Source organism: Pseudoalteromonas sp. Angola-4, from assembly GCF_028599265.1.
GTDB classification, from domain to species: Bacteria; Pseudomonadota; Gammaproteobacteria; order Enterobacterales; family Alteromonadaceae; genus Pseudoalteromonas; species Pseudoalteromonas atlantica.
This window is the reverse complement of sequence record NZ_JAQREK010000008.1, coordinates 1-57,671: the sequence shown is the minus strand read 5'-3', so window position 1 is coordinate 57,671 and position 57,671 is coordinate 1. Positions and strand designations below refer to the sequence as shown.

General features: G+C 41.1%; 49 protein-coding genes and 1 tRNA gene (1 of these 50 running past the window's edge). 36 read left to right on the top strand and 14 right to left on the bottom strand.

The window, feature by feature from the left end:
• The 8 genes from PSH48_RS11080 to pdxJ form a co-directional block, all read left to right on the top strand.
• Positions 1 to 451, top strand: partial view of a MucB/RseB C-terminal domain-containing protein gene (locus PSH48_RS11080; protein WP_054982697.1) — the 3' portion only. 500 nt of this gene lie to the left of the window's left edge; 451 of the gene's 951 nt are visible here — the last part of the coding sequence; its start codon lies beyond the left edge, outside the window; it ends in the stop codon at positions 449 to 451.
• A 19-nt stretch (positions 452 to 470) separates the two neighbouring features.
• The gene (locus PSH48_RS11075; RefSeq protein ID WP_004586225.1) at positions 471 to 920 is read left to right on the top strand and encodes a SoxR reducing system RseC family protein; all 450 of its coding nucleotides are present in this window, start codon (positions 471 to 473) and stop codon (positions 918 to 920) included.
• 189 nt (positions 921 to 1,109) lie between these two features.
• Positions 1,110 to 2,897, top strand: coding sequence for a translation elongation factor 4 (gene lepA / locus PSH48_RS11070; RefSeq protein ID WP_004586226.1), 1,788 nt, complete (start codon positions 1,110 to 1,112; stop codon positions 2,895 to 2,897).
• 16 nt (positions 2,898 to 2,913) lie between these two features.
• Positions 2,914 to 3,849, top strand: coding sequence for a signal peptidase I (gene lepB, locus PSH48_RS11065; protein WP_273611574.1), 936 nt, complete (start codon positions 2,914 to 2,916; stop codon positions 3,847 to 3,849).
• A gap of 2 nt (positions 3,850 to 3,851) precedes the next feature.
• Complete coding sequence (gene rnc, locus PSH48_RS11060; RefSeq protein ID WP_004586228.1) at positions 3,852 to 4,529, top strand: ribonuclease III; 678 nt, start codon at positions 3,852 to 3,854, stop codon at positions 4,527 to 4,529.
• Positions 4,519 to 5,451, top strand: coding sequence for a GTPase Era (era, locus tag PSH48_RS11055; protein WP_004586229.1), 933 nt, complete (start codon positions 4,519 to 4,521; stop codon positions 5,449 to 5,451). The genes rnc and era overlap by 11 nt, the downstream gene beginning before the upstream one ends.
• A gap of 20 nt (positions 5,452 to 5,471) precedes the next feature.
• Positions 5,472 to 6,164 (top strand): DNA repair protein RecO, encoded by a 693-nt coding sequence (recO, locus tag PSH48_RS11050; RefSeq protein ID WP_024033080.1) that lies wholly within the window; start codon positions 5,472 to 5,474, stop codon positions 6,162 to 6,164.
• A gap of 21 nt (positions 6,165 to 6,185) precedes the next feature.
• On the top strand, positions 6,186 to 6,917 hold the full coding sequence (gene pdxJ / locus PSH48_RS11045; protein WP_004586231.1) for a pyridoxine 5'-phosphate synthase: 732 nt from the start codon (positions 6,186 to 6,188) through the stop codon (positions 6,915 to 6,917).
• Between the two features lie 104 nt (positions 6,918 to 7,021).
• On the opposite strand, the gene barA is transcribed toward pdxJ, so the two are convergent.
• Positions 7,022 to 9,796 carry a two-component sensor histidine kinase BarA gene (barA, locus tag PSH48_RS11040; RefSeq protein ID WP_024033078.1) on the bottom strand — a complete coding sequence of 925 codons (2,775 nt, stop codon included), beginning with the start codon at positions 9,794 to 9,796 and terminating at the stop codon, positions 7,022 to 7,024.
• A gap of 111 nt (positions 9,797 to 9,907) precedes the next feature.
• Between barA and rlmD the strand changes: the two genes are divergently transcribed.
• The 5 genes from rlmD to eno all read left to right on the top strand — a co-directional run bounded on the left by rlmD (position 9,908) and on the right by eno (position 17,421).
• Positions 9,908 to 11,233, top strand: coding sequence for a 23S rRNA (uracil(1939)-C(5))-methyltransferase RlmD (rlmD, locus tag PSH48_RS11035; protein WP_273611573.1), 1,326 nt, complete (start codon positions 9,908 to 9,910; stop codon positions 11,231 to 11,233).
• Positions 11,234 to 11,241: 8 nt separating this feature from the next.
• Positions 11,242 to 13,398: a GTP diphosphokinase gene (gene relA / locus PSH48_RS11030; RefSeq protein WP_024033076.1), complete on the top strand. Its 2,157-nt coding sequence runs from the start codon at positions 11,242 to 11,244 to the stop codon at positions 13,396 to 13,398.
• A 1-nt stretch (position 13,399) separates the two neighbouring features.
• A complete protein-coding gene (gene mazG, locus PSH48_RS11025) occupies positions 13,400 to 14,197 on the top strand; it encodes a nucleoside triphosphate pyrophosphohydrolase (RefSeq protein ID WP_273611613.1) in 798 nt (265 codons plus the stop codon).
• 177 nt (positions 14,198 to 14,374) lie between these two features.
• Positions 14,375 to 16,009, top strand: coding sequence for a CTP synthase (locus PSH48_RS11020; protein WP_004586236.1), 1,635 nt, complete (start codon positions 14,375 to 14,377; stop codon positions 16,007 to 16,009).
• Positions 16,010 to 16,122: 113 nt separating this feature from the next.
• Positions 16,123 to 17,421: a phosphopyruvate hydratase gene (eno, locus tag PSH48_RS11015; RefSeq protein WP_029771921.1), complete on the top strand. Its 1,299-nt coding sequence runs from the start codon at positions 16,123 to 16,125 to the stop codon at positions 17,419 to 17,421.
• 180 nt (positions 17,422 to 17,601) lie between these two features.
• On the opposite strand, the gene mutH is transcribed toward eno, so the two are convergent.
• Positions 17,602 to 18,273, bottom strand: a complete 672-nt coding sequence (gene mutH / locus PSH48_RS11010; RefSeq protein ID WP_004586238.1) for a DNA mismatch repair endonuclease MutH — start codon at positions 18,271 to 18,273, stop codon at positions 17,602 to 17,604.
• A gap of 577 nt (positions 18,274 to 18,850) precedes the next feature.
• Between mutH and rppH the strand changes: the two genes are divergently transcribed.
• The 18 genes from rppH to PSH48_RS10920 all read left to right on the top strand — a co-directional run bounded on the left by rppH (position 18,851) and on the right by PSH48_RS10920 (position 33,729).
• Positions 18,851 to 19,369, top strand: a complete 519-nt coding sequence (gene rppH, locus PSH48_RS11005; RefSeq protein ID WP_004586239.1) for an RNA pyrophosphohydrolase — start codon at positions 18,851 to 18,853, stop codon at positions 19,367 to 19,369.
• A 29-nt stretch (positions 19,370 to 19,398) separates the two neighbouring features.
• Positions 19,399 to 21,663 (top strand): phosphoenolpyruvate--protein phosphotransferase, encoded by a 2,265-nt coding sequence (gene ptsP, locus PSH48_RS11000; RefSeq protein WP_273611572.1) that lies wholly within the window; start codon positions 19,399 to 19,401, stop codon positions 21,661 to 21,663.
• A gap of 72 nt (positions 21,664 to 21,735) precedes the next feature.
• Positions 21,736 to 22,545: a sulfite exporter TauE/SafE family protein gene (locus tag PSH48_RS10995; RefSeq protein ID WP_054982694.1), complete on the top strand. Its 810-nt coding sequence runs from the start codon at positions 21,736 to 21,738 to the stop codon at positions 22,543 to 22,545.
• Positions 22,546 to 22,555: 10 nt separating this feature from the next.
• The gene (gene lgt, locus PSH48_RS10990; RefSeq protein WP_004586242.1) at positions 22,556 to 23,359 is read left to right on the top strand and encodes a prolipoprotein diacylglyceryl transferase; all 804 of its coding nucleotides are present in this window, start codon (positions 22,556 to 22,558) and stop codon (positions 23,357 to 23,359) included.
• Between the two features lie 12 nt (positions 23,360 to 23,371).
• A complete protein-coding gene (locus PSH48_RS10985) occupies positions 23,372 to 24,223 on the top strand; it encodes a thymidylate synthase (protein WP_004586243.1) in 852 nt (283 codons plus the stop codon).
• Positions 24,224 to 24,242: 19 nt separating this feature from the next.
• Positions 24,243 to 25,121: a UTP--glucose-1-phosphate uridylyltransferase GalU gene (gene galU / locus PSH48_RS10980; protein WP_004586244.1), complete on the top strand. Its 879-nt coding sequence runs from the start codon at positions 24,243 to 24,245 to the stop codon at positions 25,119 to 25,121.
• A gap of 380 nt (positions 25,122 to 25,501) precedes the next feature.
• Positions 25,502 to 26,200, top strand: a complete 699-nt coding sequence (locus tag PSH48_RS10975; RefSeq protein WP_029771919.1) for an SPOR domain-containing protein — start codon at positions 25,502 to 25,504, stop codon at positions 26,198 to 26,200.
• 258 nt (positions 26,201 to 26,458) lie between these two features.
• The gene (locus PSH48_RS10970) at positions 26,459 to 26,989 is read left to right on the top strand and encodes an SPOR domain-containing protein (RefSeq protein ID WP_273611571.1); all 531 of its coding nucleotides are present in this window, start codon (positions 26,459 to 26,461) and stop codon (positions 26,987 to 26,989) included.
• A 159-nt stretch (positions 26,990 to 27,148) separates the two neighbouring features.
• Positions 27,149 to 27,742, top strand: a complete 594-nt coding sequence (locus PSH48_RS10965) for a FlgO family outer membrane protein (RefSeq protein ID WP_273611570.1) — start codon at positions 27,149 to 27,151, stop codon at positions 27,740 to 27,742.
• Positions 27,743 to 27,755: 13 nt separating this feature from the next.
• A complete protein-coding gene (locus PSH48_RS10960) occupies positions 27,756 to 28,448 on the top strand; it encodes a FlgO family outer membrane protein (protein WP_004586248.1) in 693 nt (230 codons plus the stop codon).
• 8 nt (positions 28,449 to 28,456) lie between these two features.
• Positions 28,457 to 29,134, top strand: a complete 678-nt coding sequence (locus PSH48_RS10955) for a FlgO family outer membrane protein (protein ID WP_273611569.1) — start codon at positions 28,457 to 28,459, stop codon at positions 29,132 to 29,134.
• A gap of 66 nt (positions 29,135 to 29,200) precedes the next feature.
• Positions 29,201 to 29,275, top strand: a tRNA-Arg gene (locus PSH48_RS10950).
• A 306-nt stretch (positions 29,276 to 29,581) separates the two neighbouring features.
• Positions 29,582 to 30,820 (top strand): integrase domain-containing protein, encoded by a 1,239-nt coding sequence (locus tag PSH48_RS10945; RefSeq protein WP_273611568.1) that lies wholly within the window; start codon positions 29,582 to 29,584, stop codon positions 30,818 to 30,820.
• 10 nt (positions 30,821 to 30,830) lie between these two features.
• Positions 30,831 to 31,616 (top strand): hypothetical protein, encoded by a 786-nt coding sequence (locus tag PSH48_RS10940; RefSeq protein ID WP_273611567.1) that lies wholly within the window; start codon positions 30,831 to 30,833, stop codon positions 31,614 to 31,616.
• A gap of 140 nt (positions 31,617 to 31,756) precedes the next feature.
• On the top strand, positions 31,757 to 31,957 hold the full coding sequence (locus PSH48_RS10935) for a helix-turn-helix transcriptional regulator (protein WP_121637829.1): 201 nt from the start codon (positions 31,757 to 31,759) through the stop codon (positions 31,955 to 31,957).
• The gene (locus PSH48_RS10930; RefSeq protein WP_273611566.1) at positions 31,957 to 32,379 is read left to right on the top strand and encodes a hypothetical protein; all 423 of its coding nucleotides are present in this window, start codon (positions 31,957 to 31,959) and stop codon (positions 32,377 to 32,379) included. Before PSH48_RS10935 ends, PSH48_RS10930 begins: the two co-directional genes overlap by 1 nt.
• Positions 32,380 to 32,397: 18 nt before the next feature.
• On the top strand, positions 32,398 to 32,817 hold the full coding sequence (locus PSH48_RS10925; RefSeq protein WP_273611565.1) for a hypothetical protein: 420 nt from the start codon (positions 32,398 to 32,400) through the stop codon (positions 32,815 to 32,817).
• A gap of 312 nt (positions 32,818 to 33,129) precedes the next feature.
• Entirely contained in the window at positions 33,130 to 33,729 is a 600-nt protein-coding gene (locus tag PSH48_RS10920) for a YagK/YfjJ domain-containing protein (RefSeq protein WP_273611564.1), read from the top strand.
• A 361-nt stretch (positions 33,730 to 34,090) separates the two neighbouring features.
• Here the strand turns inward: PSH48_RS10920 and PSH48_RS10915 are convergent, their stop codons facing one another.
• The 7 genes from PSH48_RS10915 to PSH48_RS10885 all read right to left on the bottom strand — a co-directional run bounded on the left by PSH48_RS10915 (position 34,091) and on the right by PSH48_RS10885 (position 41,300).
• Positions 34,091 to 34,984 (bottom strand): DUF6694 family lipoprotein, encoded by an 894-nt coding sequence (locus tag PSH48_RS10915; RefSeq protein WP_273611563.1) that lies wholly within the window; start codon positions 34,982 to 34,984, stop codon positions 34,091 to 34,093.
• A 168-nt stretch (positions 34,985 to 35,152) separates the two neighbouring features.
• Entirely contained in the window at positions 35,153 to 35,494 is a 342-nt protein-coding gene (locus tag PSH48_RS10910; RefSeq protein WP_273611562.1) for a hypothetical protein, read from the bottom strand.
• A gap of 465 nt (positions 35,495 to 35,959) precedes the next feature.
• Positions 35,960 to 36,781 (bottom strand): hypothetical protein, encoded by an 822-nt coding sequence (locus PSH48_RS10905; protein WP_273606107.1) that lies wholly within the window; start codon positions 36,779 to 36,781, stop codon positions 35,960 to 35,962.
• Between the two features lie 196 nt (positions 36,782 to 36,977).
• Complete coding sequence (locus tag PSH48_RS10900; protein ID WP_064385323.1) at positions 36,978 to 37,322, bottom strand: hypothetical protein; 345 nt, start codon at positions 37,320 to 37,322, stop codon at positions 36,978 to 36,980.
• Positions 37,323 to 37,789: 467 nt separating this feature from the next.
• Entirely contained in the window at positions 37,790 to 38,722 is a 933-nt protein-coding gene (locus PSH48_RS10895; RefSeq protein ID WP_024033066.1) for an exopolyphosphatase, read from the bottom strand.
• Positions 38,723 to 39,040: 318 nt separating this feature from the next.
• Positions 39,041 to 40,489 carry a dihydrolipoyl dehydrogenase gene (locus tag PSH48_RS10890; protein ID WP_273611561.1) on the bottom strand — a complete coding sequence of 483 codons (1,449 nt, stop codon included), beginning with the start codon at positions 40,487 to 40,489 and terminating at the stop codon, positions 39,041 to 39,043.
• 82 nt (positions 40,490 to 40,571) lie between these two features.
• Positions 40,572 to 41,300: a glutathione peroxidase gene (locus PSH48_RS10885; protein ID WP_064385214.1), complete on the bottom strand. Its 729-nt coding sequence runs from the start codon at positions 41,298 to 41,300 to the stop codon at positions 40,572 to 40,574.
• Between the two features lie 109 nt (positions 41,301 to 41,409).
• Between PSH48_RS10885 and PSH48_RS10880 the strand changes: the two genes are divergently transcribed.
• The gene (locus tag PSH48_RS10880) at positions 41,410 to 42,300 is read left to right on the top strand and encodes a LysR substrate-binding domain-containing protein (RefSeq protein WP_273611560.1); all 891 of its coding nucleotides are present in this window, start codon (positions 41,410 to 41,412) and stop codon (positions 42,298 to 42,300) included.
• Here PSH48_RS10880 and PSH48_RS10875 read toward each other — a convergent pair.
• Positions 42,297 to 43,490, bottom strand: a complete 1,194-nt coding sequence (locus PSH48_RS10875; RefSeq protein ID WP_273611559.1) for a flagellar assembly protein FlgT — start codon at positions 43,488 to 43,490, stop codon at positions 42,297 to 42,299. The two genes, PSH48_RS10880 and PSH48_RS10875, sit on opposite strands and share 4 nt — an antisense overlap.
• Positions 43,491 to 43,619: 129 nt before the next feature.
• Here PSH48_RS10875 and PSH48_RS10870 point away from each other — a divergent pair, with 129 nt between their 5' ends.
• The 3 genes from PSH48_RS10870 to PSH48_RS10860 all read left to right on the top strand — a co-directional run bounded on the left by PSH48_RS10870 (position 43,620) and on the right by PSH48_RS10860 (position 47,101).
• Positions 43,620 to 44,075, top strand: coding sequence for an LPP20 family lipoprotein (locus PSH48_RS10870; protein WP_096041337.1), 456 nt, complete (start codon positions 43,620 to 43,622; stop codon positions 44,073 to 44,075).
• A 360-nt stretch (positions 44,076 to 44,435) separates the two neighbouring features.
• Positions 44,436 to 45,143 carry a transglutaminase-like cysteine peptidase gene (locus PSH48_RS10865; protein WP_414704500.1) on the top strand — a complete coding sequence of 236 codons (708 nt, stop codon included), beginning with the start codon at positions 44,436 to 44,438 and terminating at the stop codon, positions 45,141 to 45,143.
• Complete coding sequence (locus tag PSH48_RS10860; protein WP_273611558.1) at positions 45,143 to 47,101, top strand: bifunctional diguanylate cyclase/phosphodiesterase; 1,959 nt, start codon at positions 45,143 to 45,145, stop codon at positions 47,099 to 47,101. The genes PSH48_RS10865 and PSH48_RS10860 overlap by 1 nt, the downstream gene beginning before the upstream one ends.
• A gap of 133 nt (positions 47,102 to 47,234) precedes the next feature.
• Here PSH48_RS10860 and PSH48_RS10855 read toward each other — a convergent pair whose 3' ends face one another.
• From PSH48_RS10855 to PSH48_RS10840, 4 genes are read right to left on the bottom strand one after another with little or no spacing between them, the layout of a single operon-like run.
• On the bottom strand, positions 47,235 to 47,822 hold the full coding sequence (locus PSH48_RS10855) for a LuxR C-terminal-related transcriptional regulator (protein ID WP_024033058.1): 588 nt from the start codon (positions 47,820 to 47,822) through the stop codon (positions 47,235 to 47,237).
• Between the two features lie 23 nt (positions 47,823 to 47,845).
• Positions 47,846 to 49,267 carry an HlyD family type I secretion periplasmic adaptor subunit gene (locus tag PSH48_RS10850; RefSeq protein WP_055252885.1) on the bottom strand — a complete coding sequence of 474 codons (1,422 nt, stop codon included), beginning with the start codon at positions 49,265 to 49,267 and terminating at the stop codon, positions 47,846 to 47,848.
• Positions 49,264 to 51,402: a type I secretion system permease/ATPase gene (locus PSH48_RS10845; protein WP_273587477.1), complete on the bottom strand. Its 2,139-nt coding sequence runs from the start codon at positions 51,400 to 51,402 to the stop codon at positions 49,264 to 49,266. Before PSH48_RS10845 ends, PSH48_RS10850 begins: the two co-directional genes overlap by 4 nt.
• A 53-nt stretch (positions 51,403 to 51,455) precedes the next feature.
• Positions 51,456 to 53,429 carry a TolC family outer membrane protein gene (locus tag PSH48_RS10840; RefSeq protein WP_273611557.1) on the bottom strand — a complete coding sequence of 658 codons (1,974 nt, stop codon included), beginning with the start codon at positions 53,427 to 53,429 and terminating at the stop codon, positions 51,456 to 51,458.
• A 224-nt stretch (positions 53,430 to 53,653) separates the two neighbouring features.
• Between PSH48_RS10840 and PSH48_RS10835 the strand changes: the two genes are divergently transcribed.
• A partial coding sequence (locus tag PSH48_RS10835; RefSeq protein ID WP_273611556.1) for a beta strand repeat-containing protein occupies positions 53,654 to 57,671 on the top strand: 4,018 nt, incomplete at its 3' end.

Genomic DNA, 57,671 nt, shown 5'->3' with positions numbered 1-57,671 from the left:
CGCTTATGTTAACCACCAAGGTGAAGCATTAGAGCAGCTACAGTTAACCCATATTAGCGTAACAGAGCAACCAGCACCGATGATTTTAGAAGTGCTCAACCGTAATTTTCCAACGCCGTTACCAGGTAACGCACTGGAAGGTGAAAAAAGTAATGCCACAAACTGGCGCATTGGTTGGTTACCTAATGGCTTTAAATTACTAAAATCAGACCGCCATAAACTTGATTTAAATAACGAACTTACTGACTATTATTTATATTCTGATGGGTTTGTTGAAATTTCAGTTTTTGTACAGCGCCCCTTACCAGGTCGCCGCTTAAGCGGATCATTAACTTCTGGCGCAACGACAATTTATGTGCATAATGGCGGAAACTTTGATGTATCCGTTGTTGGTAATGTGCCAAGCCAAACCGCAAAGGCAATTGCTGAGTCAGTGACTCGCGCATTATAAACAATTCGTAAGGGTTGTTATGATTGAACAAACACTTACAGTGGTTGCCCTAGATGGCACCACTGCCCACTTAGAAGCCCAGCAAAAAAAAGCCTGCGAAGGGTGTAATGGCCGCTGTGGCTCGCAAGTCTTTGCCAAACTCTTTGGTAGCGATAAAAAAACCTTTCCATATCAATTTGATACTCCTGTAGAAGTGGGCCAAAAAGTAACGCTTTCATTAGATGATTCGCATTTAGTCAAACATGCTTTTGCTGTATACATGCTGCCTTTATTTTTAGGATTAACGCTTGCGTTTATTAGTGCCGAATTACTACTTTTAGCGCAGGGATGGCAAATATTATTCGCCGCTTTGGGTGGTGTAGGTGGTTACTTTTTAGCTAAAAGCAAAGTAAAAACACTCAGGCATGATGTAAAAGTGATAAAAATTCATCCAATTAGCCTTCCTTTAACGCAAATAGATGGTGATTAAGGCCAATTAAATGTAAAATTGCCGTTTTATACCAGAGTAACTTGGAAATACAGGGTAAAAAGGCAATCAAAAATTTGATTATCTAAAGCGCATTTAGCCACTTATATAGCACTTATACCCAATAAGTATTTTCAAGTCACTCAGGTGTTCGTACTTAGCCTATTAAAATAGAAGTTTAGAATCCAGTTTATGAAGCATATCCGTAATTTTTCGATCATCGCCCATATTGACCATGGTAAATCGACCCTTTCAGATCGTTTGATCCAGGTTTGTGGTGGCTTAACAGACCGCGAAATGCAAAAGCAAGTGTTAGATTCAATGGACATCGAGCGTGAGCGCGGTATTACCATTAAAGCGCAAAGTGTAACGCTTAACTACACTGCTAACGATGGCGAAACCTACCAACTTAACTTTATCGATACACCAGGGCACGTTGACTTTACTTATGAAGTTTCTCGTTCTTTAGCGGCATGTGAAGGTGCGCTTTTAGTTGTTGATGCCGGACAAGGTGTTGAAGCACAAACGCTGGCAAACTGTTATACCGCCATCGAAATGGATTTAGAAGTAATCCCTGTTTTAAATAAAATAGATTTACCGCAAGCCGATCCGCTTCGTGTAGCAGAAGAAATTGAAGACATTATTGGTATTGATGCCCTAGACGCTGTGCAATGTAGTGCAAAAACTGGTGTTGGTATTGCTGAAGTACTTGAAATGATTGTAAAGGATATTCCACCACCGGTAGGTGAAAAAGATCAACCTTTGCAGGCGCTTATTATTGACTCGTGGTTTGACCCATACCAAGGTGTTGTATCACTAGTGCGTATTAAGCACGGTGAACTACGTGCCGGCGACAAAATAAAAATAATGTCGAACGAGCAAGTACATACAGCTGATCACGTGGGTATTTTTACCCCTAAACAAACCAACACGGGTATTTTACGTACCGGCGAAGTAGGGTTTGTTATTGCCGGTATTAAAGAAATACACGGCGCCCCAGTTGGCGATACGATTACGCATCAAAAAAATGCGGCACCAGCGCGTTTACCAGGCTTTCAAAAAATTAAGCCACAAGTATATGCAGGTATGTTCCCAATTGCCTCTGATGATTATGAATCGTTCCGCGATGCACTTAATAAACTAAGCTTAAATGATGCGTCGTTATTTTTTGAACCTGAAAATTCAACAGCACTGGGTTTTGGTTTCCGCTGTGGCTTTTTAGGTATGCTACACATGGAAATTATTCAAGAGCGTTTAGAGCGTGAATACGATATTGATTTAATTACCACGGCACCTACTGTAATCTACGAAGTAGTAACCAAAGAAGGTACAAGTCAAATTGATAACCCATCTGACTTACCAGCAGTTAATGATATTGTTGAAATCCGCGAACCAGTAGTAGAGGCAAACATACTTGTACCGCAAGAGTTTTTAGGTAGCGTTATTACTCTGTGTGTAGAAAAGCGTGGTATGCAAACTAAAATGAGTTATCACGGCAAGCAAGTCGCTGTAACTTATGAGCTACCTATGGCTGAAGTGGTTATGGACTTTTTTGATAAATTAAAGTCAACCAGTCGTGGTTTTGCATCGCTTGATTACAACTTTAAGCACTTTCAAACATCAGACATGGTACGTGTTGATATACTTATCAATGGTGAACGTGTTGATGCGCTCGCTATAATTGTTCACCGCGACAGTGCACAATCACGCGGCCGCCAACTTGCTGATGCGTTAAAAGAGCTTATTCCGCGTCAAATGTTTGATATTGCGATTCAAGCTGCAATAGGACAACATGTTATTGCCCGTACCACGGTTAAGCAATTACGTAAAAATGTAATCGCTAAGTGTTACGGTGGTGACGTGAGCCGTAAGAAAAAGCTACTGCAAAAGCAAAAAGATGGTAAAAAACGAATGAAGCAATTGGGTAACGTAGAAGTACCGCAAGAAGCGTTTCTAGCTATTTTGAAAGTTGGTAAATAAAAACAAAGGATTATAGATGGCTGGTTATTTCTCAGTTTTATTGGTGTTATTAACGTTAGGCTCAGGTTTAATATGGTTAATTGACCACCTAATGTATGCGCCAAAAAGGCAAGAGCGTTTGGCGCTTGCCCAAACATCTGCCGGTGGCCAGCTTGATGAAGAAACAACGGCGTTAATTGCACCTGAGCCGGCAATTACAGAAACTGCAAAATCGATTTTTCCGATGATTGCAGCTATTACTATTTTTAGGTCGTTTATTTTTGAGCCTTTTCAAATACCGTCAGGTTCAATGATGCCAACCCTGTTGGTAGGCGACTTTATTTTAGTACAAAAGTACTCGTACGGGATTAAAGACCCAGTATGGCGTAGCCAGCTTGTAGATGTAGGCGAGCCTGAACGCGGCGATATTGTTGTTTTTAAATACCCGTTAGATGAGCGAGTAGATTATATAAAACGTGCTATTGGTTTACCGGGCGATAAAATTGTTTATCGTGATAAGCGTTTATATATTCAACCTAATTGTAAAGAAGGCGAGACCCAGCAGGGTGACCTACTTTGTAATGAGTTTAATAAAATTGATTTTAAATTAATTAACGATAATGAGTTTAAACAAGGCCAAATGTCGCTTGCCCGAGTAAATGAAGATTTAACGACACTCAAGCACGACATTTTAATCAACCCACGCGCACCTGAACGTAAAGGGCGTTACTATCAGCAACCAGGGACTCCTTCTGATGAATGGACTGTACCAGCTGATCATTATTTTATGATGGGTGATAACCGCGACAACAGCCAAGATAGTCGCTTTTGGGGCTTTGTACCAAAAGAAAACTTGGTGGGTAAAGCTGTCTTTATATGGATGAGTTTTGAATTTGAGAATGGCCCAGATGATGTTTTACCAGGATGGGTTCCAACTGGTGTTCGTTTTGAACGCCTAGGTAATATTCAGTAACAATGAAAAAAAATGTAACAGAATTATATAAACGAATTGGCTACGAATTTGCTGATCAAGGTTTACTTGAGCAGGCAATGACGCACCGCAGTCATAAAGGTCAACACAACGAACGCTTAGAGTTTTTAGGCGATTCAATTTTGAGCTTTGTTATTGCCAATGCTTTGTACGACAAATTTCCAAAAGCGCGTGAAGGCGATTTAAGCCGTATGCGCTCTACGCTTGTGCGTGGCCAAACACTTGCTGAATTTGGGCTAGAGTTTGGTTTAGGTGACTACTTGCGCCTTGGGCCGGGTGAGTTAAAAAGCGGTGGTTTTCGTCGTGAATCAACATTAGCTGATGCTGTAGAAGCCATTATAGGGGCTGTGTTTTTAGACTCAAACATAGACCGCTGTGGCGAGCTGATTTTAGCGTGGTACGAATCTCGACTTGATGCTATTTCACCAGGGCTTAATCAAAAAGATCCTAAGACCCTGCTGCAAGAGTATCTACAAGCGCGTAAGTTATCTTTACCGGGCTACACCGTTGTTGATACCAAAGGTCAAGCGCACAATCAAACGTTCACGGTTGAATGTATAGTTGAAGGTATGGATAGCATTATTTCTGTTGGTAGCTCGCGCCGTAAAGCCGAACAAAAAGCTGCCGAAAAAGCATTGAAGATACTAAAAAATGAATCTTGATACCTTAATACAGCCTCATGAAGGTGATATTGATACGTTTTGTGGCATGGTTGCCATTGTTGGCCGCCCTAATGTAGGTAAATCAACATTGCTTAATGAAATCATTGAGCAAAAAGTAAGTATTACCTCGCGCAAGCCACAAACAACTCGCCACCGTATTATGGGTATTCATACAGAAGGGCAACACCAAGCTGTTTATATTGATACGCCGGGCTTACACGTTGAAGAAAAGCGCGCTATTAACCGCTTAATGAATCGTGCTGCATCGAGCTCAATTGGTGATGTAGAGCTTATTATTTTTGTTGTTGAGGGCACTCACTGGAATGCCGATGACGAAATGGTACTTAATAAAGTATCGCAAAGTGGTAAGCCTGTTTTACTTGTTATTAATAAAATAGACCAAGTAAAAGACCGCGACTTAGTATTACCGCATATGAAAATGCTTGGCGACAAATTTGATTTTGTGGGCATTATGCCGGTATCGGCAACGCAAGGTAAAAACGTTGATTTAATTAAAGCCGAAGTAACTAAACGCTTACCACCGTGCGAATTTTACTTTCCTGATGACTATGTAACCGACCGCTCAATGCGTTTTATGGCGGCAGAAGTTATTCGTGAAAAGCTAATGCGCTTTATGGGCGAAGAGCTGCCGTATTCTGTTACTGTAGAAATTGAGCAGTTTAAATGGCAAGAAAACGGTGTTTGGCATATCAACGGGTTAATTCTTGTTGAGCGTGAAACCCAAAAACGCATGGTAATAGGTAACAAAGGCGAAAAGCTTAAAGTGATTGGCCGTGAAGCCCGTAAAGACCTTGAAGAAATGCTCGATAACAAAGTGTTTTTAGAGCTTTGGGTTAAAGTTAAATCGGGTTGGGCAGATGATGAACGTGCCTTAAGAAGTTTAGGCTATGGCGAAGATTAACCAGCATTTAGCCAACTAATATGGATAGCGACTTCTACACAGCGTACCTATTACATCGGCGTCCTTATAGCGACTCCCAAGTAATGCTCGATATGCTGGTAGAAGGCGTAGGCCAGCTTAGAATGCTAGCCAGAGTGAGTGGTCGCCAGGCCACTAAACACAAAGCACAATTGCAGCCTTTCCAGGCACTGCTTGTTCATTACAGTGGCAAGTACGATTTAAAATACATTAATAAATTTGAGCTACATGGTAATCCTTTATATTTAACAAAGGATAAGCTTTACTGTGGCTTTTATTTAAATGAGCTGACTAACCGCATTGTGCCGGTAAACGAGCCACTTGAACAAGTGTTTGAGCTCTACAAAACTCACCTAGAGAACTTAAATAGCGATGTCGATTTACAATCGGTGCTGCGCTCATACGAATTTCAACTATTAGAGTTGTTGGGCTATGGCGTCGACTTTAGCTTTGATGCCAGTGGTGAGCCAATTGATGAAAGACAAACGTATAGTTACTTTCCTGAGTTGGGTTTTTTGATGCAACAAGATACGCGCTCAGGGTTTAGCGGCGCGCAGCTCAAAGCGATTGCTAATCATGATTTTAGCCAAAGCGATGTACTCTATATGGCAAAACAATTAAGCCGTTATTTACTAAAACCTTTACTGGGTAATAAACCATTAAAAAGCCGTGAATTATTTATGGCCTCTCAATAAACATATTTTACAGGTAACAAAATGAAAGACATTCTTTTAGGCGTAAACGTTGATCATATTGCAACGCTTCGCCAAGCGCGTGGTACATCATACCCAGACCCAGCACATGCAGCCAGTGTGGCAGAGCACGCCGGTGCAGATGGTATTACTATTCATTTGCGTGAAGACCGCCGCCATATTCAAGACCGCGATGTGTACGTAATGGCTAAAACGATTCAAACGCGTATGAATCTTGAAACGGCGGTTACGGATGAAATGATTAATATTGCCCTTGAAGTAAAGCCTGAGTACGTATGTTTAGTACCTGAAAAACGTGAAGAGCTTACGACCGAAGGCGGCCTAGATGTGGCTGGTAACGTAGATAAAATTAAAGCGGCCACTAAAACACTAACTGATGCGGGTATTAAAGTGTCATTATTTATTGACGCCGATAAAGCACAGTTAGATGCAGCTAAAGCGTGTGGTGCACCGTATGTAGAAATTCATACCGGCGCGTATGCAGATGCCACTAATGATGAAGATTTACACAAAGAGCTTGAGCACATACGAGAGGGTGTAAAATACGCGGCGAGCTTAGGCTTAATTGTAAATGCAGGGCATGGCCTTCATTATCATAACGTAAAACCTATTGCTGCAATGCCTGAAATTTATGAGCTTAACATTGGCCACGCTATTATTGCGCGCGCAGCTATTGATGGCCTTGAAAAAGCAGTACGCGACATGAAACGCCTCATGATTGAGGCAAGGTTATAAATTTAACCCCATGGTGGCACCATTTCATAGAAATACTTAATTAAGTAAAATGGTATTAAAACCTGTTAAAAGCGCATTTACTGCGCTTTTTTATTACGTGTTTTTTAGCGTTGATGCTCGGTAGCACTTGCATCTGCCATGAGGTTTTCCAGCTCATCCTGAAGCTCAAATAGTTCAGGCTCAACGTTATCTAGCACGCAATCACTTTTAAGTGAGGTTTCTATGGTTTCTGCCAGTGATTTAAGCTTAGGCACACCGGTATAACAGCACGCGCCATGGAATTTGTGGATAACACTTAATACCGTTTGGCAATCGTTTTGCTCAATAGCTTCGTTGAGCTGCGAGAGTGTCTCTGGCACACTTTGTAACAGCATATTGAGCATTTCCAGCGCCAGCTCACCTTTGCCCCCTGCACGTTGTAGCGCAAGCGACCAATCTAAGCAGTTACTTTCAAATGGAGCAGGGCTTTGTGACGTTACACTTTTAATTTTGTCGCGGCTTACGGGCGATTGCGGACTATGATCGCATATAATTTGGCTCAGCATGTCCTCATCAATAGGCTTAGTTAAATAGCCTTTAAAGCCATCTTTTAATAGCTGCTCTTTTTCACTGTGCAGTGCATGCGCGGTTACCGCAATAATAGGTGTGTCTTCGTTTAAAGAAGACTCCTTAATAAGTTTACACGCGGTAATGCCATCCATAATCGGCATTTGTATGTCCATAAAAATAACATCGTACTTATGGCTTTTACTTAAGCTGTAGGCTTGCGAGCCATTATAAGCGGTGTCTATAAATTCAACTTGCTCTTTTAACAAGGTGCAAATAAGTTTTAAGTTTGCATCGTTGTCATCTACCACCAGTACTTTTAATGGTAATAATGTTTGGTCGCTTGGCTCAATATTTAAGGTTGGATGGTCAAGGCGATAAGGCGCAGCCAGTACTTCACATAATTTACGGTGATTAAGCGGCTTACTTAAGCACGCATCGGCACCGCTACCAATAAACGCTTCGCGCATATTATGCGATACAGTATTGAGCATAAGGTATAAATAATCGCACGACTCGCGAACCATATTCACATAGCTCTTAAGTCGCTGCATATCATCTACCGATGCCATATCACCAATAATACAAATATCGTACTTGAACATTTTATGTTTGATGGCGTCTAAAAACGCTGCTTCATTAAAACAGGCGGTTACAACCGCTTCCCACTCGTTTAATACAGAAAGCACTGAGTGGTGCGTATGCTCGTGTGGCTCTAGGTATAATATGCGTTTACCAATAAGTGATTTAGAAGGTAAGTCGTTACTAAAGGTATGATCAGGCAACCTAAACACACCATTAAAGGTAAAACAGGTGCCGCTTCCCGGGGCTGAATTTAGCGTTATTCGGCCATTCATAGCCTCTACAATGTGTTTGGTAATAATAAGACCTAAACCAGTGCCGCCAAATTTTCGGGTGATAGATGAATCTGCTTGGCCAAATGCAGTAAATAACGCATCTTGCTTATCCATTGGAATACCCACACCGGTATCGGTTACTGATACTAAAATAGAGGCGCGGTCTTCATCTAATAAGCGGTAGCTTATATCAACTTTTATAGAGCCTTTTTCAGTAAACTTAATGGCATTACTTAACAAGTTAATGAGTACTTGTTTAAGGCGAGTGGGGTCACCGGTTAAATCATCAGGCACTTGTGGGTTGATATAAATAGATAGCTCAAGTTGTTTTTCATGCGCCGAGGGAGCTAATAATGTCATAACCTCGTTTACGCTATCGCGAAGTTGAAACTGGATTGATTCAAGCTCCATTGCGCCTGCTTCAAGTTTAGAAAAATCTAAAATATCGCTAATAATCGTCAATAAGCTATTGGCAGAAAGTTCTATGGTATCGAGGTAGTCTTTTTGATGTTTATTTAAAGGTGTTTTATACAATTGGCGCGTAAAGCCAATAACCCCATTAAGCGGGGTGCGTAACTCGTGACTCATTTTAGCTAAAAAGTCGGACTTAACGCGGTTAGCATCTTGCGCCTCTTTTTTGGCCATGGTTAGCTGAATATTTGAGGTTTCGTATTGCTCTAGGGTTTCGCGGTAATCACTCGTGGCCTGATCAATATTTTTCTGCATTTCGTCTTTTTGCATAACCATAGTGTGGGCAATGGTATTAAGCCCTTCACGCAAAAGTTCAAATTCGCCCATCATGGTGTCGTTTAAACCCGTGTCTCTTTTACCTTCAACTAGTTTGTCGGTGGCAAGTACTAACTTATTAAGCGGGTTCATAAACATACGGCTAAGCTTAAGCGCTAAAATAGATGCCAATATTATTGAAAATAAAATAACAATGCCGCTAATTAAAACCGCTCGCTGCTGGCCTATAATCGCTTGGTCTTTATTAAGTTGTAAAATAACGGTGCCAAGCGGGGTTTGAAAATCATTAATATCCCATTTTGATACCGGCGCAGAGTGATTAAAAATTGGGGTGTAGAACGTGATTAACTCTTCTGATTTATTAATTTTTGTTGTGTGAAGATTTTCAATTTGTTCTTTTTGAGTTAGTTCATCAAACGAGCGATGATAGTTACTGGTCATAATAAGCTGATTGCTGGTATCAAAAATAGCAATCGATTTAATGGTTGGGGAGTGCTTATTGTGTGTGTAACTAATCAGACGGTTGAGCAGCTTTTTATTTTTTTCAAGTAAAGGCTGCTCTAAAGCAATTGCTAAGGGTTCAGATATTGAGCTGCCTTGCTGATATAAAATTTCATCAAGCTCAATGTAACGATTTATTGTAAAATAGCCGCCAAGTAACAAACCAATGATCACTGTGGGGATCAAGGTTAAGGTTAAAACAGAATCACGTAAGCCTAATTTGGTCATAATGGAAGCGTTATTATCATTATTAGTATGGATCGAGTATATACGGTTCATCGGCTATTCTCAAAGCATCTGATTTGCTTATACGTAATACAAAATTTAAGGTAATGCCGCATGGCGCAAATTTTTAAAGCAAAGAAAAAACCACTTAAACAGCAAACACTCACACTTAATATTACGGCCATGGATCATCAAGGGCGGGGCGTTGCCAAACACAATAATAAAGTGTGCTTTGTAAGCGGCGCTTTAATGAATGAAAAAGTAACGGCAAGCCTAATAGAAGATAAAGCCAAGTACAGTAGCGCAAAGCTGGTTAAGGTTATTAATCCAAGCGATGCGCGCACGCAGCCTTTTTGTCAGCATTATAATCACTGTGGTGGTTGCCAGTTGCAGCACCTAGAAATAAATCAGCAAGTGGTTGAAAAGCAAAATGCAGTGACGCAACTGTTTCAAAAATTTGCCAAATTAAGCGACTTAAATTGGCAAGCGCCTCTTTTAAGTAAGCCCACTCATTACAGACGCAGTGCGCGTATTGCCGTAATGTATGATAAAGCCGCTAAAAAAATGCGAGTTGGGTATCGTGCGCCTAGCTCTAAAAATGTGATTAGTATTGAGCAATGTGATGTGCTTAGTAAGGCATTTACTAACGTATTTAGTATTTTTGAAACGCTTATTAATCAATACAAAGCGCTACACAGTATAAGTCATTTGCAGTTGTGCCAAAACGAAGCTGGGAACTTTATTGTTATTCGCCATACTAAAGCGATACCAGATGAAGCCAAAAGCTACGTACAAGAAGCGGCAAACGCACAGCAGTGGTTAATTACCTGGCAAGACAACAGCGATGTTATAGAGCAGGCTCATTTGCCTACGCCGTATTATTTTTTAGAAAAGTTTAAATTAAAATTTGAATTTGGCCTTGGTAATTTTATTCAAGTAAATGATGATGTTAACCAAGCTATGTTAGCTCAGTCAGTAAATTGGCTTAACTTGCAAGGAAACGAGCAAGTATTGGATTTATTTTGTGGTATTGGTAACTTTTCATTAGTGCTAGCCCAGCATGCTAAATCGGTTATTGGAGTAGAAGGGGTTGCATCGGCGGTTGCAATGGCGACGCAAAATGCGCAAACTAACTCTATCACTAATGCGCACTTTCATTGTTTTGATTTAACGCAAAAAATTGAAACAGCACAATGGTTTAATAAGGCGCTAGACGTATTAGTATTAGACCCTTCTCGCACAGGTGCTATGGCTGTTTTAGAGCAACTACCTTTAAAGCAGTTTAAAACCATTTTATATGTCTCTTGCGATCCTGTTACTTTAGCCCGTGACAGTGCAATTATTTCGCAAGCAGGCTTTGAAGTTACTAAAATTGGGCTAATGAATATGTTTCCACATACAGGACACATAGAAACAATGGCGTTATTTCAACGGAGGTAAAGCGTTTTATGGTCGCTACACGTCAATCACATCAACAGGACGACACAGGTGACTTTGCTACTAGCCTAAAACAGTTAGCGTTATCGCAAGAGAAAATAACGCTACTAAACAAAGCGCAAGCATTGTGTGTTACATGTGACAACCAAGCACGGCAAAACACGGCCATAGAAATGGTCGAGATTTTAGCCGAGCTAAATTTAGATGCAGAATCTCTCGCAACCGCGTATCTCACGCATTATTACTTAAATGACTTAGTAGACCTTGAAACCGTAGAAGCACAACTTGGCAAAAATGTAGCCATGCTTTTAACTGGGGTTGCGCAAATGGCTGCTATTAGTACTTTATCGCACCAAGGTAAAGGCACTATGCAGGTAGATAACATTCGTAAAATGTTACTTACCATGGTTGAAGATGTGCGCGCTGTGGTGATTAAACTTGCTGAGCAAGTGTGCCATTTACGCAATGTAAAAAATGGCGATGAAGAAGAGCGTGTTATTGCCGCTAAAGAAACCGCAGATATTTTTGCCCCGTTAGCAAACAGGTTAGGTATAGGCCAGCTTAAGTGGGAACTAGAAGATTTATCGTTTAGGTATTTACACCCCGACACCTATAAAAGCATTGCTAAACAACTTGATGACAAGCGCCTTGCCCGTGAAGCCTATATGGAAGACATGGTCGCGCAAGTAAAAGCCCGCTTAAGCGAAGCCGGTATTGAGGCGCAAGTGTATGGCCGCCCTAAGCACATTTACAGCATTTATAAAAAAATGCAGCAAAAAAACTACGAGTTTGATCAGCTGTTTGATATTAGAGCAATGCGGATTGTTGTAGAGCGCCTGCAAGATTGTTACGGCGCGCTAGGTATTGTGCACACTAATTGGCGCCACCTTAATAAAGAGTTTGACGACTACGTTGCTACACCCAAACAAAATGGATATCAATCAATTCATACCGTGGTATTTGGCCCTGAAGGGAAAACCGTTGAAATACAAATACGCACCAGCGAAATGCACCAAGATGCAGAGCTAGGCGTAGCCGCGCACTGGATGTATAAAGAAGGCGCTTTACCTGGGCGTGGCTCAGGCTATGAGCAAAAAATTAGCTGGTTGCGCAAATTACTGCAATGGCAAGAAGAAGTGGTTGATGGGGGCGATTTAGCCGAAGAGCTTAAAAACCAAGTTGTAGAAGACCGCGTTTATATATTTACCCCAAGTGGCGATATCATCGATTTACCTGTTGGCGCTACACCGCTTGATTTTGCTTACTACATTCACTCAAATGTAGGGCACCGCTGTATAGGGGCTAAAGTATTTGGCAAAATAGTGCCGTTTACACATCAGCTATCAACGGGCGATCAGGTAGAAATTCTCACGCAAAAGCAGCCTAATCCAAGCCGCGATTGGCTAAATCCATCGCTTGGTTATATTAAATCGTCGCGTGCAAGGGCTAAAATCCATCATTGGTTTAAACAGCTCGACCGCGATAAAAACTTAAGCGCCGGTAAAGAGATTCTAGATAACGAACTGCAAAAGCTAGATTTAACCTACAAAGATTTAGACCCAGCTATTAAGCGCTTTAATTTTAAAGAACTAGATGACTTAATGGTTGCCATAGGTGCCGGCGATGTTCGCTTAAACCAAATGCTTAACTTTGTCAGTGATCGTACTGAAGAAGAACCCGTTATTCGTTTTAAAGCGCCAAGTAAAGTAACTGGCGATAAAAACGGCATTGTGGTGGATGGCGTGGGCAGCTTAATGAGCCACGTTGCTAAGTGTTGTCGCCCAGTACCTGGCGATAAAATAATTGGCTATATTACACAAGGCCGTGGCATTGGGGTACACCGCGAAGATTGCGATTCATTTAACAACTTAAAAGAGCAACACCCAGAGCGTGTTATATCGGTTAGTTGGTCAGATGAAATAAACGGCTCTTATGCGCTAAGTATAAAAATAGAAGCAAGCGATCGCTCAGGTTTAATTCGCGATATTAGCTCTGTACTGGCTAACGAAAAAGTAAATGTGATCAACATGAACGTTAATACTGTTGGGGCCGATCAGTTAGCGGTATTTACTATGCAAATAGAAGTGCATGACCTATCGGGCACAAACCGGGTTTTGTCTAAACTGCATCAAATTGAAGGTGTTCACAGTGCCAAGCGAAACCAATAAAATGGCAAACAGTAACGCCCTTGAGCAACTCCTCGATATTATGGCGTTGCTTCGCGATCCTACCGACGGTTGCCCGTGGGATCGCAAGCAAAACTTTAAATCGATTGTTCCGCACACGCTAGAAGAAGCCTTTGAAGTGGCCGACTGCATAGAGTCGGGAAATTTAAACGAGCTTAAAAATGAGCTGGGCGATTTACTGTTTCAAATCGTTTTTTACGCACAACTTGCCAAAGAGCAGGAGCTATTTGATTTTAACGACGTGGTTAGTGAGCTAAATAGTAAACTTACCCGCCGTCACCCTCATGTTTTTAACACCAAGCAAGCATTAACCGACGAGCAATTAGCAGAGCAATGGCAAGCAATTAAAGCACAAGAGCGTGCAGCAAAAGTACAGCCAAGCAAAGCCTCACTTTGGCAAGATATACCCACCAATATGCCAAGTCTAACTAAAGCTAAAAAAATTCAGCAGCGTGCTGCCGCACTTGGTTTTGATTGGCCAAGCTACCACGGGGCACTTGATAAAGTAAGTGAAGAGGTACTTGAAGTAAAAGAAGCGCTTGAGCACGACCCTTCATCCGATCATACAGCAGAAGAAATAGGCGACTTATTATTTGCCACAGTAAATGTGGCTCGCCATGTTAAACGCGACCCAGAGCAACTACTCAGACAAGCCAACGATAAGTTCTCGGCGCGCTTTGAAAAAGTGCAAGGTTATTTAATTGCAAAAGGTAAAAGTTTAGAGCGCGCAACGCTTGAGGAAATGGAAGAAGCATGGGAAGCCATTAAAAAAGCGAAATAAGATTAGCTCAGTACAACCTAATGTTAATCAACGAACATTTTTTGTGCGTCTAAACGCTATTTTTAGCTGGATTGCTCAACGCTGTTTTGGTACAATTTCGCCCCGTCTTGATGATATACCCAGAGTCTCTTTCTCGGGTGTTATATTCCTTTTAATTCCTGATATTCTAGGGTTCGCATGAGTACAAAATTTATCTTCGTTACTGGCGGGGTTGTTTCTTCGTTGGGTAAAGGTATTGCAGCAGCGTCATTGGCAGCTATTTTAGAGGCCCGCGGTTTAGATGTTACCATTTTAAAGCTGGATCCTTACATAAACGTTGACCCAGGCACAATGAGCCCAATTCAACACGGTGAAGTATACGTTACAGAAGACGGCGCCGAAACGGATCTTGATTTAGGTCACTACGAGCGTTTTATTCGCACCAAAATGACCAGCCGCAACAACTTCACACAAGGGCGAGTGTACGAAGATGTACTACGTCGTGAGCGCCGTGGTGAATACTTAGGTGCAACCATTCAGGTTATTCCACACATCACAAATGACATTAAGCAACGTGTATACGACGGTGCTGAAGGTCATGATATTGCGATTGTAGAAATTGGTGGCACAGTAGGTGATATTGAATCACAACCATTTATTGAAGCAATTCGTCAGTTAGGTACAGAAATTGGCCGCGAACGCGCGCTATTTATTCACCTAACGCTAGTGCCATTCTTAGGCCCTGCAGGCGAAGTAAAAACTAAACCAACACAGCACTCAGTTAAAGAGTTACGCTCTGTAGGTATTCAGCCAGATATTCTTATTTGTCGCTCAGACCGTAAATTGCCTAACAACGAACGTGCAAAAATTGCATTGTTCACAAACGTTGAAGAAAAAGCGGTTATTTCGCTTCCTGACGTAGACAGCATTTACAAAATTCCTGCGCTATTAAAATCACAAGAGCTAGATAACTTTGTATGTCGTCGTTTCCACCTTGACGCACCAGAAGCTGATTTAGTTGAATGGGAACAAGTACTTTATCAAGAGTCTAACCCGACTGGCGAAGTAACAATTGGTATGGTTGGTAAGTACATTGAACTACCAGATGCATACAAATCAGTTAACGAAGCACTAAAGCATGCAGGTCTTAAAAACCGTTTAACCATTAATATTGAATACGTTGACTCGCAAGACTTAGAAAGCAAAGGGGTAGAACTGCTTTCTCATCTAGACGCTATTTTAGTACCAGGTGGTTTTGGCGGCCGTGGTGTTGAAGGTAAAATTTTAGCAGCTAAGTATGCCCGTGAAAACAAAGTACCTTACCTAGGCATTTGTTTAGGTATGCAAGTAGCACTTATTGAATACGCACGTAATGTTGCAGGTTTAACCGACGCTAACTCAACTGAGTTTAATATTCACTCAAAAGCGCCAGTAGTGGGCTTAATTACAGAGTGGTTAGATGCTGAGGGTAACATTGAGATACGTGATGAAAAATCTGATTTAGGTGGCACCATGCGTTTAGGCGCACAAAAATGTCACTTAACGCCGGGTTCTAAGGTGCACGAAGTGTACGGCAATACAGAAATTATTGAACGTCACCGTCATCGCTACGAAGTAAACAACAACTTTGTAGAGCAATTAGAGCAAGCAGGCTTAAGCTTTACCGGTTTATCAGAAGATAAAAAACTAGTAGAGATCATCGAAAATAAAGATCACCCATGGTTTATTGCCGCGCAATTCCACCCGGAATTTACGTCAACACCACGTGATGGTCACCCGTTATTTGAAGGGTTTGTAGCAGCTGCTCATACTCATCAAAAAACGTCTTCGTAATTAAAAAAAGCCGTGCATATTGCACGGCTTTTTTGTCTAAAGGGCTGACTAAAAGATATAAAACGTAGTAAAGTTAGCTGAACTCACCATTTTGGGAATATAGAGGAATCAAGATGTCAGAAATCGTAAAAGTAATTGGTCGCGAAATTATGGACTCGCGTGGTAACCCTACTGTTGAAGCTGATGTATATTTAGCTGATGGTTCTTGGGGCCGCGCTGCCGCTCCTTCAGGTGCATCAACAGGTACTCGCGAAGCACTAGAGCTACGTGATGGTGACAAAGCCCGTTACTTAGGTAAAGGCGTATTAAACGCAGTTGGTTTTATTAACAACGAAATTGCGGATGCGCTAAAAGGCCAAAATGCATTAGAGCAAAGTGCTGTAGATAAAGTAATGCTAGATTTAGATGGCACCGAAAATAAAGAAAAACTAGGTGCAAATGCTATCTTAGCGGTATCACTAGCAACTGCAAAAGCCGCTGCACAATTTAAAAAAGTTGAGCTTTACGAGCACATCGCAGACTTAAACGGTACGCCAGGTGTTTACTCAATGCCGTTACCTATGATGAACATCATCAACGGTGGTGAGCACGCAGATAACTCTGTCGATATTCAAGAATTTATGATCCAACCTGTTGGCGCTGAAAACTTCCGCGAAGGCCTACGTATGGGCGCTGAAGTATTCCACAGCCTTGCTAAAGTATTAAAAGCAGACGGCCACTCTACAGCGGTAGGTGATGAAGGTGGTTTTGCACCAAACCTTGCATCAAACGAAGCGGCACTTGCTGCTATTAAAACAGCTGTAGCAAACGCAGGTTACGAGCTAGGTAAAGATATTACACTGGCTATGGACTGTGCAGCATCTGAGTTTTACGACAAAGAAGCAAACATTTACGATCTGAAAGGTGAAGGCAAAAAGTTCACTTCAGAAGAGTTTAACTACTTCTTAAAAGATCTAACTGAGCAATACCCAATTGTATCTATTGAAGATGGCTTAGATGAGTCAGATTGGGATGGCTTTGCACACCAAACTAAATTAATGGGCGATAAAATCCAATTAGTAGGCGATGATTTATTCGTAACTAACACAAAGATTTTAAAACGCGGTATTGATAACGGTATTGCTAACTCAATCCTAATTAAATTTAACCAAATTGGTTCCCTAACTGAAACGTTAGCAGCAATCAAAATGGCTAAAGATGCAGGCTTTACTGTTGTAATTTCGCACCGTTCTGGCGAAACAGAAGATGCAACTATTGCTGATTTAGCGGTAGGTACTGCTGCAGGCCAAATTAAAACAGGTTCATTGAGCCGCTCTGACCGTGTTGCTAAGTACAACCAACTTCTTCGCATTGAAGAAGCGCTAGGTTCTAAAGCACCTTACAACGGTCTTAAAGAAGTTAAAGGTCAGTAATTCTATTCTATATAGAATCTCATTTTTAATTTTAGATGATAAAATCCTCGCTAATGCGGGGATTTTTTATGCCTGATAATTTATCAAAGAGATGAGAATGCTTTGTAGGCGTTAAGCTTGCTAACGCGCGCACGCAGTGCGAAAAAGGATTTGCTTAACTCATAATATTTTCTGCACAGCTCAGAGCTGAAATTGCTGCTTTAAAATAGCTCCCGTAAAACTGGTTTTTAAATAAAAACCACGCGGTAAGGTTTTTATTGTTTGCCCATTTGGACCAATAGCATCGGTAACTACTTTGCTATTAGCGGCTTTAGGCCTAATTTGTATAGCATCCCCTAAATGGCCTGATATTTCATCAACTCGCCCAAGCGCTATTAACTCCATTTGTTCTTCCCAATCACGTTGTAGCAACGCATCTTGCTCAGGCGTAGGCTGCCATAAAAAACCACTGCCTATGGTTCTATCAAAAGGCGCAATATCGCGCTCACTCAATATAGGCAGCCATAAAACATGATTGAGTTTTTTACGCACAGCGCTTGTATGCCACGTCATGCCGGTTACATTTATCAGGGGGGTAACCGACACAAAAGTGGTTTCTAAGGGTTTTCCTTTATACGAAATAGGCAGTGTTTTTAATTCAATGCCTAAATCTTCAAAGTCGGGGAGGGGTTTTGAGCCTGCAGTAGCGCCTAACACGTATTCAATAAGTTGCCCGGTCCAGCCTTTTTCGCGTAATAGGTCGTCAGGGGTTTTAAAGCTGTATTGAGAGGCTAATTGCCCTAATGTTAAACCAGCAATAGCGTTTACGCGTTGCATTAAGTCATTAATTGAATGGGGTTTTGTTGGTCGCATGCTACTCATTTACCTTGAATAATTAACAGCGCCATGATAGCAAAACCCCCGTAAGGTGGATATCTTTGCTTTTGGTTGTTTTTTATACGCACTGTGTTTGGCGTAATTTTGCTCACCCCAAAAAGTCACAGTTTAACTGTAAGTGACTGACTAGCTTTAATATTTTCTATTAACTCATTCAGCTTTAATTAAGTTAGCAAATTCTATATGGGATAAATACAACTATATAAACATGTTTATCCACAGAATCTGTGGAGAAAGCGAGTTTTTAGATCTGCTATTGTGGACTTGTTTGCAAAATAGCCTTGTTTATCAAAAGTTATACACAAGCTGTGAGTAAATAGCACTAAACATAATAATCAAGGCATAGCTTAGCTTTTTTTGCTAAAAGTTGCGTGAATTAAGGGTTATTTTATCCTTGTAATTACTCAGTGCTCATTTAAGGTTAAGTCGTTATGCACAGTGTAAATAGTAAACGTGCGATTAGGGCGTGATGACTTTGGGGATAATAGTGTTTGCCGAATTGCAGCTAATGTGGAACAATCATTAAAAATCGACTTACAAATGAGGCACTAAGGTGATTGATGCCGAAGGTTTTCGTGCCAATGTCGGAATTGTAATTTGCAATAATCAGGGGCAGGTTTTTTGGGCTAGACGTTACGGTCAACATTCTTGGCAATTTCCCCAAGGCGGTGTTGATGACGGAGAAACACCCGAACAAACCATGTACCGTGAATTACACGAAGAAGTAGGTTTGCGACCAGAAGATGTAGAAATAGTTGCAAGCTCAAAACATTGGTTACGCTATAAATTACCCAAGCGATTAATTCGCCGCGACTCTAGTCCGGTGTGTATTGGGCAAAAACAAAAATGGTTTTTATTAAAGCTGCGTTGCAAAGATGAAGATGTAAACTTGCTTAAAACACATCATCCCGAGTTTGATGATTGGCGCTGGGTGAGTTATTGGTACCCAGTAAGGCAAGTGGTGTCGTTTAAACGCGATGTATACAGACGGGTGATGAAAGAGTTTGCACCGTTTGCAATGCCTTTTAATAAAAGAGAACATCATAAAGAACAGTGGCGACACAAAAGGTAGTAGCATAATTATAAAATAAGGAGCAGGTAATGCTGGCAACACTTAGAACTATTGCTGAGTCTGTTTCGCAACAAGCGAATTTAGACAGTGCCTTAGTGTGCTTTGTGAAAATGGTTAAAGAGGCCATGAAAACCCAGTGCTGCTCTATTTATTTTGCCGACTACAGCCAAGATAACTTTGTACTTATGGCAACCGAAGGCCTTAACCCCGACGCCGTAGGTAAGTTTAGAATTGGCTTTACCGAAGGGCTTGTAGGTTTAGTAGCCCAGCGTGAAGAGCCTATTAATATTGCTTTTGCAAAATCTCATCCGCGTTTTAAGCTCTCCCCCGAAGTAAACGAAGAAGGTTACAATGCCTTTTTGTCTGTACCTGTGGTGCATCAAAAAAAGGTATTGGGCGTTATTGTTGTACAACAAAAAATGGCGCGGGTTTTTAGCCAAGACGAAGAGTCGTTTTTAATTACCCTTTCAGCGCAGCTAGCCTCGCAACTTGCGCATGCTGAAATAAAAGAGCTTTTACGCCAAGACGAATCATCACACCAAACCTCAGTGCTCAAAGGGGTGTCGAGTGCGCCAGGTATTGGGATTGGCCAAGCCTTTGTGGTACTGCCTAAGCTTGATTTTAAATCTATAGAGCTAAAAAAAGATCCCGATAGCGCCGAGCAGCGCCGTTTGTTTACACAAGCCGTTGCTGCCACCCGCAAAGAATTTAATACCCTGTCTATGACCTTGAGTGACTCAATACCGCGAGAAGCCCTCGCGGTATTTGATGTATACCAACAATTACTTGATGCGAAAAGTTTAGGCCACAATGTTGAGGTACAGTTACAAGAGGGCTGGTGCGCAAAAAGCGCCTTAAAAATTGTTATTGAGCGGCTTATTTCGCAGTTTAATGCCATGCAAGACCCCTACATAAAAGAGCGCGCAGTTGATGTAAAAGACATAGGTTTAAGGGTATTACACCACCTTGTAAACACAGAGCACGCAGTAAAAGATTACCCACCCAATACCATATTAATTGCGAATACCTTAACGCCCGCCATGCTGGCTGAAGTACCCAACGGGCATTTAGCCGGTGTAGTGAGTGTGAATGGCTCAGCCAATAGCCATGCCTCTATATTAACCCGAGCGATGGGAATACCGGCTATTTGGGGGATTGAAGATTTACCCTTATTGCAATTTGATGCTAAACCAATGATTTTAGATGCCTTTGCAGGGCGTTTATATATTTCTCCTTCGCAAGTGTTACTCGATGAATACGCTCAGTTAAAGCACCAAGATAAACTACTCAATAATCGCTTTTTAGCAGAGCAAAGTGCGCAGTCGGTTACCTTAGATGGTGAGCAAATAAATTTAATGCTAAATGCAGGGCTTGAGCTTAATACCGATCAAAGTAGTGCGCATATTTGCGATGGGGTAGGGCTTTATCGTACCGAAGCATGGTTTATGCAAAAGGGGCAATTTCCATCGCAAGCTGAGCAAGAAAACTGGTATAGGGAGGTGCTAAAAAGTTACCATCCAGCGCCAGTGGTTATGCGAACCCTAGATATTGGTGGCGATAAAGTTTTAGATTACTTTAATATCACCGAAGAAAACCCCTTTTTAGGGTGGCGCGGCATACGCATAAGCCTTGACCACCCAGAGCTATTTTTAGATCAGCTCAAAGCTATGTTAAAAGCAAATATGGGTTTAGGTAATTTAAAAATAATGCTGCCTATGATCAGCGGTACAGAAGAGGTAGACGAAGCGCTCGCGTTATTTGAACAAGCTTATTTTGAACTGGCAGAAAAACACCCAGAGCAAAACTTGGAGCGCCCAGAAGTAGGCATTATGCTTGAAGTACCCTCAAGTATATTTATGCTCGACGAGTGGGCTAAAAAAGTGGATTTTTGCTCAGTGGGCAGTAACGATTTAACGCAATACTTACTTGCTGTCGATAGAGCAAATGCGCGAGTGGCTCAGTTATTTAACCCATATCACCCCGGCGTGTTAAGGGTATTAAATAAAGTAGCGAATGAATGTAATAAACACCGTTTACCCTTTAGTTTATGTGGCGAGCTAGGCGGCGAGCCAGAGGGCGCTATTTTACTCATTGCCATGGGCTATAGGCATTTAAGTATGAACATGTCGTCGTTAACGAAAGTAAAGTGGATTTTAAGGCGCTTAAATATTAACGATATGCAGCAATTACTCGCAGAGTGCTTAGTGCAATCGAACGCTAAACAGGTACTGCGCTTAACGCGCAATTTTATGATTGAACACCAATTAGGCGATCTGTTTTATACCGCCAAATAATGCAGCGCTTAAAGATGCTATTAACTTTATAATCCTTTAATATAGGCGCACGAAAAGGTATTTGAGAACACTATGTATGACTTAGCTTTACTCGTGGCCAGTTGTGCGCTACTTGGCTGTGTAGTTGGCTTTTTAGCTGGGCTATTAGGGATAGGCGGCGGTTTAATTATTGTGCCTGTTTTAAGTAGCTTATTACTGATGTTTGACGTTACTTCACCTGATCACGTATTAGTTATTTCTATTGCAACATCACTTGCCTCTATTTTATTCACTTCTACTTCTTCAGTCTTGGCTCATCATAAAAATGATAATGTGCCGTGGCAAATTGCACCGTGGGTTATGTCGGGTGTAGGCTTAGGCGCGTTAATAAGTGGCTTTGCCGCAAGTTTAATACCCGAACAAGCATTACGCAGCGTGTTTGCAATAAGTGTTGTGTTTATTGCAGGCAGAATGGTGTTGGCATCACGTAGTAAATCGCTTAAAGAAAAACCGCTACCAAAAGGGATTATTTTAGGGAGCATTTCTGCTCTTATGGGCGCGCTTTCTGGTTTAATAGGTATTGGTGGCGGCGCACTTATTGCCCCTATGCTTAATTACTTTTCAGTTGATATGAAAAAAGCGATAGGCTGTGCATCAGCGAGCGGCATTGTTATCGCACTATTTGGCTCTATTGGTTATATAAGCGCAGGCTGGCAGGTAACCGATTTAGCCCATGGGTTCGCAGGGTTTGTATACTTACCTGCATTATTTGGTATTGTAATAACATCGTGGTTTGTGGCGCCCTTAGGGGCTAAAGCAACTCATTATTTACCTGTTAATATAATAAAGAAAATTTTCGCGGTGTTGCTTGTGCTCATCGCACTTAAAATGGTTTTTAGCTAAAGGTTTATTTATGGCACTTGAGTTTCCTCAAATCGATCCAATAATTTTTTCTGTTGGACCGCTAAGCGTACGTTGGTACGGTTTAATGTATTTAATTGGTTTTGCATTTGCGATGTGGTTTGCTAATCGTCAAGCCGAAAAACCAAACTCTGGCTGGACTAAAGAGCAAGTTAGCGACTTGCTTTTTTACGGCATGCTAGGGGTTATTTTAGGCGGCAGAATTGGCTATGTATTGTTTTATCAGTTTAGTTACTTTTTAGAAAATCCATTATATTTATTTAGAATTGACCAAGGCGGTATGTCGTTCCACGGCGGAACATTAGGGGTTATTACCGCTATTATACTATTTGCAAAAACCCGCAAAAAATCACTATTCGCAGTGGGAGATTTTGTAGTGCCGCTGGTTCCGGTTGGCTTATTAGCAGGGCGTATTGGTAACTTTATAAATGGCGAGTTATGGGGCCGTGTAAGCGATGTGCCATGGGCAATGGTATTTCCAACGGGTGGGCCGCTTGCGCGTCACCCATCGCAGTTATACGAAGCCTTTTTTGAAGGGCTAGTCCTGTTTTTAATTTTATTATGGTTTATTAAAAAGCCTCGCCCTGCAGGCAGTGTAGCCGGTGTGTTTTTATTAGGATACGGCGTATTTAGATTTTGTATTGAATACTTCCGCCAACCAGATGCGCAGCTTGGCCTATTTGCCGATTTTATCTCAATGGGTCAAATACTCTCGTTACCTATGATAATTGGTGGCCTAGGGCTATTAATTTGGGCGTACAAAAAACCGCAACCTGTAACCGCAGCAAAGGCATAGTAAGAACAGATCATGAAACAATATTTAAAATTATGTCAGCGCATCGTTGACGAAGGTGTATGGGTAGAAAACAAACGCACAGGCACGCGCTGCTTAACCGTTATTAATGCCGACTTAGAATACGATGTAGGTAATAATAAATTTCCTATGATCACCACTCGTAAAAGTTACTACAAAGCCGCTATAGCAGAGCTTTTAGGTTATTTACGAGGGTACGATAGCGCAGCGCAATTTCGCGATATAGGCTGTAAAACTTGGGATGCAAACGCAAACGATAATAACGCATGGCTAAATAACCCTAACCGCAAAGGCGAGGACGACATGGGCCGCGTTTATGGCGTGCAAGGGCGTAATTGGCAGCGCCCAGATGGCTCAACGCTCGATCAGCTTGCTAAAGTAATAAATAACTTAAAAAACGGGATTGATGACAGAGGTGAAATAATTACCTTTTATAATCCTGGTGAGTTTGAGCTTGGTTGCTTGCGCCCATGTATGCACACGCATACGTTTTCGCTGCTTGGCGACACGCTGTATTTAACATCGTATCAGCGCAGTTGCGATGTGCCTCTAGGGCTTAATTTTAATCAAATTCAGTGCTTTGTATTACTGGCATTGGTAGCGCAAATTACCGGCCATAAAGCAGGTAAGGCGTATCATAAAATTGCTAACGCGCATATTTACGAAAACCAGTTACCGTTAATGCGCGATGTACAGCTAACACGTGAGCCGTTTGACTCACCGCAATTAAATATTAACCCAAACATAAAATCACTAGAAGATATAGAAACATGGGTAACACGAGACGATTTTGAAGTAGTAGGCTATCAATGCCACGAACCAATCCAATATCCGTTTTCAGTATAATAAGATTAAGGAGAACAAGATGAAAGCAGTGATCCCAGTAGCAGGCCTTGGAACGCGTATGTTACCTGCCACAAAAGCTATCCCTAAAGAGATGCTCCCAGTGGTAGACCGCCCGCTTATTCAATATGTAGTAAATGAAGCGGTAGCAGCAGGCGTTAAAGAGATTGTACTTGTAACGCACTCAAGTAAAAACTCTATCGAAAACCATTTTGATACCAGCTTTGAACTAGAAGCCACGCTTGAAAAACGCGTAAAGCGGCAATTACTTGCCGAAGTACAGGCAATTTGCCCTAAAGATGTGACCATTATTCACGTACGCCAAGGCGAAGCCAAAGGCTTAGGCCACGCAATTAACTGTGCAGCGCCAATTATTGGCAACGAACCCTTTGTGGTTATTTTGCCAGATGTAATTGTTGATGACGTAGAGAGCGACCTTAAAAAAGACAACCTAGCAGAGATGATCGCCCGTTTTGAAGAAACTAAGCACAGCCAAATTATGGTTGAGCCAGTACCAATGGACGAAGTAGACAAATTTGGTGTTGTTGATTTAGGTGACGTAGAGCTTCACCAAGGTGAAAGCTCGCCAATTATAAACATGGTAGAAAAACCGCCAGTAGATGAAGCACCTTCAAACCTATCTGTAGTAGGGCGTTATGTATTGAGCGAAAACATTTGGCCACTTCTTGCTAAAACGCCGCAAGGGGCTGGCAACGAAATTCAACTTACAGATGCAATTGCCATGCTAATGCAGCAAGAAAAAGTAGACGCGTACGCAATGAAAGGCCGCAGCCACGATTGTGGTAGTAAAATAGGCTACTTAAAAGCAACGATAGAGTTTGCTCTGCGCCGCGACGAGTTTGCAGATGATTTAAAAACATTTATTAAATCGTTAATTTAGTTTTTATTAAATTACCCACCAAGGCGCCTGTTTAGGCGCCTTTTTTAGTGCTAAATTATTAATACAAAAATAGGTATGGGTTTACTTAATTTTAACCACGCCAGTAATAAAGATGGTCTACGCTTAATTATGTTCTGAATTTGACTTGCGTTATATAGCAACATAACGTAATTTATATTGTAAAGTTTATGTTAATTGGCATCAAAGTTGTATTAAAAGCCAAACTCACGGAAGGGTCATGTTAATTTTATCTAAGCAGGTAAATTAGCGTGCGGGAGCAAAAATCGCTCATTGTTTAAATTGCTAAGTTAAACGCTTTCTTGTGAGAATGTTTAACTGAAATGTAAGTGCACAGGCACTGCTTTCAGGATAACGGGTACATGCTTAAATTAAAAAAATACTATAAACACTTTTTTGTATGCCTTTTTACGCTTACGTTTGGCACGGCGTGCTCTATTACGCCTACCGCTAAACCTGCTGTTGATAATGAAATACCTAACACCACGCCCGATTACGTATCGATAACTGCACTAGAGCTTGCGCAATTAAAAGATGCCGCAATGCAATGGCAGCAAGCACGCGCCGGTATAGAGCGTATTTTAAAGCTTGAAAAAGAAATTACTTACCTGGTTAATCACATAGATATAATAAACTCTAAAGCTATTGCACAATCTAATGCAAGCCCTGCCTACAGCAGCCGTTACACTCGCACGCCTTCGCGTACAACCAGTAATAAGCCACGTCGTCAGCAAACTTACAAAGCTGCTAACAATAACCAAAAGCAAACTATAAAGCTTAATACCCCTAAACATGTATTTGCATTACAAGTTGCCTCGGTTGATTCTAAGCAGGATGTAGCCAAAGCCTGGCAAGAACTAAATACCAAAGCAGCGCCACTATTTAGAGATAAAATATTAACCAACGTAGAAACCGCAAAAATAAATGATAAAACCTTTTATCGCTTAAAGCTTGGCTCTTATAAAAACCTTAAAAATGCCAAAGCCGACTGTGAAGTATTTAAAATGTATAAGCTCGACTGCATTGTAAGTAACTACACCGATAAGCCAATTAAACTTTAATAGTGATACCAACCCGCAATAATAAATAATCATTTGACGGGCCTAATCGAGTTGCGTTCTGCGTTAATAAATCTCGTTTAGAACAACTAAATAGCAATTTTTTTGCCTAGCTATCAATACGTTTTACTATCCTCATAATAGATTACTTAATTAAGCTAATTGGTATAAAAGCGCAATAGGCCGTAGCACGCGTGACTTGCTTAGCGTTGATTGGCTGTTAAAATAGCGCCCACTCTTACCCATATTAACAACATACTTATGCTGCACTACAAGGATTTTTTAGCCACATTAGTTTTAGGCTTTGCATTATCAAACAGTGCTCACGCACTAGCAACGGCCCAAAAGCAGGCGGTGCTCATTAAAAAAGATGACTTAGCCGTACTAAAAGAGTCAGCGCAGCAGTGGCAACAAACCAAGCCTCAACTAGAAAGACTGTTAAAGCTAGAAAGTGAATTACAGCGCACAGTAGATAAATTAAAACAACTTAACGCGCAGCCAAAACAACAGCAAACTAACCACTTAGCTGTTGTAAATACAAATGCGCTGTTTGCTGTGCAAGTGGGGGCATATAAAAATAAAGCGGTACTTGAAGCGGCTATAAAGCAATTTCAATCGGCCTCAAATAAGCTTGAAGTAAATACCGAGCAAGTACTGATTGACCAGCACACCTTTTATAGATTAAAGCTTGGTGCGTTTAAAACAAAAGAAGCAGCAAAGGATGCATGTAAGTCATTAATAAAAATTAATAACTGCTTTGTAACCTACTACGTCAAAACGCCTCAAAGTTAATTAACCTGAACTCTGGTTAAGAGCCTTACTAGCATATTGAACTATCTTGATACTTAAATTTATTATCTCTGGCTAGAGATAGGTTTATTATCCAGAGTTTAGGTTAATTAGGCATAATAATTGCTTCATCCTCGGTATGTTTTAAAGAGGACGGCAACTATGCGCCTTTTACTGCCTTTAGTATTGTTAAATTTAACTGCTTGCAATTTGGTTCCGCCCCCAGAGCCGAGTGTGCCTACTGACGCGCCAAAAGCAGCAATGGCCCCCTATACCGTTAACGAGTATGTAGCAAATCTAACCTCGCAGCTTAACCATGTAAATGGCGCTTTAAATGCCAATGCGCGCATTGGTGTGAGTAGCTTTTTTTATGCCGATGCTTTAGATACTAAGGTAGTAGCAGGGCAGGCCTCGGGTTTGAGCTTACAAATTCAAGAAAGCTTATTAACGCAATTTACCCAGCTTGGCTATCATACCGTTGAGTACCGCCTTGGCAATAACCTTATATTAGCGCAAAACGCAGACAGCATATTAAGCCGCGACTTAAGTAAATTACGCAATCGCCAAAATATTGACTTAGTCATCACCGGCACTGTAACGCGACAACAGCATGCTTATATAGTTAATGCACGACTCGTTAATATTGAAAACAAGCAAGTACTGTCGGCAGGCAGCACAGAGATCCCTATAAATGTAATGTGGGGAAATGAAAAAATTCAGCAGCGTGACGGCTCTTTGTACCGCAGCGAATATTAATCAGGAGCACACCATGAGAAACCTATTAATTACCCTATGTTTGCCATTAGGCTTTGGCTGTTCGCAAATGTTAAATTCGCTACATTCAGAGCCAGAGCAGGTTGAGCAAGACAATGCAGCCCAGCTTGTTTCAGAGCAACGTGCGGTAAAAGCACCTGCACCAAATGAAGCGTTATTTCAGTCTAATTTAAACAAGCAAAGTAACTACACCAAAAGTGCCCCCGCAAAACGCAAAAATATAAACCATTATGTGCGCGGGATAATGCAAGACATGGTCGAAAACCTGCAATACGTAAACGACAAAACGCCACTTGCCGTTTCTAGCTTTGTATTTTTAGATGATGACTACAGCGATGGAAGCCTGTTAGGTAACCAAATAGCCGAAAGCTTTATGCATGAACTGCATAGTTTTGGAGTACCGGTTATCGATTTTAAAACCACCGATTATATGCGAGTAACCCCCGCAGGCGACTTTGTATTTAGCCGCGACTACCTAGAGCTAAACCAAGATCAAAACTTTAATTACGTATTAGCAGGAACACTTGTGAGCCACCAAGGCGGCGTACTGGTAAATGCTCGAATAGTGGGCATTAAAAGTAAAGCGGTAGTGGGCAGTGCGCAAGGGTTTATTCCTCAATCAGTGGTGGATGCGCTAAACAGTAGCTATCGCACCGACGGAATTATGCTTAAACAAGCCAGCGAGTGAGGTTGACCATGTTTTACAAACTATCTGCTATAGCAGGGCTAACGGCAACGTTAGCATTAACTGGCTGTTCAATAACGCAAAATAATGAGCATAACGAAAGCATAAACACGCGCTCAGACTACACCGTGGTAACGCAAAGTAGCCAACCAACGCCAGTGTATGCCAACCAATCTGTGCAGCAGCAAAGTGAGTACGACACAGCAAGGCAGTTTACACCGCTTAAACACCACAAAACGCTGGCAAACTATGTAGAGCAAATGGCGCTGGATTTAGTCGATACGCTTGAAGCCGAAGCGCCCGATAACAACAGCATCAACATAGCGGTTACCACCATTGTAGATTTAGACGCATCGCTTAATAAAAGTAATCAGTTGGGTAATCAATTAGCAGAGACGTTTATTCATCAGCTGCAAAAATTTGGCTACGGCGTGGTAGATTTTAAAACCATGGACAACATTGATGTATCAAACAGAGGCGACTTTGTGTTATCTCGCGATATAGAAAAGCTAAGCGAAAGCAGCATGGCTAACTATGTATTAGCAGGTACGTTAATTTACCGCCCAAATGGCGTAGCAGTAAACACCCGCGTTATAAATGTTCACAGCAAACATATTGTAGCAAGCAGCCGCAAACTCATACCACTGTACGTGTTAAACAAAGAAGATATATATTTATCAAGCAATTAAGTTAATTTTAGCTTGATATGAAAAACAAGATGCCGTTATAATTTTTGTAAGCTGTAAGCTCGATGCGGCCTCTTAGTTAAATGGATATAACGGCCCCCTCCTAAGGGGCAGTTGCAGGTTCGATTCCTGCAGGGGCTACCAATTCATGTTTTCCATAGTAATTCATATTAGTTTATATTGACTCGTATTAAGTCAGCCTCCCTTCTTATCTCTTGTGTTTAAAGGTTTTGATGGTATCTCCTGAACGAACTTAAACGTTCATGATGGCTTTCTATATTCCATATCTTTAGTTACACTCATAGTTACACCGAATCGTTTTGTCGATTTTGATGTAACTAAAACCGCTGTAATTCAGTTAAGCGGATGAAAATTAAAGGAAGAATGCGGATCGTGATTTTAATATCCCATTTTAAGGGTTGGCTACCTGTTCGATAGTGGAGTGAAAACGTGCCTAGATTAACAACTCCTTTGAATGATACGCAGATAAAAAATGCGAAACCAAAAGCAAGTGAATACCTGTTGTCAGATGGTGGCGGGTTAGGCTTGCGTATAAAAAAGAATGGCTCTAAAACGTGGCTGTTTAATTACTACCGTCCGCACATCAAAAAGCGAGCCCAAATAAGTTTTGGTGTTTACCCTGCGGTAACATTAGCAGCGGCTAGAAAAAAACGTGATGAGGCAAGGGCGTTACTTGCTGATGATATTGACCCTAAGGAATATAGGGAAGAAATTCAGAGCACCAAAGCAACTGAGGCAAAGAATACCTTTGAAGCAGTAGCAGCTGAATGGCTAAAGCTAAAAACAGTAAAAGTAAGTGAGCGGCACTCATTTAATATTTTACGAGGATTTGAAATACATGTTTATCCTGCGCTTGGTAAAGTGCCGATAAGTAAATTATCCGCACAGTTAACCATTGAAACGCTGCGCCCTTTAGAGGCAGCGAATAAGCTCGATATGCTAGGCCGCTTATGCCAGCGTATTAATGAAGTGATGGATTATGCGGTTAATACTGGGCGTATGCCGATCAATCATCTTCACAGTATCGCTAAAGCGTTTGATACTGTTAAGCATACTAATATGCCTACGGTAGCCCCTGAACAGCTGCCAATGCTTTTAGCAACCGTTAACGATGCTCGTTTAAAGCTTATTACTAAATGCTTATTTGAGTGGCAGTTACATACAATGGCTAGGCCGTCAGAGGCAGCGGGGGCAATGTGGAATGAAATTGATTTTGATAATCAAGTGTGGAACATACCTGCTGAGCGTATGAAAAAGCGCAAACCGCAAGCAATTCCTTTAACTCCGCAGGTATTAGCCCTATTAGAGTATTTAAAACCTATTAGCGGTCACCGTGATTTTATATTCCCTTCTGATAACAACCCACGTACCCACCTAAGCCGAGAGACATTAGGCGCAGCGCTCAGGCGTATGGGTTTACAAGGCAAGCAGACAGCCCACGGCTTACGCGCACTAGCGAGTACCACTTTAAACGCACAAGGTTTTGACTCTGATTTAATTGAGGCAGCACTAGCGCATGTAGATAAAAACCAAGTGCGCGCAGCCTACAACCGAACCGACTATTTAGAACGCAGACGTAAAATGATGTGCTGGTGGTCTGCTCATATTGAAGCGGCTAGTAAGGGTGATTACTCGGTCACTGGCAACCAGCATTTAAAAGTAGTCTAAGGATTAGCTAATGGATGAATTTATTAGTGTAGATGAAGCATTAGAGGTGCTTTTTGATAAAGCAGATATGGACGATAGCAGTAAAATAAAACGCTTTTTCCGGTATTACAACAGAGGGAAAGTTGATTTTTATACTGAGTTATTTGGTCGGCATAGTCGTTATGGTGTGCGCGAAAATCAAAAGGAAAGCCCTGAAAGTTTAGAAAAGTTAGAAGGTTTCTTTAAGTTGAACCGACAGCATTGTGATGAGTATTTTCATGAATTATTGCTTTTACATTTAGGTGTAGAGTTCAAAGATAATGATGTTGAAGCGGGTAGCAATGTTATTGACCCCTACGATCATCACCAGTTCTATGAGAGCTTTAGTATTGGGTTGGTGGAAGATATGGAAGGGCAAGTTTGGAAGTTAAAAGCTCAAGAGCCAACAGAATATAAAGGAATTGAAGTACATCATACTCACCCTATACACCCTCAAGTTGATGACTTATTAATTAAGGCTGATCAAGCAGCAATATTAAGAGGGGCAATTAAACCAAAAAAAGAGCCGCACAATCGTTTCGATATTATAGATAAAAGTAATAGGGAAAGAATGGAAATACTGGGGGCTGCTCTAGCTGTATTATCTGAATTTAGGGGGGAGTGTGTAACAAAAACCACTGGAAAAGTGGCTGGCGCAAAGGTGGCTAAGTTAGTTGATATAAAAGCGCAGCTATTCTGGCCTGAAACATTGGAGCCTCCACAAGATAAGGGGTCGATTGAAAAGATAATTAATGAATGGTTGAACAAAGCAAGATAAATGTTGTTTTGAATCATATTCTTATGTTTATTTTTAGAAAGTTAAGTTTTGAAATCAGAAACCTAAAGTTAGCTGTCGTGTAATTTATTTTTGAGCCCTTAATATTCGCCTTGACCCAATAAAATAGAAGGTGAAAGGCGATGACAGATAGAATTTTAAAATTAAATGATGTTGTGGAAATTACTGGCGCTAGCGTATCTACGATTAACCGCTGGGAAAAGGCGGGTAAGTTCCCTGCTAGAAAAAAGCTAGGTATTAAGGCTATGGGCTGGCTTGCTAGTGATATTCAAAAATGGATGGAAAGCTTACCCGGTGCTAATGAAGTGAAAGGGGCTGCCTAATGAAAGGGAGCAGCGGTAAAAAAGCCGCCACTCAAGCCAATTTATCAGCTAACAATAATAGCCAAAAAAAGCCGAGAGCGCAGCCAAAGAAGGAGCGAGCATTTATATATATTTTGCAGCACCCCACAGGCGCTACAGAAAACGATATTTTGCGTAACGTTGGCCTATCCAGTGGTAGGAACTATTTCACGCAGTTAGAGCGTTTACATGGTTTTGAGTTAACACGTGTGAATGATGAGAACCCTGATGGCATAGGCACTCATCTTAGATATAGCTTTTCATCACCAGAAATAGCAGCGGCAATTTTAAAAGAGATTAACGCGAGCCGAACAAGGCGAAAAGCAGGAATATTAAGTGAGGGGCAAGAGGCGGAATTGTTGGCGCCATTTAACCGTTTGCCATTACCGGCTATTAAAAATTAATTAATAGGGAACAGGATAATGACTACAAACAATATGAAATATGATGCTAGCATTTCGGTGGATAACTTTGACTATCTTGATGGGGCAGTAAAACAGGTACATAGCCTAACAGCGTTTATTATTGCTAATGATGGTTATAAATCAATGACAGAAGTAACATTGGCAAACTTACTTTGGACGGTTAGCGATCGCATAGGGGGAGTTTTGACGGATAGCGTTGATATGTATTTTGGTGAAATCCCAAGAGAGCAATTGAGGTTTGAGCAGCTATTAATTCAGGCTGGAACGGTGCTGGACGCTTTGCGTAATAGTGAGGGATTTGGCGGATTGTTTGGAGAGCATCTGAGTAATGTAATTTGGCTGGTGGAAGGTTTGCTTGAAGATGCCGTAAAAGAATTAGGCAAATTGTCTGCTCGTTTTGATGAACAGGCCGCTTAATAAAAATATGCGCCACCAGCGTATTAAATCAACTTTGAATTATCCCTTGGTAGTGATCGTGGCCAAGGGAAACCCACCTAAGAAAATAGCCTAAAAAACCTATGTACCAGTATTTTTATGTAAGCGAATACTATCGCTGTATGCTTTGTTATTTATGACTTTTTGTTGGTGAAAGAATATGAACTCTCAAAGTCGGTTTTTTACCCTCGAAAAAAGGCTATTTTTGAAGATGCGCCCCAGTAGGGGCCTTATAGCTATGGATAGTAGCTACTAACAATTAACTGGGTATTTAATAATATCTACGGCTCATGAATGACAAACCAACTAACCATAAATAACAATGATAAAGGGTATGAACACATTTTTGTCCACGGTGAAAAAGGCTGGTGGGTAAACGCTGGAAAAAGCGGGTTAATGGTTAAGCCTATGCGAGCTATGCTAGACCAAATTGAGGCCATGTTGAGTAACCATAGCCGCGTGATGTTAATTCGTTTTGATTTGCGTATGGAGTCGTACACGCCAGATAATAAAATCATCACTGTATTTAACCGTAGGCTGTTTAAATGGGTTAAGGCTCAGTATGGTGTTAGTCGTATTGGTTTTGTATGGTGTAGAGAGCTTGAGAGGGCAAAACGTCAACATTACCACTATGCGCTTATGCTTGATGCGTCAAAAGTTAACTATCCAAACAGCATAACCAAGAAGGTTTTACAGATATGGGGCGAGCTTAACGGTTCGGCTTATGTACCAAAAAATTGTTATTACATCATGAAGCGCGATTGCTTAGAGTCACAGCAAGAGGCTATTTACCGTATATCTTATTTAGCTAAAGCGCGTGGGAAGGGCTACAAAGCTACTCAGGCTAAAAATTACGGTGCTAGTAGGATAAAACTAAAGGCTAATGAGTTTTGAAATGTTTTGGTTTGAATGGTTTTTATCGCTTGTTCAAAGCGTGTGGCAGGGTGAACAGTGCGGAACAAATGGCGGAACAATTAAAGTCTTAAGTACTTGTTTTTTAATTTATTATTTTTAATTCGGAACAAATGAGGGCTTAAATAAACGATTTGTACTTTAGTTTATATACGAGTTTAGTTCCTATTGAAACAGTGCCTCATTTTTGTCTTATGCTGATTAAATAAACTTTAATTCGAGTTGATGATATCTAGGTTCCTCATAATTTAGTAGAGATCTAAAAACTAGGCGGGTGGATAAATTGGTCAGTGCCAAAAAGTTAAGAGTTGTTGGCACTATCTTTTTGTCAATTCTTGTGTTTTTATTTGCTACTAAACTCGATATCAACGACTTTTGCTATTGATTTACCTTCAACCCAATCACTTAAAGTAGAATCAAGTGTATAGTATTTACCTTCATCCATTTCTTTGATATATCCAGGTTTTAAAGGCTTGCTAGCACTGCTGTATGAATACTTACTTACAAGAACAGGAAAATAGTTTTCTTCAAAAATCGTATCACCATTTTTATCTTGGAAATAAACAATAACCTTAACTTTGTCTAGGGATTTATCACCATTATTTTTCAGTGAAATTCTAACCGCAGGTATTCCTTTTTTGGAGTATGTGTCAATTCTTTTAGCTGAAAATTCAGTTATTGTGACTTTATCAATGTAATTCATTTTTTCGGTGAATTCATTCATAGCTTTGGTAGCTTTTTCAATTCCTTTTTCAGCTGCTTCTACACCAGAGGCTATTTTGCTTAAGGCTTCATATTTTGCAATAGCTTCTTTGAACTTCTTGCTATCGAGTAGTTCTTGGGCTTCTCTTTTGAGAGTTTTAGTTTTATCTAACTCTACTTCTTTTTCTTTTCGCTTAATCAAGTCTTCTTCTAAACTAACTTTGTACTTATTTAGTATTTGTTTACCGGTTAAACCGTTTATCTCTTGTAAATTGATTTTTATTGATGTTTCATTTGAAAGCTTTGAGGATTTACCTGAAAACGCAGCTCCGAACATTGCCCCAAGCCCATCAGAACCACCCATACTAAAATACATGAAAGCCTTTCTAAACTCATCACGGTCTGCTTCGGGTAGATCATTAACTATTTTCTGTGTGGATTCCTTAATTGTCTCATCATTTGAAGCATCAAATTTGTCTGGACCAAAACACCCTGTTAGAAGAACAAGTAGACTAAGAGTTAGTAAAATTTTCATAATAATTCCTTTTATTGATTTCATATTTCGTAAAAGCTTAATTTTTAGTTCAATATATATTTAAAATACTGAATTGGATAATCAAATATGATTAAAGCAGCCAGTACTTATTAAAGATGTCCATTACTCTATGCTAATTAACATTATTTTAGTGTAGTACTACCATAATTATTTAGGAATAAAGGTTACAGCTACAGCGGTAGTTATGGCTATAAATAATGGCCACCAAAGCTTTTCGAAACGATTTTTACTGCTAGTTCTTCCACTGATTGACTGCTCAAGTTCATATAAATAAGTTAAGCCATTATCGGTGATTTTAAGTTGAGCATATTCGTGTTCATAGCCTGTGAGCTTATAGGTATTATCATCCGTACTTTCTTGACCATTAATGTAACCAATACAGCAAAGCTCATATATCAAACCACCGTCAAGACCTACTGAATTTCGTTCAGGGTTACTTTTGATATTTGATAGAAGTGCTAGTTTCTTTTTTTCTTGTTCTAAGCTCATAAACACCTTAACTAGTCTTTAGAATGACATATTTGGTTAATATTTAATTCAAAACCATCTGATACCCAGAGAGCAACCACTAATAAAGTTATATTAGTGGTTGGATGTATATCATGTATAGCGATAAAAATAAGATAGCATTATATAAACTTTTATTACTCTTTAATTAAAAGTCATCAGCTAATTCTAAATAGTTACTATACTAAGTTACAAAAAGTAATTTAGTTACACTGGTAGTTACATTTTTCTGTTTTGTTTTTATTTTTATTATTTAAATTCATGGTTTTAAGTTTTTAATTTGGTGGTTGCAGGGGCTACCAACCAAAAACCTAATGCAATATTAGTAACTCTTTTGTGCCTGCGTAGGTCGGATAAGCGAAGCGCCATCCGACACAGTAAAATACCTTACCAATTATTATCAATATTTTATGTTGCCGAGTGGCTGGGTAGTGCCAATAACAGCCATTAGTTAGTCTGATAGTAAAAACTGCTATCAGAAACTTTTTGAACAATATCGAATTCCAAACCTATATGGCTATAATCACCAGAAGTTGGAATAGTTGATTTATGGTTAATTACGATTCCCCAATGGTTATCGCTTATACCTCCAAAGATTATGTTGAGACTCTCTTCGTTTACTCTCGTGATTGCAGCAACATTATACTTAGCCATCACCTCTCTCAGAGCCTTAGTAACTTCAGATAATGCCAACATTTTGGGAGCTTCTTCAGGCTTGGATAACCTATAGTCACCTGACGGGATAAATCCTGCTTGTTTGGATGGGTAGTAGGTAATAAGCTGCGTTGGACTATAAAACGTGTTATTTATGCGAAAAACATGTGGTGCCGTTTGCTGGACAATATAAAGACTTGTATTTTGTCTCAACATTTCAACTTCACTCTTTGAATCCACTAAAAACTGCTTTATCAGCTCAATTCGCTCTTTTTTACATTTTTGCTCCTTGCATATTGAGATGCTTGGCAAATTAGAAAGTTGCTTCTTATTAATATTCAGGAACCTACTTCCTAATACCCCAAAATTAAAATTTGCAAAGGCTTGCTTGTCATTATTATTTACGAAATTCGTTGGGCGAACATCCAACAGACTAAATGGAAAGAATGAAGGAAGGTATGCTAGCTGTTTATCCGTTTGAGGAAGCATCTTGTCCGCATGTTTAAGCAGCTCTCTGTACTCGCTATCAATGTCTTCGTTGAAATAGGATGGCATATTTCCATAAGCAGACGTCGCAATGATTAAACTGCAACACAATAAAAAAGTTCTCATCATTTGTTATTTCAAATCCCTATAAAATAAAGAGTCATTATAATGGTATAGCATAATATTATTTAACAATGAAGATTAGCTCAATGTCCGTAATTCGCTCTTTGTCGAAGTTCGGCTCAGTGCCATTTCCGGACGTTCGTAACAACTCGTTAAAAGCCAACTGTTTTTGTCCTTTTAAACGACTTCTTAGCAGTTGACTCTACCTAGGTTCGCCTGACTTTATTAACGTGTGACGCTCATCTGTCCATGAGAACTCCGATAGAGCAAGAAAAACGGCATTGTACTTTTTTAATTTTTCAACAGATTCTAATGAAAAACAGCCTCCAACAACTATTAAAGTATCTTGGCTCGGCTCTCCAAACTTTTTTAATGCTTTTTCTGTAAGGTTACTTTTTATCACATCTTTTCTATTATGTGGAAAAGTAATCAAAGTACATTTTTCAGAAAACTGAGATTCACAAGCTGCCGCTAAGCTCTTGTACTCAGTTGGTACACGATCTTTAATAATATGTGCTTCAATGCTTCTAATTATGCGAAATTTCATATCGACTGCTAACGCCCGCATAAACTGCGGAACATGTTGGACGCTTTTTTGCGTCATTTTCTTTTAAGCAAAAAATCGGACAATGTGGGGCGTCAGATTTAATGCGCTTGTTAAACTTATAATCGGGTTTGCTCATCTTTCGCTGTTAGCTTCTCAGAATGCTTGATGATTTCTGTGGGAAGTCCAGTGGTGCAGTACAAAAGCCTAACAAACAGAAATCCACATACTTTGCCTAATTTGACAGTAACGTATTAGACCATCAGATCTAACACGTTTCTGTCCAACAACGAGTTTACCCGACCGTCCGCTTATAGCTCAAAGCCGCCCTTAAAAAATCTAAGATACCAATAACTACTGAGTTGAAGTGTTAGTAAAACAGTAATTTTAATAACTACACACAAAAAAGCGAGTAAATATAAATCTACTCGCTTTATAATTTCGACAGCTTACAGCTTACAGCTTACAGCTCAACCATCACTCGTAATCGTATCTATCAGCTCACCAAGCACTGCTTCGGCTTTGCTGGTTTCTACTTGGCAGGTACCGGCGTTTAAGTGGCCGCCACCGCCGTATTTAAGGCATAACTCGCCCACATTGGTGTTTGAGCTGCGGTTAGTGATTGATTTACCTATGGCAAATACTACGTTTTGTTTTTTAAGGCCCCACATTTTGTGAATTGATATATTGCAGTCGGGGTACATGGCGTAAATAACAAAGCGGTTGGTGGCGTAAATAGTTTCTTCTTGAGTTAAATCTAGCACCACGAGGTTTTTATGCACGGTTGCGCATTGTGCTATTTGCTCTTTGGCCTTTTCGTTATGCTCGTTATAAAGCGCAACACGTTCGGCTACGTCTTCCATTTTTAAAATATCTTCAATGCTTTGATCTTTACAGGCATCAATTAGCTTCATCATTAATTGGTAGTTTGAAATTTTAAACTCGCGGAATCGGCCAAGGCCTGTGCGTGCATCCATGATAAAGTTCATTAATACCCAGTCTGTTGGGTTGAGTATTTCGTCTTTTGAGAACTGCGCTGCATCGCCTTTATCTACCGCTTCCATCATGTCTGTGCTGATGTTTGGAAATTTTTCTGCGCCGCCATAATAATCATAAACAACGCGTGCAGCAGAAGGGGCTTTAGGGTCAATTACATGGTTTTTAATATCGCTTGCGTTACGTACGGTTTCGCTTAAGTGATGGTCAAATGCAATATGACAGCCAGCAACGTAGGGTAGGTTAGTGGTAATGTCGTTTGCAGTTATGTCGATTTTGCCATCTTGCATGTCTTTTGGGTGTACAAATAAAATGTCATCAATTAGGTCTAAGTCTTTGAGCAGTACGGCACATACTAAGCCGTCAAAATCGCTGCGGGTGACTAGTCTAAATTTATTATTGGGCATAGCTTTTCCATCTTGTTGTGATTGAGTAATCAAATAAGTGTAACAGCTAAAATAATTTTTGAGAGGTTATAGCAATCGAATTAAGAATTTAGTCATTCAAACGTGCTAAATAAAGCGTAAACGGCGTTATAAATTTTTAAGTAGAACATATGCCTATCGAAAATTAGGCCTTTGTTATTACTCTGTTTATCTGTTGCTATCAATACCTCATAATTTAACACAATGGGTATTAGCGTTAAAAAAGCGCATAAAAAAGCCAAAACGACTGTTTTGGCTTTTTGTTAGCAAGTATGTATTTGTTTTATTACTGTATAAAAGTTAAGCGCCTGGTCCGCATTCCATACAGCTGTTAATAATATCTGGGCCAAATTTAAGTCTGGCATTTAAATCGCGAAGGGCCGTGCGTAAACCTTCTTCAATTACTGGGTGGTAAAATGGCATATCCAGCATTTCTGGTACTGTCATTTTGTTTTGCACAGCCCATGCCAATAAATGAGCAAGGTGTTCGGCTTGTGGGCCAATAAATTCTGCACCTAAAAATAAGCCTGTGCCTTGCTCTGCGTAAACGCGCATGTGGCCTTTATTTTTAAGCATTACTCGGCTGCGGCCTTGGTTTTCAAAGCTCACTTCGCCTACTTCAAAGCAACCACATTCACCTAGGCGGTCTGTAATTTGTTTGTAGCTGTCGCCTACCATTGCTATTTGTGGGTCACTAAACACTGCGGCAATTTTTGCGCGGCGAAGGCCAATGCGTACATCGGGGAAGCGCCCAGCATTTTGACCGGCAATGGTGCCTTGATCAGATGCTTCGTGTAGCAGGGGGATCATATTGCTGGCATCGCCCGCTATAAATATATTTGAGTTACCACATTGCATTGTGTGCGGGTCGGCGTGTGGCACACCGCGCTCATCAAGCTCTATGCCGGTATTCTCTAAACCTAGCTTGTCTACGTTGGGTACTCGGCCTGTGGCTGCAAGTACGTAGTCAAATTGCTCGGTGTGTTTAGCACCGTCTTTATCGGTGTAAGTAAGCTGGGCTTTATCGCCAACTTGCATCATGTCAGATACGTTTGAGTCGGTATCTACAAAAAATTCTTCAGCAAAAACAGTGTTTGCATAGTCTTTAATTACTGGGTCGGTAAGTGGACCAATTGCGCCGCCAACACCAAATAATTTTACGTTTACGCCTAAGCGACTAAGTGCTTGGCCAATTTCTAGGCCTATTACGCCTGGGCCAAATACAGCCACTGACTCTGGTAGGTCGTCCCAGTCAAATACATCATCGTTAATAATTAGCTTGTCGCCAAAGTTATTAAACACACCTGGGTATGATGGGCGTGAACCGGTGGCAATAACAAAACGTTTAGCAGTTATAATGATGTCATCGTCAATTTGTACGCGGTTGGCGTCTAAAAACTTGGCGTAGCCACGAATTTTATCATCATCAGGAATGCCGTCTACGGCTTCTACTACGAATCCTGCAAAGCGGTCTCGTTCGCTTTTAACACGTGCCATAACTGCTTTGCCGTCTATTCTTGGCTTTGTGCTATGTACACCAAATGCAGGTGCCATTTCAATTGAATGCGCGGCTTCGGCTGCGGCAATAAGTAATTTACTTGGCATACAACCAACGCGTGCACAGGTAGTACCGTACGGGCCTGATTCAATCATTAAAACGTTAGGGGTGAATTGTTTTGCGTTACGGTATGCGCTTAAGCCTGCAGTACCTGCACCTATAACAACAACATCGGTTTGTAATTCTTTCATAGTGGTATCCTTTATTATTTTCAATCTGAGCGATGAGATTGATATAGAGGGGCGTGTACGCCCCTGCTATTTTTTTACTTAATTAAGCAAAGTATTTTTCTAAATCGTCTGAGCCGCCAATGTGTTTACCACCAATAAATATTTGTGGAACAGTGTCACGGCCAGAAATTGCTTTAAGGCTTGTTAATGTAGCGCCTGCACCCATAACAACTTCTTCAAATGCGTAGCCTTTTTCTGTTAGTAGCTCTTTTGCTTTTTTACAGAAAGGGCAACCAGGCTTAGAAAATACGGTTACTGGCTCTGGTTTAGTTTGTTTTGGGTTGATGTAGTCAAGCATTGTGTCTGCATCAGAAACTTCAAACGGGTCGCCTGGTAAATCTGGTTCGATGAACATTTTGTCGATAACGCCATCTTTAACTAGCATAGAGTATCTCCAGCTGCGCTTACCAAAGCCTAAATCGTTTTTATCTACTAACATGCCCATGCCGTCAGTAAATTCGCCGTTGCCATCAGGTAATAATGTGATGTTTTGCGCTTCTTGATGCTCTGCCCATGCGTTCATTACAAATGTATCGTTTACTGATACACATACAATTTCATCAACGCCATTTTGCTTAAGTACACCGGCTAACTCGTTGTAGCGTGGTAAGTGAGTTGATGAACAGGTTGGTGTAAATGCGCCCGGTAGTGAAAACACAACAACGGTTCTGCCTGTAAAAATTTCGTCTGTGGTTACTGATTTCCATTCGTCGTTTTGACGTGTTGCAAATGTAACGCTTGGGATTGTTTGACCTTCAATATTCTTTAACATAGTTTGTTCCTCTTGATTTGTTGGAGCCATTATGGCGAGAATTTAAATATAGTTCCAATCGTTTGTTTGTATTAAACTAATAGGTATAGCCTATCAGGTGGAGATGAATTTGAACTTAAAAGATTTAGAGTATGTAAAAGCAATAGCGCACCACAAGCATTTTCGCAAAGCGGCCGATGCCTGTTTTGTTAGCCAGCCTACACTAAGTGGGCAAGTAAAAAAGCTTGAGCAAGAGCTTAATGTTGTTTTATTTGACCGCTCAACTAAGCAAGTTACATTAACAGCGCAAGGTGAACGTTTGTTGACACAGATAAACGTTATTTTAGAGCAAACAGAAATCTTAAAAGAGCTGGCGGCTACTTCTAACGGGCCGCTACAAGGTAAGCTAAGAATTGGTATTATTCCTACTATTGCGCCGTACTTACTTAGCGCTTTACTGACCTCTATGAAAGCGGCGTTTAGCGAGAGCCACTTTTCGTTTATAGAAATGCAAACAGCGACTATGCTAGAGGCGCTTGATAACGGCGAGCTCGACTTTGCAATTTTGGCCGATGTTCCCGAGCTTAAAAACTACCATACGGTTAACGTGTACAAAGAAGACTTTATGGTGGCTGTTTCAACCGATAACCCGTTATCTAATCGTAAAAAAGTAGCGCTAAGCGATTTACAAAGTTGTAGCCTATTAATGTTAAGTGATGGCCATTGCTTTAAAGATCAAGCCCAAAAGTTTTGTTTTGCTGCAGGAGTGGATGTGTCAAACCAATATCAGGGCAATAGTTTAGAAACTTTATTGGCGCTGGTGGCGATAGATGACGGGGTGACATTTGTGCCCAAGCTTGCGTGTACACAGCGTGTAGGGATTGATTATTTAGCTATTTTTCCTAATCAGCAACGTAATGTGGTATTTGCTTGCAGAAAACACTACCCGCATTTGGCGGGCGTTGAGCAATTAGCCCAGTGGTTGGCAGAGCACCCAAATTTAAAACGGGCGCTTATTTAGCGTTCTTGGCTTGCAACCTCTACCACATCGTTTATTTGTACCCCAGGCAAAGGCTTATCGTTAAGGCTTACAGCAATGGCGCTTTGTTTATAAAGTTGCTCAACCACAATGGTGTTAAGCGTGGTAATGGTATGCGGCATAGTATTGCCTTGTGCATCAGTTAAGTAGTTATGGTGCGCAATGCTTAATAGCTGGCCTTTTTTAAGACCATGATCTTTGCCTAGGTTTATCACCAATTTATTGTTTTCCATGTGCATTATTTTACCTTTAGTAGGAAAACACGCCATAGCCGCTTGTATATCGTAACTGACCGTTTGATTTATATCGCTAATACTTTGCCCAAAAGGTGATTGCCAAAACCTATCACTATTTACATCAACAATAGCTGTTTTTTCAAATGGCCATACAGCTTGGGTATGATAGCTGTTTTGCCATAATTGTTCGTACGTGGTGCCATCAAACAACATAAACTCAATAGCGTAGCTGCGCTGGTAGGTTTCGTCTTGCCAAAAGGCGTAGTCGTTGTTGAGTTTATCGCTTGGCGCTAAATTGGTTATTTGGCTTAATAAAACATATTGCGCGTTGCTTCTGGCTGAAAGCTCTTCTAGCTGTGCATTTGAGTAGTCGTGCTGCTGATTAAAGTAATTGTCTACATTAATTGCTTTATTGTAGTAAGCAACGGGCAGGGCACTCATTTTTGTACTTTGCAAAGCACTAAATAACTTTTTACTAATGGCTTTATTTACGTCAAATATTTGACCCATTAAGGCATGCTCACGATGAACAAGCTGGCTTTGGGTTACAGCAACAAATTTATTAAAGCTACTTTGTGGGCATTGCTCTGTTTGGGCAAATACATCAAGCCTAAGCGTAATGGCAAATTGTTGATTTTGGCGTTGCTCGCTCACCAGCTCTATTTTTTGTATTTCGCCGTGGCTACTAATTTTTAGCTGATCTTGCGTTAGCACGCCATCTACCAAGGTCTGTACCGAGCTAACCCGGGCGCCAGAAAACACTAATGCTTGTGTAATTGCATCTTTAATTGCGGCCGATTTAGCACTGCTTATGTCGCCATTTTGTATTTGTGCATGGCCGGTAGATTCAAACCATTGTGCGTAAGTACTGGTAGAAAACGTTAATAATGCAGCGCTAGTAACACCTGCAAATAGTGATGATAAAAACGTGTTCATACTGGTACTCCACATAAAATTAGTTAATTACGCTTTAGCTAAGCAAGGACTGCACCAATATGAGTACTTTATAACAAATGGCATTAAACCTGCATTTATTTGCGCAATTAGTTTAAAGGGTGCAAATAAATGCGTGCAATTATATTACTTACTTTAGCAGGCCTTAGCCTTGCCGGTTGCAGCAACGTGTTTGATAAACATGTTGAGTACAAATATGTAGAGCCAAATAATTATCCCATACTTAAAGCGGTTGGTTATGCACCTATTAGCTTGCAGCAAGGGGCTAATAAATCACAAAAGCAATTAATGGCAATTAAGGCCTCTAAGCTTGAGGCGTACCGTGAACTGACTGAGCAAGTTTATGGGCAAAAAATTACAGCGGGCACGTCTGTAGCAGGTGCTATTGCTCAAAACGATTACATGGAAAGTAAAGTGCAGGGCATAATTAAAGGTGCGCAAATTATTAAAACTTACTCAGTTGACGATGTATACGTTACTGAGCTTGAGCTAAACATGAAGCGCGTGCACGACTTATACATAGGTGAAATTAAGCCGCGTGAAGTTAAAAAAGTGACCTACTACTAAGTAACTGGCCAGTACTTTAAATAGTAAAGCTATATTAAGCTGCTGTTTTAGCGGTTGGTTTTAACGTTAAGCGCGTGGAGTATACTCGCATAGCAACACATAACTTTGCTATTTACGGGAGCGTTTTTCTGTAAATCTAGGGTTTGATAAATCAGCTTTAAATACAACGATGGTTCAATACGTTAGTTAATGTATTAAGCAAAGTTGAAATGACCGAGTAAAAATTTAAATCTAGTAAAAAAACACATACAAAATATCTCATCCTTTTATATTGAGTGCTATGCTGTTGTTACGAATAATATTTGAACAAGTAGTGTAGCGTTTGGTATATGTTTTTAATTTTTCTTTTTTGGGCTGTGAATGACACTTAGGCCTACTCTTTCCTCAAATAAGCTATTTTTTTGGTGCAAAAGCAATTTGCGCTATTTACTGCTATTTTTTTTACTTTCAAGCGGCGTGTTTGCGAGCCGTTTAACTATTCAATTTAATACCTTTATAGAATTAATGGGGCAAAAATATGGCCCTGCGCGAGTCACTGTGGCGCGTAATTGGCAAACTATGCTGGTGCGCACCCAAAATAAATCAGAACAACAACAAATTTTAATTGTTAACGACTTTTTTGCACGCAATCTTCGATACCAAACCGATATACAGCTTTGGAAGCAAAACGACTATTGGGCTACACCATTAGAAACCCTTGGCCGTGGTTTAGGTGATTGTGAAGATTATGCCATTGCTAAATACATTAGTTTACGCGCCTTAGGCGTAAGCGACGACAAGCTTAGGCTTATATATGTAAAAGCTAAGCTTGCTGGTACAAACAAAACACAAGCACACATGGTATTAGGCTACTTTGCTACGCCTAATGCTCAGCCGCTTATTTTAGATAGTTTAATAACAAAAGTGTTACCTGCAGCAAAACGCGTTGATTTAAGCCCGGTATTTAGTTTTAACAGCCAAGGTTTATGGGCAAATAACTCGACTAAAAGTGTAGCCAGCCCGACAGCAAGGCTATCGCGTTGGCGTAAAATTTTGGAGCAGACATCACAAGAAGGGGTTATGTGGTAATGGCGTCATTTTCCTTATTTAAGTTTTTCAAAAAAAGAAAAATCACTCTTAGGCAAGAGCTGTGGATCACCTTGCTGGTGGTGATTTTTGTTGGCTTTATAAGTAGCGTATTAATAAGTACTAACTCTGCTAGAAACTATTTTTCTACGCAGCTGTATTTAAAAAATGTTGATAATGCCAGCTCCTTAGCGCTGATGATTAGTCAGCTTGAAAAAGATCCTGTAGAGCTTGAGCTGTTAGTGTCGGCCACTTTTGATACCGGCCACTACAAACGTATAGAACTGCAAGACCCAAATGGTGAGGTTATTGTAAAGCGCGTATTTACCGACACGTTAGAAAATACCGCACCAGCTTGGTTTAGAGCGGTATATGGGCTTAATGTACAGCCAGGTGTAGGGCAGGTTAACAACGGTTGGCAGCAATTTGGCACTTTATTTGTTGAAAGCCACAGCCAATATGCTGAGCAAGCATTGTGGGAAAGCGCCCTTAAACTGTTTTTTAGCTTTTTAGTGGTGGCCTTTTTTGCCTGTGCCATAAGTGCGTATTTATTACGTAGAATTTTAACGCCACTTGATGATGTGGTGTATCAAGCAAACGCCTTTGGCGATAAGCGTTTTATTAAATCAAAAGTGCCAAAAACCTTTGAGTTTGCGCGCCTTGTGCAGTCGATGAATTTATTATCGACACGGTTTAGCCGCATTATAAAAGAAGATAATAAACGCTTAGAGGAGTTGCGTTTTAAAGCCCAGCACGATGAGCTAACAGGGCTTGCCAATCGAGAGTATTTTAGTGCCACATTAGAGGCTCATTTACAAAAAGTGAAAGATCATGCTCATGGTGCTTTGTTTTTATTTAGGGTGGTTAATTTAGATAAAATAAGTGAATCGATTAGCCGTGTAGAAATGGTTAACTTTTTACGCCGTTTTTCTCAGGTGTTAACACAGTTTTTAGAGTCGAATCAGGCGCACTTTTCAGAAAACTATATTGCGCGTATATCACATACCGACTTTACTGTGTTGTTTAGCGATACTGATGATATTCAGGCGCTTAGCGAGCAAATAACCGCATTGCATAAATCGATTGTTGATGAATACAAAAATATTGATTTGGCCATTGTACACAGTTGTACCTACATTGAGAAAAACGACATCCGCTTTGATTTATTACGCCGTGTAGATGGTTTATTAAAAACAGCAGGTAACAAACCTGGAGTGCAAGCAAAAGTCATTGATAACAAACAAAAGAGTGAAATTTTTGATGACTCTACTGGCTGGCAAAAGGCTATTGAGGATGCGCTTGAGCAAAAAACTATACAGTTAAATTGTTTAGAGGTTATGGGTTTTAACGACACCTTGTTACAGCACCAGCTTAGTTTAAGTTTAGAATTTGGCGGCCAACATTATAAATCAAGCTACTACTATCAATGGGCTAATCGCTTAAACCTATTAGCGCGTTTGGATTGGAGTTTAATCAAGCAAATTGTTAAACAGTACGGTGAAGCGCCGCCAAATGAATTGATTGCTGTAGAGCTTTCGGCGCAAACATTAATGGATGATACCGCGCTTGCCTCGGTATTAACCTATGTATCTGCCTTTCCTGATTTGGCAAAAAATATATGTTTTGATATACGCGAAAACATTGTCGTAAACGAAAAGGATATATTTAAGGAATTTTGTGAGCAGGTGCGTTGTATGGGCGCTAAAGTGGCACTTAAACGTGTGGGGCCTGAATTTACTAAGATTAAGAACATTCAAGAATTTGGCTTAGAAATGCTTAAAATAGACAGCATTTACGCGCATAACATTAGTTACAGCCAAGACAATCAAACCTTCTTACGCGGTGTTTGCACATTAGCACATTCCATTGGTATTAAAGTGGTTGCACAGGGCGTAACAAGCCAAGACGATATAGATACACTGGTTAATCTTGGCTTTGATGGAGTAATTAAAGAGTCGTAAAGCGACTCTTTAATTAAAGGGGAGTGGTTTAATAATGGCGGTGAATAGGTAAATGCAATTTAGTATTTAACCTATAAGCCTTTGTTTATTAGGTTAACTATAACTGGCGAAGGTTTTATTATTTCAGCTTAAGCTAGTTACCTTTAACTGCTAACATAAGTTGTATACGGTCGCGCACTTTTAACTTAGTGAAAATTGAGCTCATGTGCTCTTTAATTGTCCGCTCTGTAATATTTAGTGACTCAGCGGCTTGTTTATTGGTTGCCCCTGTTATAACTATATCAACAACTTGGCGTTCGCGTTTAGTTAAGCTTTGAATATCGCAGGCTTGGGTGTAATTTATTTGCTGCTGACTTAGTGCCCCAACAATATTAGATAGTAGCTGCCCAGGTAACCACAGGCCGCCTGAGCAAATAGTCTCAAGTACCTGTTGTAATATTACTTTAGATGCAAGTGCTTCTACATAGCCTCTTGCGCCCGCTTGCAGGGCTGCTCTAAGTTCCTCTATTTCTAGATTTGTGGTCATTACAATAACTGGCAAGCGTTTTTGGGCGTATTTTTTTACCAGTTCAAGCCATCCCGAAGTGCCCGCCAGAACCCATATAATACTTGATGCATTAATTTGTTTTGGTTCTTTGGTGCATATTACACAACCTGCAAACGCACTTCGCCAGTGGCTCGATTCAAGTTCGGGTTGTGTAATAAATATACTTTGACGCATTAATTTACTCCAATAAATTCAGTTTAGCGTTCTGTCATTGCTTGCGATGTAGCTCTGAGTACGGGTTTAAGTAAATATTCCAAGACGGTTTTTTTACCAGTAATAATATCCACTTGTGTGGTCATTCCTGGAATTATAGTCAACTCTTCTGAAAAGTTATTTTTAGTGGTTTTTAATTGCACTAAATAAAAAGTATTTTCTCTGTCGTCGGTAATTGTATCTGCACTTATATGCAGTACCTCGGCTTCTAGTCCGCCGTATACCGCAAAATCATAGGCGCTAAATTTAATCATGGCGGGCTGCCCAGGGCGTAAAAAGGCAATATCTTTCGGCGGTATTTTTGCCTCAACAATAAGTTGATCGTCTAAAGGGACTATTTCTAAAACATCACTGCCGGGTTGTAAAATGCCGCCTACGGTATTAACCAATAAACGTTGTACCGTGCCTTTAACCGGTGATTTGATCTCAGTTTGGGCCACTTTGTCGGCAAGCCCTGATTCGGTTTCTTTTATCGACTCTAAACGCAGCAATGCCTCCGAAAGCTCGTTGTTCCAGCGGTTGATCATCGCAAGTTCGACTTCTGTTACTTTGTTTTTAGCTTCGTTGATAGCCGATAAACTGCGGTTAATAACGGCTTTAGTGCGGTTTATTTCGCCGTTTAAATCAACTATTTCACGCTCTAACCTAATGATGTCGATATCAGATACAGCACCGGTTCTTAACAGTGGGCGTGTTACTTGCAGCTCACGATTACTTAGCCTTAGAGCGCTTGTGTGTTGTTGCAAAGCGGCTTTTGCTTCAATGTGATCTTGTCTGCGTTGTTCTAGCTGGCGTTTATGAATTGCCACTTGCTGCTCTAATTCTTGGCGATTACTTAAATATATTGAGCGCTCATGAGCGACCGCCTCGGGTACTTGCTTAACAAGCTCATCAGGAAAAACGAGATCTTCTTTTCTGGTAAGGGCTTGTAATCTGGCTACTTTTGCAGTGAGTGATTGCACTTTAGATTGGTTTTCTCTAAAGCTTGAAATAAAACGAGTAGGGTCGATTTTTATTAATACGTCACCTTCTTCAACAATTTGCCCTTCTCGAATGTTTATTTTTTCTACCATACCGCCATCATAAGATTGCACTAACTGTAATTTATTTGATGGGATAACGCGTCCTTCACCACGGGCTACCTCATCCAGTGGCGCAAAGCCTGCCCAAATTGTAAGCAATATAAATGCGATGCAAATGAGGTATAACAAAAAACGTGCGCTGGCAGGCTCTTGCTGCATTTTTTCCCATTGCGCATCGACTACCCAATCTTGTGATTCAGGAGGCGAAAGCCAGCCTTTAAATAAGCGATTAAAGATTGAAGGCTTACCTTTTTTACGTGCTTCTATTGCTTTACTTACCGATTCAAAAGAGCGCTGCTCTAGGGGCTTTTTATTGTCACTCATGATGCTTGCTCCACTGTTTGGTTATTCAGTGCGGCAATTACTTTTTGTTTAGGCCCATCGGCAACTATTTTTCCGTTATCGAGCACGATGATGCGATCGACCAACGAAAGTAAAGACGACCGGTGAGTAACTACAATTAAGGTTTTGTCTTGGGTGGCGGTTTTTAAATTTTGAATAATTTTATTTTCACTATTTTGATCAAGCGATGAGGTAGGCTCATCTAACAGCATAATAGGAGGGTCGTTTATTAGTGCGCGCGCTATACCAATTGCTTGTTTTTGGCCGCCAGATAGCAGGCGACCTTGCTCACCAACTTGTAGGTCAAACCCATCGGGGTGAGAGTTGATTAACTCGAATAACTGGCTTTTTTCGCATGCGCTAATAATTTGCTCATCTTTAGCATGCCATGCGCTAATAGTGAGATTGTCTTTTAAGCTACCAAAAAACAACGCTATATTTTGTGGTACGTACCCTATGTTATGACGAAGTTCTGCGGGGTCTATTTGTTGTATATTGTTATTATCGACCATTACGGAGCCTGCGGTTGGGTCGTAAAGGCCTAAAATAAGTTTTTCGAGGGTGCTTTTACCCGAACCGTTGCGCCCCAAAATAGCCACTTTTTCACCCGCTTTTATTTTAAAACTAATATTACTAAGCGCATCGGCCGCGTCGTCTTCATACTTAAAGCATACGTCTTTAAATTCTATTTCGCCGTTTAATACGGGGTGGCTTAACCAATGTTTATTTGGCGGGCGCTCAACGTCTTTCTCCATTATTTCGTTAAGCGATTGCATAGCAATAGCAGCATGATGATATTGCGCAAGTACGGCGGCGCATTGCCCAAGCGGCCCCATTGCACGTGATGAAAGTAAGTATGCGGCTATTAATCCCCCTTGCGTGAGCTCGCCTTCAATAACTAAATGAACACCAATGATCATAATGATCACGCCAACACATTGTTGTATCCACGCTGCGCTATTAGAGATTGAGCTTGAGATTAGGCGACTTTGCGCATTAACCTGAGCAATATAAATAGTTGATTTTTCCCATGTTGATTGGGTTTTGCATTCGCTGTGAAAACTTTTTACATCTTCAATGTTGGTTAAGCTTTCTACAAGTATGGAGTTGCGCATTGAGCTTGCTTTCATGGTTTGCTCTGACAGCGCTTCAAGTTTTCTGTGGGCTGCTATGCCATAACTTAAAAGTATTAGGGCACCTGCGATAATGGGTAGGCTAAGCGGTACACCTATTATTGCAATAACAATTAGGTATATAGCAACAAAGGGTAAATCAACCAGCGCGACCAAGGTTATTGAACTAAAAAAGTTACGTACGGCTTCAAACGATTGTATGTTACTCGCAAATGACCCCGCTGATGAGGGCCTATTTTTAAGCTTCATACCAAGTACGCGCTCCATAATAACCGCAGATACTTTTACATCTATCCGACTTGCCGCAAGCTCTACAAAGTAGCTGCGTACTAAGCGCAGTACAAAGTCGGCGGTCAGCGCTATTAAAATACCGATGGCTAAAACCCAGAGGGTTTCTGTTGCATGATTAGGAACTACTCGGTCATATACATTCATTACAAATAAAGGCATGGCAACAGACAAAACGCCTAATGCAATGGCGGAGATTATGACGTCTTTGTACAGTGCGCGGCATTCTTTTATTACGCCCCAAAACCAGCCGTCTTTAGAGAGCTTTTCAAGCACCGGGGAGCGCTCATCAAACATAAACTCTGGATGAGCATAAATAATTAAACCTGTTGATTTTTCAATTAACTGTTCTAGGTCTTCTTCTACAACAGACTCAGTTAGCTCGGGGTAAGTAACTTGCGCTGTTTGTTTTTGGTTATCAATAGCGGTTACCACGCACGCTTGGTTATTATTTAAAATAATAATAGCGGGTAATAAAGCAGTATTAATTTGATTAAGAGGCTTATTTACAACTTTTGATTTAAAGCCCACACGTTTTGCAGCACGTGCAAAACCTGAAGGCGTTAAGTTTCCATCTGTTAGTGGGAGGCCATTTAATAAGGCCTCCCTTGAAAAATCTTTATCATGAAAGCGGCACAATACTGCAAGGCAATCTACCAGTGCGCCGCCATGATCAAGTACATCATTTAATTCCATATACCATCCAATGTTATGTAAAACATTTTAAATTTATTTGTTTTAAGCACCTCTTAACTATCGGTAATAACCGCCTCAATACGGCGGTTTGCCGCATTAGCACGTACCGAAATTTCATTAACGCGTGGCTGATCAATACCATAACCAAATGATTGAACACGATTAGGCGCTATACCAAATTGCTCAATAAGTAATTGTGCTACGGCAAAGGCGCGTTGCTCTGAAAGTTTACGGTTGTATTTTCTATCGCCATCTAATGAGGCGTGACCTTGGATCTCTACCTTTTTGTCAGGGTTATTTTTTAAAAACTCCGCGAGCTTTTCTACCTCTTGCAAGTACTCTGGGCGCACTTGGCTTGAGTCGGCTGAAAAGGGAATGCCTATTTCAACTGAGTCGGTCGCTTGGTCATACAAAGTACACCCGGACAGATCTACATTTGTTCCCGCTGGGGTGCTTGGGCAGGTGTCTTGCTCGTTAGGTACGCCGTCGTTATCGTCATCTGCAAAACTCGATGCGCTAGGGGTCTCTGGTGGCATTTCTAAATACCTAGGCATTGCTGTAACGCTCATGTAGGCGTTATCTTGCTTGGCTTTTTTTTGTAAAAAAGCTTTGCGTTTAAAGGTGGCAGCTACATCGTAACTTGGGCATATATTTTGTGCGTTATGCACGATTGGGTCATCTGTTAACTCTATTAATGTTGGGTACTTGTCAGACATAACATTTAGAGCTGGCAATAGTTTACCCATTTCGTTAAGCATAGTTAAAATGGCTGTTTGTCTATCGTATTGAGCAACAATGTACGAGCGGTTAGATTGAAATGCTTCGTTTTCAGCGTCAAGTACATCAAGCAAGGTGCGTTGGCCAATATCAAATTGGTCTCGGTAGGCTATTTTTACTCTGTTTGACGAGTTTTTATAGCTTTCAAGCGTGGGTAGCTTTTGCTCTATATTGTTCACATTATGATAGGCAATTTGTAGGCTTTGACGAATATCAACACAAGCTTGATCGCGTTGATACTTGGCAATATTTACATCTTGGTATGCTTGTTCAAGGTTGGCGCTATCTAGGCCCCCGTTGTACAGGTTATAGGTTATGTCTATACCTACCCGTGCTTCGGTTCTTGTTTCGTTTAAACCTAGCTCGTCTCTGTCTTGTGTGCCGTAACGGGCAGATAAGTCTACGTTTGGATGAAACGCTGCCTTTTGTGCCTGAGCATTGGCTTCTTGCGCCTCTATATTATAAAGCGATGCGTAAAAAGCAGGGCTGTTTTTATAGGCTATATCAAGCGCTTGGTTAATAGAAATGGGCACGTTTTGCTCATCTAATTTGGCTTGTTTTATATCATTAACGGGTAGCTCGCCAACAACTCTTAAATAACGCGCGGTTACATCGTGCAGGTTAGCGTACTCGGTGAGCACATTAGATTGCGCTAGCGATAAGCGCCCGCTAATTTGCTCTAGATCTGCTGCTCGGGCAACACCGGCTCCTACACTTTGTTCAATTTGTTGGTATACAGACTCGTGCTCTTGCAGGTTTTCTTCAGCGAGTGTCACAAGTTCTTTAAATTTTTGCACATCTAAAAATGCAATAGATGCATCTAATGCAGTTTGCTCTGTTTGTGAGAGTAATTCAAAATACCGAATGAGCTGAATACGCTCAAACCTTTCAACGGTGTTAGATGTTCTAAACCCGTCGTAAAGCATTTGAGTAACACTAAGCTCTGCAGTGTTGCGGTTGTATTCGTCTTCTATACCGTAGTTTCGGCGCTCATAACCTGCGCTGGCAGATACATCAACGCTAGGTAGGTAGCCTGAGCGGGCTGCATCTACGCCATAAATTGAGGATTTAAATGTATGCCATGCTTGTTGTACCTCTGGATTATTTTCAATTGCTTTACTGGTGACGTATGTAAGCGGTGCCACAGAGCTGTCATCGGCTTTTACCACGTTAGTTGCGCCAAGCGCACTTAGCGTTATACCTATAAGCAGCTTTCCTTTTTGCTTTAGTAAAGTATTTTTTGTAATCATTTCTTCCTCTTAGGGTTACTTAGGCTATCAATACCTACCTTATGGTTTAGTCAATAAATGCACTTTTCGCAAATAATCGTTTTGGCTAGCATAAAATTTATTATCTACCACTTTTTTATTTTTAATGTTTTTTTAAAAACTGTACTTGAGTACAGTATCTAATGCGTTTTGCTGTTCTACATTTTAATTAATAGTTTTTAATTCTTATGTTTGAGGTAAGTAAAATGGAATCTAATCAATTATTAGTAATAGACTTAAAAGGGTCTGCTGGTGTTGTTTTAGAAGATGGCACAATTAAGCCACTTGAAGTGGGCGATACTATTACTGTGGGCGATTTAGTGGTTACCGCCGATAATTCATCGCTAACAATTGATGTGCAAGGAGAAACACTGTCGATTCCTGCTAATCAAAACGTAAAGATCACCCCTGATTTATTAGCACAAGAAACCCGCGATAGCAGCGAAACCACCGTGTTTGACGAAAGCCTAGATGCGGCCATTGCAAGCTTAGAACAAACTGATAATAACGATGGCCAAACGGCGGCTAATTCTGATGTTACTGACTTTTTAGATGCCTTAGAGGGCGATGGTGATATTTTAGATAATTTAGAAGCAACGGCCGCAGGTGGTGCTGGTGGTGCGGGCTCTGGTGGAGGAAGCTCATTTGTTCAGCTTACACGTATTGCGGAGGGGGTTAACCCTAATAGCGTTGCATTTGATTCAAGCTTTGATCCTGATTCTACAGAGGCGCTAAATATTCGCGACACCTCTGATGGGGTAGTTCCTGATGATGGCACTGCGTCTATATCATTAAATGAAGTAGGTTTAACTAATTCATCTCAACCAACAATTAGTGGTACAAGTGAAAACTTAGTGGGTGAAACAGTAAATATTACTGTGACAGATGAAAATGGTAACTCTCAAGTAGTAAGCGCGGTTATTGGCCCTGATGGCACGTTCGAAATTACATTGCCTAACCCGATAGCCGATGGACCCGTGAGCGTAGTTGTAGAAGCCACCGACCCAGATGGTAATGCGTTTAACGATGCTATTTCTATTGAAATAGACACCACAGCGCCTGTGATTAATATTGACCCAGTTGCAGACTCTGCATCTCAAACAGTAACAGTTACGGGTTCGGTAGCGGGTTTGAATACTGGCGACAACGTCTCTGTAACTCTTACCGATAGCACAGGCACACAACAAACAATTGTTACACAAGTTGATGCGCAAGGTAATTGGAGTATTACCACTACATCGCCTTTAGCAGAAGGGGAGTTTAATGTTAACGCAGTAGCAGTTGATGCCGCTGGTAACCAAGCAATTGACCAAGCTGTTGCGAGTATTGATTTAACCGCTCCAGAAATTACAGTTACAGTAGCGGGTGAAACTAATAATGCTACGCCGCCATTAAGTGGTACTACAACCGGTGTGCCACAAGGTACTGAAGTAACAATCACAGTAACCGACAGTGCAGGCGAAGTGCAGCTTTTAACAGCCATTACCGGTGAAGATGGTAGTTGGGCTGTTGATGTGGGTGTGGCACTACCAGAAGGTGATTTTACTGTTGATGCGCAGGTGAGTGATAGCGTAGGCAACCAAGCACTTGCAAGTGATGCTGGAGTTATTGACTTAACGGCGCCAATTGTAGAAATTAATGCGATTGCCGATACGCAAGATACAACCCCTATTATTACTGGCTCTGCGCAAGATGTGCCAGCAGGCTCGGTAATTACCGTGGTTATTACTGATATTAATGGGCAAGTTCAAACGCTGTTAACGCAAACAAATGATGATGGCAGCTGGTCTGTAAGTGTTTCTACACCTTTAGCACAAGGTGAGTTTGAAGTTAATGCAACCGTGACCGACACTGCAGGTAATGAAGCACAAGCTGTAGAGCAAGGGTTAGTTGATTTAACTAGCCCTGAGATAACGGTTACGGCCATTGCAGACACTAATGACACAACCCCTACTTTTGTAGGCCGTGTTGAAGGGGCACCAGAGGGCTCTGTAATTACTGTTTTAGTAACCGATAGCGACGGTAATATACAAACCTTAACAACGACACTTGAGGCTGATGGCACGTGGAGTGTTGAATCGCCCAACGCTATTCCTGGCGGAGAGTTTAGTGTTACCGCGACAGTGAGTGACCCTGCGGGTAACGAAGCATCCGCGCAAACAAGTGGTGAAGTTACATTTGCCCCTATTTCTATTCAAATTGACTCTATTGCAGATACAAACGATACCACGCCATTTTTAAGCGGTAATACCGGTAACGTGCCTGCTGGTACCACTATAACCTTAACTATTACTGCAAGTGATGGCAGTACTTTTAATCTTTTAGCGGTCACTCAAGAAGATGGTTCTTGGAGCGCTCAAGTTACAGAGCCTCTGCCTGAAGGGGATTTTACCGTAGTTGCAGCCGTAATAGACGATGCGGGTAATGAGGCACAAGCAAGTACGGTCGGTAATGTAGATTTAACCGTAAGTATTAATTTTATTATTGATACTAACGATACCACTCCAACAATTAGTGGTACTACGCAAGATGTTGACGCAGGTGCGGTTGTTACTGTTACCTTTACAGGCAGCGATGGCGCAACAGAAACTGTGCAAGTAACCACAAATGCTGATGGTTCGTGGTCAATTGAAGCAACCGATGAGTTGGTAGAGGGTCAATTTACGGTGGTTGCAACAGTAACCGATGCTGCTGGCAATACAGCCTCTGCTACTGAAGTAGGGGAAATTGATTTAACTGATCCTGCAATTACTATTAACCCAATTACAGATACAAACGATACAACACCGAGTGTGACAGGTAGCGTAGTAGATGTACCTCAAGGTACTGAGGTTACCTTATTAATAACAGATAGTGACGGTAATCAACAAACTATTACTACCGAAGTACAAGCCGATGGCACCTTTAGTGTAGATGTACCCAATGAGCTGAGTGAAGGTGAATTTACCGTTGAGGTATCGGTAACCGATAACGCAGGTAATGAAACTACAGCAACCACCACAGGTGAAGTAGATACCGCAGCGCCCACAGTGTTAATTGATCCCGTGGGTGATACAAACGACACCACACCGACTATTTCAGGGTCTGCCACAGGCGAGCCAGAGGGCACAGTTGTTACGATCACCGTGACTGATGAAGCGGGTAACCCACAAACTATTACTACCGAAGTACAAGCCGATGGCACCTTTAGTGTAGATGTACCCAATGAGCTGAGTGAAGGTGAATTTACCGTTGAGGTATCGGTAACCGATAACGCAGGTAATGAAACCACAGCCACGACCACAGGTGAGGTTGATACCGCAGCGCCCACAGTAATAATAGATCCCGTGGGTGATACAAACGACACCACACCGACTATTTCCGGGTCTGCCACGGGCGAGCCAGAGGGCACCGTTGTTACGATCACCGTGACGGATGAAGCGGGTAACCTGCAAACCATTACTACCGAAGTGCAAGCCGATGGTACCTTTAGTGTGGATGTACCCAATGAGCTAAGTGAAGGTGAATTTACCGTTGAGGTATCGGTAACCGATAACGCAGGTAATGAAACTACAGCCACCACCACAGGTGAAGTAGATACCGCAGCGCCCACAGTAGTAATTGATCCCGTGGGTGATACCAACGACACCACACCGACTATTTCAGGGTCTGCCACGGGCGAGCCAGAGGGCACAGTTGTTACGATCACCGTGACGGATGAAGCGGGTAATCTGCAAACCATTACTACCGAAGTGCAAGCCGATGGCACCTTTAGTGTGGATGTACCGAATGAGCTAAGTGAAGGTGAATTTACCGTTGAGGTATCGGTAACCGATAACGCGGGTAATGAAACTACAGCCACCACCACAGGTGAGGTTGATACCGCAGCGCCTACAGTAATAATAGATCCCGTGGGTGATACAAGCGACACCACACCCACAATTTCGGGTACGGCAACGGGTGAGCCTGAGGGCACAGTTGTTACGATCACCGTGACGGATGAAGCGGGTAACCCACAAACCATTACTACCGAAGTGCAAGCCGATGGCACCTTTAGTGTGGATGTACCGAATGAGCTAAGTGAAGGTGAATTTACCGTTGAGGTATCGGTAACCGACAACGCGGGTAATGAAACTACAGCCACCACCACAGGTGAGGTTGATACCGCAGCGCCTACAGTAATAATAGATCCCGTGGGTGATACAAACGACACCACACCGACTATTTCAGGGTCTGCAACGGGTG

Excerpts from the sequence above, each read along its gene's own strand:
- PSH48_RS10955 (WP_273611569.1), top strand. The coding sequence starts at position 28,457 with ATGTTTTACAAACTATCTGCTATAGCAGGGCTAACGGCAACGTTAGCA.
- PSH48_RS10925 (WP_273611565.1), top strand. The coding sequence starts at position 32,398 with ATGACTACAAACAATATGAAATATGATGCTAGCATTTCGGTGGATAAC.
- eno (WP_029771921.1), top strand. The coding sequence starts at position 16,123 with ATGTCAGAAATCGTAAAAGTAATTGGTCGCGAAATTATGGACTCGCGT.
- rnc (WP_004586228.1), top strand. The coding sequence starts at position 3,852 with ATGAAAAAAAATGTAACAGAATTATATAAACGAATTGGCTACGAATTT.
- PSH48_RS10935 (WP_121637829.1), top strand. The coding sequence starts at position 31,757 with ATGACAGATAGAATTTTAAAATTAAATGATGTTGTGGAAATTACTGGC.
- galU (WP_004586244.1), top strand. The coding sequence starts at position 24,243 with ATGAAAGCAGTGATCCCAGTAGCAGGCCTTGGAACGCGTATGTTACCT.
- barA (WP_024033078.1), bottom strand. The coding sequence starts at position 9,796 with ATGACCAAATTAGGCTTACGTGATTCTGTTTTAACCTTAACCTTGATC.
- PSH48_RS10995 (WP_054982694.1), top strand. The coding sequence starts at position 21,736 with ATGTATGACTTAGCTTTACTCGTGGCCAGTTGTGCGCTACTTGGCTGT.
- PSH48_RS10865 (WP_414704500.1), top strand. The coding sequence starts at position 44,436 with ATGACACTTAGGCCTACTCTTTCCTCAAATAAGCTATTTTTTTGGTGC.
- PSH48_RS10840 (WP_273611557.1), bottom strand. The coding sequence starts at position 53,429 with ATGATTACAAAAAATACTTTACTAAAGCAAAAAGGAAAGCTGCTTATA.
- recO (WP_024033080.1), top strand. The coding sequence starts at position 5,472 with ATGGATAGCGACTTCTACACAGCGTACCTATTACATCGGCGTCCTTAT.
- PSH48_RS10855 (WP_024033058.1), bottom strand. The coding sequence starts at position 47,822 with ATGCGTCAAAGTATATTTATTACACAACCCGAACTTGAATCGAGCCAC.
- relA (WP_024033076.1), top strand. The coding sequence starts at position 11,242 with ATGGTCGCTACACGTCAATCACATCAACAGGACGACACAGGTGACTTT.
- lgt (WP_004586242.1), top strand. The coding sequence starts at position 22,556 with ATGGCACTTGAGTTTCCTCAAATCGATCCAATAATTTTTTCTGTTGGA.
- PSH48_RS10920 (WP_273611564.1), top strand. The coding sequence starts at position 33,130 with ATGACAAACCAACTAACCATAAATAACAATGATAAAGGGTATGAACAC.
- lepB (WP_273611574.1), top strand. The coding sequence starts at position 2,914 with ATGGCTGGTTATTTCTCAGTTTTATTGGTGTTATTAACGTTAGGCTCA.
- PSH48_RS10940 (WP_273611567.1), top strand. The coding sequence starts at position 30,831 with ATGGATGAATTTATTAGTGTAGATGAAGCATTAGAGGTGCTTTTTGAT.
- PSH48_RS10910 (WP_273611562.1), bottom strand. The coding sequence starts at position 35,494 with ATGAGCTTAGAACAAGAAAAAAAGAAACTAGCACTTCTATCAAATATC.
- PSH48_RS10885 (WP_064385214.1), bottom strand. The coding sequence starts at position 41,300 with ATGTTAAAGAATATTGAAGGTCAAACAATCCCAAGCGTTACATTTGCA.
- era (WP_004586229.1), top strand. The coding sequence starts at position 4,519 with ATGAATCTTGATACCTTAATACAGCCTCATGAAGGTGATATTGATACG.
- PSH48_RS11075 (WP_004586225.1), top strand. The coding sequence starts at position 471 with ATGATTGAACAAACACTTACAGTGGTTGCCCTAGATGGCACCACTGCC.
- PSH48_RS10905 (WP_273606107.1), bottom strand. The coding sequence starts at position 36,781 with ATGATGAGAACTTTTTTATTGTGTTGCAGTTTAATCATTGCGACGTCT.
- PSH48_RS10895 (WP_024033066.1), bottom strand. The coding sequence starts at position 38,722 with ATGCCCAATAATAAATTTAGACTAGTCACCCGCAGCGATTTTGACGGC.
- mazG (WP_273611613.1), top strand. The coding sequence starts at position 13,400 with ATGGCAAACAGTAACGCCCTTGAGCAACTCCTCGATATTATGGCGTTG.
- PSH48_RS10900 (WP_064385323.1), bottom strand. The coding sequence starts at position 37,322 with ATGAAATTTCGCATAATTAGAAGCATTGAAGCACATATTATTAAAGAT.
- PSH48_RS10915 (WP_273611563.1), bottom strand. The coding sequence starts at position 34,984 with ATGAAAATTTTACTAACTCTTAGTCTACTTGTTCTTCTAACAGGGTGT.
- PSH48_RS10985 (WP_004586243.1), top strand. The coding sequence starts at position 23,372 with ATGAAACAATATTTAAAATTATGTCAGCGCATCGTTGACGAAGGTGTA.
- PSH48_RS10890 (WP_273611561.1), bottom strand. The coding sequence starts at position 40,489 with ATGAAAGAATTACAAACCGATGTTGTTGTTATAGGTGCAGGTACTGCA.
- PSH48_RS10860 (WP_273611558.1), top strand. The coding sequence starts at position 45,143 with ATGGCGTCATTTTCCTTATTTAAGTTTTTCAAAAAAAGAAAAATCACT.
- PSH48_RS10845 (WP_273587477.1), bottom strand. The coding sequence starts at position 51,402 with ATGGAATTAAATGATGTACTTGATCATGGCGGCGCACTGGTAGATTGC.
- mutH (WP_004586238.1), bottom strand. The coding sequence starts at position 18,273 with ATGCGACCAACAAAACCCCATTCAATTAATGACTTAATGCAACGCGTA.
- PSH48_RS10970 (WP_273611571.1), top strand. The coding sequence starts at position 26,459 with ATGCTGCACTACAAGGATTTTTTAGCCACATTAGTTTTAGGCTTTGCA.
- PSH48_RS10960 (WP_004586248.1), top strand. The coding sequence starts at position 27,756 with ATGAGAAACCTATTAATTACCCTATGTTTGCCATTAGGCTTTGGCTGT.
- PSH48_RS10870 (WP_096041337.1), top strand. The coding sequence starts at position 43,620 with ATGCGTGCAATTATATTACTTACTTTAGCAGGCCTTAGCCTTGCCGGT.
- lepA (WP_004586226.1), top strand. The coding sequence starts at position 1,110 with ATGAAGCATATCCGTAATTTTTCGATCATCGCCCATATTGACCATGGT.
- PSH48_RS10965 (WP_273611570.1), top strand. The coding sequence starts at position 27,149 with ATGCGCCTTTTACTGCCTTTAGTATTGTTAAATTTAACTGCTTGCAAT.
- PSH48_RS11020 (WP_004586236.1), top strand. The coding sequence starts at position 14,375 with ATGAGTACAAAATTTATCTTCGTTACTGGCGGGGTTGTTTCTTCGTTG.
- pdxJ (WP_004586231.1), top strand. The coding sequence starts at position 6,186 with ATGAAAGACATTCTTTTAGGCGTAAACGTTGATCATATTGCAACGCTT.
- ptsP (WP_273611572.1), top strand. The coding sequence starts at position 19,399 with ATGCTGGCAACACTTAGAACTATTGCTGAGTCTGTTTCGCAACAAGCG.
- rlmD (WP_273611573.1), top strand. The coding sequence starts at position 9,908 with ATGGCGCAAATTTTTAAAGCAAAGAAAAAACCACTTAAACAGCAAACA.
- PSH48_RS10850 (WP_055252885.1), bottom strand. The coding sequence starts at position 49,267 with ATGAGTGACAATAAAAAGCCCCTAGAGCAGCGCTCTTTTGAATCGGTA.
- PSH48_RS10975 (WP_029771919.1), top strand. The coding sequence starts at position 25,502 with ATGCTTAAATTAAAAAAATACTATAAACACTTTTTTGTATGCCTTTTT.
- PSH48_RS10930 (WP_273611566.1), top strand. The coding sequence starts at position 31,957 with ATGAAAGGGAGCAGCGGTAAAAAAGCCGCCACTCAAGCCAATTTATCA.
- PSH48_RS10875 (WP_273611559.1), bottom strand. The coding sequence starts at position 43,490 with ATGAACACGTTTTTATCATCACTATTTGCAGGTGTTACTAGCGCTGCA.